This window comes from Streptomyces monticola, assembly GCF_042665355.1.
Classification (GTDB): Bacteria; Actinomycetota; Actinomycetes; order Streptomycetales; family Streptomycetaceae; genus Streptomyces; species Streptomyces monticola.
Window position 1 is genome coordinate 1 of record NZ_JBHTCF010000028.1, and the last position, 57,671, is coordinate 57,671.

The following is a 57,671-nucleotide window of genomic DNA, read 5'->3' on the forward strand; positions in this document are numbered from 1 at the left end:
CGCGCGGTCGGTGTGGCCGGGTGCGCCGACGCCGCTCGGCGCGCGGCACCGGGTCGGGCCCGACGGCACGGCGGGCACCAACTTCGCGCTGTGGGCGGGCGGGGCGGAGGCGGTGGAGCTGTGCCTCTTCGACGACCAGGGCCGGGAGACCCGCTGCCCGCTCACCGAGCTGACCCATGAGATCTGGCACGGCTTCGTGCCCGGTGTGGCGCCGGGACAGCGCTACGGCTACCGGGTGCACGGCCGCTGGGACCCCTGGACCGGCGCCCGCTGGAACCCGGAGAAACTGCTCCTCGACCCGTACGCACGGGCCGTGGACGGCGACTTCGCGGCGCTGCCGCCCGAGGTGTACGGACATGCCCGCGACTGGCCGGAGCAGCATGTCGCGGACACCGTGCGCGATGAGCGGGACTCGGCGCCGTATGTCCCCAAGGGCGTGGTGGTGCACGACGACGCGGCCGAGGACGAGTGGCTCGACGACCGCAGGCCGAAGACGCCGTGGGCGGACTCGGTCATCTACGAGCTGCACGTGAAGGGCTTCACCAAGCTCCATCCCGGGATACCCGAGGAGCTGCGGGGCACCTACGCGGGCCTCGCGCACCCGGCGGCGGTCGAGCATCTCGTGGGTCTCGGTGTGACGGCCGTCGAGCTGCTTCCGGTGCATCAGTTCGCCCACGAGGACCATCTGCTGCGGCGCGGTCTGCGCAACTACTGGGGCTACAACTCCATCGGCTACTTCGCCCCGCACGCGGGCTATGCGGCGACCGGCACGACGGGCCAGCAGGTCGGCGAGTTCCGGCGGATGGTGCGGGCGCTGCACGACGCGGGCATCGAGGTCGTCCTCGACGTGGTCTACAACCACACGGCGGAGGCGGACGAGCGGGGCCCGATGCTGTCGCTGCGCGGTATCGACAACCGCGGCTACTACCGGCTGCAGCAGGACGCGCGGCGGTACGCGGACTACACGGGCTGCGGGAACACCCTGCACGTCGTCCAGCCGCACGTGCTGCGCCTGATCACCGACTCGCTGCGCTACTGGGTCACGGAGATGGGCGTCGACGGCTTCCGCTTCGACCTGGCGGCGGCGCTCGCCCGCTCCATGCACGACGTCGACATGCTCTCGCCGTTCCTCGCGGTGATCGCCCAGGACCCGGTCCTGCGGCGCGTGAAGCTGATCGCCGAGCCGTGGGACGTGGGCTCGGGCGGCTACCAGGTGGGCGCCTTCCCGCCTCTGTGGACGGAGTGGAACGACCGCTACCGCAACGCGGTACGGGACTTCTGGCGCGGCTCCCTGCCCGATGTGCGCGACCTCGGCTACCGCTTGTCGGGGTCGAGCGACCTGTACGCGTGGGGCGGGCGGCGGCCGTACGCGTCGGTGAACTTCGTGACGGCCCACGACGGCTTCACCCTGCGCGACCTGGTGTCGTACGAGCGCAAGCACAACGAGGCCAACGGCGAGGGCAATCGCGACGGCGGCGACGACAACCGGTCCTGGAACTGCGGGACGGAGGGCGCCACGACCGACCCGGACATCCTCGCCCTGCGCCGCCGCCAGCTGCGCAACCTGCTGACCACGCTCCTGCTGTCCACCGGTGTGCCGATGCTGGTCGCGGGCGACGAGATGGGCCGCACCCAGGGCGGCAACAACAATGCGTACTGCCAGGACTCGCCCGTGAGCTGGGTCGACTGGTCCCTGCTCGACGAGCCGGGCTGGCGGGAGCTGTACGCGCTCACCTCACGGCTTATCGCCCTGCGCCACACTCACCCGGTGCTGCGCCGCCGTGCCTTCTTCTCGGGCCGGGCGCACTCGGCGGACGGGCTGCGGGACCTGGCGTGGTTCACGGCGCGCGGCGAGGAGATGACGGAGCAGGACTGGTACGCGCCCGCGGCGACGCTCGGGATGTATCTGTCCGGGCGTGACATACCGGGCCGTGACGCGCTGGGGGCACCGGTCGTGGACGACAGCTTCCTGGCGGTGCTGCACGCGGCGGACCGGGCGTGCAGTTTCGTCCTGCCGGGCCCGCCGTGGGCGTCGTCGTACGAGGTGGTGGTCGATACGTCCCTCGAGGAGCAGGGGGCAGTGCCGGAGGTGGCGTACGCGGCGGGGGAGGCGGTGACGGTGCCGGCGCGTACGGTGCTGTTGCTGCGGGTGCGCTGAGCCGCCCCCGGGGGGATCAGCTCGTCACGCTCTCCCGCCACGCCCGGTACAGGGACGCGAACTCCCCTGTCCCCTCGATGAGTTCGGCCGGCGGACCGTCCTCCACGATCCGTCCGTCCGCCATCACGAGGACCCGGTCGGCGATGGCCACCGTCGACAGACGGTGCGCGATCACGACGGCCGTGCGGCCGCGCAGGACCGTGTGCATGGCGCGCTGCACGGCCCGCTCCCCCGGGACGTCCAGGGAGCTGGTGGCCTCGTCGAGGATCAGGACCGCCGGGTCGGCGAGCAGGGCGCGGGCGAAGGCGACCAGTTGGCGCTGGCCCGCGGAGATCCGGCCGCCGCGCTTGCGGACATCCGTGTCGTAGCCGTCGGGCAGCGCGGCGATGAAGTCATGTGCGCCGATCGCCTTCGCGGCACGCTCGATGTCCTCACGGGTGGCCTCGGGACGGCCGATGGCGATGTTCTCCGCGACGGTCCCGGAGAACAGGAACGCCTCCTGCGTCACCATCACCACCCCGCGCCGCAGCTCGGCCACGGCCAGGTCCCGCAGGTCCGTGCCGTCCAGGAGGACCCGGCCGTCCGTGGGGTCGTAGAAGCGGGCGAGGAGCTTGGCGAGAGTGGACTTGCCCGCGCCCGTGGAGCCGACGACGGCCACGGTCTGCCCGGCGGGCAGCGTCAGGCCGAAGCGGGGCAGCACCTCGCCGCCGGTGCGGTACGCGAAGCTCACATCCTCGAACTCGACGGTGCGGCCCGGGTGTTCACCACTCCGCGCGGGCAGCGTCCGGGGCTCCGCCGGCTCGGGCACCGTGGGGCGCTGGGCCAGCAGCCCGGCGATCTTCTCCAGGGACGCGGCCGCCGACTGGTAGGAGTTGAGGAACATGCCGAGGCGGTCGATCGGGTCGTAAAGACGCCGCAGATAGAGCACGGCGGCCGCGAGGACACCCAGGGCGAGGGTGCCGTCCGCGACCCGGTAGGCGCCCCACAGGACGATCCCGGCGACGGCGGTGTTGGCGACGAGCCGGGAGCCGATGACATAGCGGGCCATCTCCAGCATCGCGTCGCCGTTGATGCGTTCGTGGCGGTGGTTGAGGGCGCCGAACTCCGCGTCGTTGGCCCGCTCGCGGCGGAAGGCGCGGACCGGGCGGATGCCGTTCATGGTCTCCGCGAACTTCACGATGACCGCGGCGATCGCGGTGGACCGGAGCCCGAAGATCCGCCCCGCGCGGCGCCGGTAGCGGCGTACGAGCAGATACAGCGGTACGAACGAGGCCACCGCGACCCCGCCGAGGCCCAGGTCGAGCCAGAGCAGCAGCGCCGAGATGTACGCGAACGACAGGACGACGGTGAGGAGTTCCTGGAGGCCTTCGGCGAGCAGTTCGCGCAGTGACTCCACGTCCGTGGTGGAGCGGGAGATGAGGCGGCCCGAGGTGTAGCGCTCGTGGAAGTCGAGGGAGAGTGCTTGTGCGTGCCGGAAGATACGGCCGCGCAGGTCGAGGAGTACGTCCTGGTTGACGCGGGCCGAGGCGCGGATGAAGCCGTACTGCAGGGCGGCGCCGGCCGCCGCGCACAGGACGTAGCCGGCGGCGACGGCGAGCAGCGGGCCGTGGTCGTGGGCGCGCACCGCGGGCACACCGCGGTCGATGGCGTACGCGACGAGCAGCGGGCCGGCCTGCACGGCGGCCTGCTGCAGCAGGAGCAGCACGGCGGCGAACGCGACCCGGCCCTTGATCGGCGCGAGCAGCGAGCGCAGGAGCGCACCGGTCGCGCCCTCGGCGGCGGGGAGCGCGTCGCGGTCGAAGTGGTCGGGGGTTCCTCGCGGTCCGGGCCGGGATGCGGCCGCCGTGGGCTTGTTGTCGACGGTGGCCGTCAAAGCTCCTCCTCTGCCCAGGGCTTCCCCTGCTCCCGTGACTCCCGTGACTCCCGTGATACCCGTGACTCCCCCGGCTCCCCTGACTCACCCGACATCAGCCAGGCGTACTCCGCGTTGTCCCGCAGGAGTTGGTGGTGGGTGCCCACCGCGGCTATCCGGCCGCCGGAGAGGAGGGCCACGCGGTCGGCGAGCAGCACGGTGGACGGACGGTGCGCGACGACGAGGGCGGTGGTGTCGGCGAGCACCCGGCGCAGCGCCGCCTCCACCAGGGCCTCGGTGTGTACGTCGAGCGCGGACAGCGGGTCGTCGAGTACGAGGAAGCGCGGGCGCCCCACGACGGCCCTGGCGAGCGCGAGCCGCTGACGCTGCCCGCCGGACAGGCTCAGGCCCTGCTCGCCCACCTGGGTGTCCGTGCCGTGCGGCAGCCGGTGCACGAAGTCCGCCTGTGCGATATCGAGCGCACGGCCCAACTCCTCGCCTTCCACGTGTTTCTGAGCCCCCATCAGCACATTCTCGCCGACACTCGCGGAGAACAGCGTGGGCTCCTCGAAGGCGACGGCGACGAGGGCGCGCAGTTCGTCCCTGGACATCGCGGTGATGTCCACACCGTCGAGCGTGATCCGCCCCGAGGTCACCTCGTGCAGCCGCGGCACGAGCGCGGTCAGAGTGGTCTTGCCGCTGCCGGTGGCACCGACGAGGGCCATGGTCTCGCCGGTACGGATGTGGAGGTCGACGCGGTCGAGGACGGGCGGGGAGGTGGGGGCGTCCGGGTACGTGAAGGTCACCGTCTCGAGTCGGAGGCCGTCGGAGCAGGGGGACCCCCGTCTCAACCGCTGGAAGGGCTGATCTTCCTGTACCGGCGACGCGCCCGCCTGTACCGGCGATGCGCCCGCCTGTACCGGCGATGCATCCGCCTGTACCGGCGATGCACCCTCCTGCGGCGCGTCCAGAACCTCGAAGTACCTGCGAGTCGCGCTCGCCGCCTCCTGGCTCATCGCCAGCAGAAATCCGATCGACTCGACCGGCCACCGCAGCGCGAGTGCCGTCGACAGGAACGCGACCAGAGTGCCCGCCGACAACTCCCCGTCCGCGACCTGCAGAGTCCCGGCCACCAGAGCCGCCCCGATGGCCAGTTCGGGCAGGGCCACGATCACGGCCCAGATCCCGGCGAGCAGACGGGCCTTGTGCAGCTCCGTGCCGCGCAGGGTGCCCGACAGGTCACGGAACGCGCGGGCCTGCGCGCGGTGACGCCCGAAGCCCTTGATGATGCGGATGCCGAGCACGCTCTCCTCGACCACCGTCGTGAGGTCGCCGACCTGGTCCTGGGCGCGGCGCGCGATGTCCGCGTACCGCCGCTCGAAGACCGAGCAGACCGCGACGAGCGGCACGACGGGGGCGAGCAGGATCAGGCCGAGCGCCCACTCCTGCGCCAGCAGGACGATCATGCCGACCAGAATGGTCACGCCGTTGACGAGCAGGAACGTCAGCGGGAAGGCGAGGAACATCCGCAGCAGCATCAGGTCGGTCGTGCCGCGCGAAAGCAGCTGGCCCGAGGCCCACTTGTCGTGGAAGGCGATGGGCAGGCGCTGCAGGTGGCGGTAGAGGTCGGCCCGCATGGACGCCTCGACTCCGGCCAGCGGACGGGCCACGAGCCACCGCCGGAATCCGAAGAGCGCGGCCTCGCCGACGCCGAGGAGCAGGAGGTACAGCGCGCCGAGCCAGACGCCTTCCGGGTCGCGGTCGGCCACCGGGCCGTCGACGATCCACTTCAGTACGAGCGGGATGACCAGGCCCACGCAGGAGGCGACGACCGCCACAACTGCCGCCACGGAAAGGCGTGTTCGGACCGGGCGTACGTACGGCCACAGGCGCAGCAGCGAGCGTACGGCGGACCGCGACGGGTCGGCGGGAGGGGACTGCTCGGGCAGCGGGGACTCGGGTCGCGGGAGGCGCGGGGGTTCGGGCTGCGGGGACTCGGGTCGCGGGAGGCGCGGGGGTTCGGGCTGCGGGGACTCGGGTCGCGGGAGGCGCGGGGGTTCGGGCTGCGGGGACTCGGGTCGCGGGAGGCGCGGGGGTTCGGGTTGTGGGGGCTCGGGTCGCGGGAGGCGCGGGGGTTCGGGTTGTGGGGGCTCGGGTTGTGGGGACATCAGGAGCGAGCCTAGAGATTGCCACTGACGCCCCCAATGGGTTTTCGGCCGCAGGCCCCGCCCCCACCGCCGGGGCGAACAGGTCGCACTCCCCCACCGCCGGGGCGAACAGGTCGCACTCCCCCATCAACCGATCGGTTGATGCCCCTTCGAGCGCGATGGGCGATGCCCGCGCACCGCCCGTACCGAGACCCTCGATACATGTCCATCATCGAGGTCGCAGACCTGTGCAAGGCCTACGGGGGCCGGCCCGCCGTCGACGGTGTGTCCTTCTCCGTCGAGGAGGGCGAGATATTCGGCATCCTCGGGCCGAACGGCGCGGGCAAGACCACCACCGTCGAATGCGTCGAGGGCCTGCGCGTCCCCGGCAGCGGCACCATCCGGGTGGCCGGGCTCGACCCGGTCGCCGACCACGACCAGGTCACGCGGCTGCTCGGGGCCCAGCTGCAGGAGAGCGAGCTGCAGGCCAAGCTCACCGTGCAGGAGGCACTTGAGCTCTACAGCTCGTTCTACGAGAAGCCCGCCGACTGGCGGCCGCTGGCCGATCGCCTGGGCCTGACCGAGAAGCTCGGCGGCCGCTTCGGCAAACTCAGCGGCGGCCAGAAGCAACGGCTGTTCATCGCCCTTGCCCTGGTCGGCGGACCCCGGGTGGTGGTGCTCGACGAGCTGACCACCGGCCTCGACCCGCGCGCCCGGCGTGACACCTGGCAGCTGATCGAGGACATCCGCGCGTCGGGCGTCACGGTGCTCCTGGTCACGCACTTCATGGAGGAGGCGCAGCGGCTCTGCGACCGGATCGCGGTCATCGACAAGGGCCGGATCGCCGCGCTCGACACCCCGGCGGGCCTGATCAGCAGGTCCGCGAGTCCGACGGTCATCTCGTTCACTCCGTCACACCCCCTGGACACCGGTGAGCTGGCCGCGCTGCCCGCCGCCGTGTCCGTCGCGACCGACGAGAAGGACGGCCGCATCACCGTCAACGGCACCGACGACACGGTCAACGCGGTCATCTCACTGCTGGCCCGCCGGCACATCACCGCCCATCAACTCCGTGTCGCCGACGCCACGTTGGACGACGCGTTCCTGGATCTGACGGGAGCCACGGCATGAGCACGCTCGCCCCTTCCGCCCCCACGGGCGCCGTCATCAGGACGGAGTTCAAGCTCTTCCGGCGCGAGCCGGGCGCCCTCTTCTGGATCATGGTCTTTCCGACCGCGCTGTTTCTCCTGCTCGGTTCGATCCCCACCTTCCGTGAGGTCGGCGAGGCCATTCCCGGTATCCGGCTCGTCGACGCGTACGTGCCCATCGTGGTCCTCACCGCGATGCTGATGGCCGGGCTCCAGGCCATGCCGCCGGTGATCACCGGTTACCGCGAGCGCGGCATCCTGCGCCGTATGTCGACGACACCGGTGCGGCCCGGCACGGTGCTCGGGGCGCAGATGGCGCTGCACGGCACAGCCGCCCTGGTCTCCGCGGTCCTGTCCCTCACCGTGGGCCGGCTCGTGTATGACGTGGCCCTGCCTCGGCAGGGCTTCGGATACGTCCTGGCGCTCGCCCTCGCGATCTGCGCATCCCTCGCCCTGGGCGCCCTGCTGTCGGCCCTCGCGCGGACCCAGAAGGCGGCGAACGCGGTCGGTGCGGCGGCGTTCTTCCCGATGATGTTCAGCGCGGGCCTGTGGATGCCGGTGCAGACCATGCCGGACATCCTCGCCCGGGTCGTGGAGCTGCTGCCGTTCGGCGCCGCCGCCCAGGTGCTGGGCGAGGCCGCGGCGGGCGACTGGCCGAGCTGGTCCCACCTGGGTGTGCTCGCGCTGTGGACGGTGGTCCTGACAGCGGCCGCGGCCCGCTGGTTCCGCTGGGAGTGACATGAGGCCGACGGGCACTGTGGACCAGGCCAAGGCCACCGTGGACCAGGCCGGGGCCACCACCGGCACCGTGAACCAGGCCGGAACCACCACCGCCACCGTGAACCAGGCCGGAGCCACCGTGGATCAGACTGGGGCCATGGGCAGCAGGTACAGACGCAGGCTCGGGCACGGGTACGGCATGACGGCCCGGCTCTCGAAGGAGACGCCGGGTCCGTCGGCGCCGGTGGACGCCGCCATGGCGCACCAGCACGTGGAAGCGCGCTGGCAGTCGTTCCTGCGCTGGGGTCCGTACGGCCTGCTCGGCTTCACGGCCGTCTTCATGGTCGCCACCGCGCACTTCCTGGCGCCGTCCGCCGCCGAGCGGTGGGCGTCCGGGGCCCTGCTCGCCGCCGCCCTGCTGCTGCAGCTGTGGTGGGGCCGCGAGGGCCGTGCGCACTCCGGCCCGAGCACCGCCGGCACCGTCTACTACACGCTCCGCTGGGGCCTGTCCTTCACCTTGTCCTGGCTGAACCCGTTCGCCGCGTTCTACGCGATCCTCGGCTACTTCGGCGCGGAGCGGCTCCTTCCGCGGCGTCTGGTGCCCTGGGGCCTGTTCGGCACCGCGGCCATCATGGCGGGTTCGCAGTCCGGCGGCCTGCCGCCCGACGGCGGTGCCGGGTGGGGTCTGTTCGGCGCGATCCTCGCCATCCACATCGTCCTGCTCTGGGTCTTCAGCCAGCTCGCCGCGTACGAGGAGAAGCGCACCCAGGTCCACATGGACACCATCGCCGAGCTGGAACAGACCAACACCCAGCTGCAGCAGGCCCTCGACGAGAACGCCGCACTGCATGCCCAACTCCTCCTGCAGGCACGGGAGGCAGGGGTCGCCGACGAGCGCCGGCGTCTGGCCGCGGAGCTCCACGACACCATCGCGCAGGGCCTGACCGGCATCATCGCCCAGCTCCAGGTCGTCCAGAACTCCGACGACCGCGCGCTCGCGGAGCAGCATCTGGGCCGCGCCGCCGACCTGGCCCGGCACAGCCTCGGCGAGGCCCGCCGCTCGGTGCAGAATCTGGGCCCGGTGGCCCTGGAGCACCAGGGCCTGTCCGAGGCCCTGAAGGAAACCGTCACCGAATGGGCCGAACGCACGGGTGTGCGCGCCCAGTTCACGGTCACCGGCACCGCCGAGCCACTGCACGAGGAGATCGAGGGGACCTTGGTACGGATCGCCCAGGAGGCCCTGTCCAACACCGCGCGGCACGCCGCCGCGTCCCGCGTGGGCGTCACCCTCTCCTATATGGACGACGAGGTGGCCCTTGACGTGCGCGACGACGGCGCGGGCTTCGACCCGGGCACCGTCCGGCCCCGCTCCGACGCCGGTGGCTTCGGCCTCGACGGTATGCGGGCCCGCGCGGAACGCGTCGCCGGGAGCGTGGAGGTCGAGTCGGAGCCGGGTCACGGAACCGCGGTGTCGGCTCGCGTACCGTTGGTGCGCCATGAGCGCTGATGTGATCACTCTCCTCGTCGTGGACGACCACCCCGTCGTACGGGACGGCCTGCGCGGCATGTTCGCCGCGGCGGCCGGTTTCGAGGTGCTCGGGGAGGCAGCCGACGGGGTCGAGGCGGTCCGGCTCGTCCGGGCGCTCGACCCGGATGTGGTCCTGATGGATCTGCGCATGCCGGGCGGCGGCGGCGTCGAGGCGATCACCGAGCTGTCCCGGACCGGCGCCCGCGCCAAGGTCCTCGTCCTCACCACATACGACACCGACTCGGACACGCTGCCCGCGATCGAGGCGGGCGCGACGGGCTATCTCCTCAAGGACGCCCCGCGCGACGAACTCTTCACGGCGGTGCGTGCGGCGGCCGAGGGCCGCACGGTCCTGTCACCGGCGGTGGCGTCCCGCCTGGTCTCGCGCGTCCGAGCCCCCGGCAGTGAACCGCTGTCCACGCGCGAGCGCGAGGTCCTCGCCCTGGTCGCGAAGGGCACATCGAACCGGGAGATCGCCGCGGAGCTGTTCATCAGCGAGGCCACGGTGAAGACCCACTTGACGCATATTTACGGCAAGTTGGGCGTAAAGGACAGGGCGGCGGCGGTGGCGACGGCGTACGACCGGGGCATTCTCGGCTGAAGACCCGGGCATTCTCTGCTGAATAACCGGGCGTTCTCCACCGAACACCGACGTTTTCGTCCGACCCGGACATCGGTCCGGTGGCTTGAACCAACCCCTGTGACTGATCCGTGACGCCGCCGCATCAAGGGCGTTGTTCCAGAGACCTAGGTTGAATCTGGTCCACATGTTGTGAACGTTCCAGGGAGGATGCGTGGCCGAGGTGCCGGACCCGGGCAAGCGGTTCGACGACTCCGAGCTCGTGGAGATGTCCCAGGGGGACCCCGCGCAGGCGAGGCTCCTGAAGAAGTCCCTGGAGACCCTGGCCGCCGGACACGGCGGTGACGCCCTCAAGGAGATGGCGCGGGAGGTCCTCTCCGGCCGCGCCGGCCTGCGGGACGCGGCGAACGTGTCGGCGTACGCGGACCAGCTGATCGAGCAGGCCGCTCCCATGGCGGAGAAGTGGGCCTCGCTCTCCGAGGCCGAGCGCGACGAGCTGGCCGCCGACGGCCGCCGCGCGATCGCCGCCGAGCAGGAGCGGATCGACGAGGAACGACGCACGACCCCCGGTTCGCCCGGCGAGGGCGACGGAAAGAAGTCCCGGCACGACAGCCGTGGCTGGTCACTGTACTGACGGGGCGGGAGCGGGAACTGTGGGATTCCGAGTAGAACCGACCGCGATCCAGGGCTTCTCCACACTGGTGTCGCGGGGCGCGGACGGCGCCACGAAGGCCGTCGAGTACACGGCCGACAACGCGAAGATCGACACGATGGCCGGAGGGAAGCTCTGGGACCTCGTCGCCGGTGAGCACGACCAGCACGTGGAAGCGGCCAAGAAGGCACTGCGGAAAGTGCAGAGCGTCCTGCAGTCCTCGCACACGGAACTGTCCAAGTCCGCGACGTACTACCGCGAGACGGACAAGGGCGAGGCCGAGAAGATGGACGCGACCTACCCGGGCTCCAAGGGCGGCGGAGGCGCGCCCGCCGAGGGCGGCAACGGCAGCGACTTCGGCGACGCCCAGGACGCCGCGGGCACCCTGAAGCCGCCGGAGGGCGACAGCGACAACCCGATCGTCAGCTACGGCCAGGGGCACGCGGCCGAGTTCGAGCAGAGCCCGGTCCAGAAGACCGTCGGCACCATGATGGACCTGGGCAGTCCGTCGACCGTGGCCGTGGAGGCGGTCAAGCTGCTCTTCGGCTTCGACATCTTCGGCGAGATCAACAACTGGGTCTTCGGCGACTGGAACAAGTACAACGACTGCGCCGGCGTCTGGGGCAGCCTCGGCTCCTTCTGCGACGCGACGGCCGCGAACCTGAAGAAGGGCACCGACAACGTCGGCGTGACCTGGCAGGGCAACGCCTACGACGCGGCGAAGGTCTACTTCGACGAGTTCAGCAAGAAGCTCGCCGACTTCAAGGAGACCTTCGAGTCCCTGAAGTCCTGCTACGAGCAGGCGGCGATGCAGGCGTTCCAGCTCGCCGAGGTCCTGAAGGCCGGCATCGTCTTCATCGCCGACATGGCGATCATCTGGATGGCGAACATGGCCGCGGCGACCGCCGTCAACGCGATCCCGGTCGGCGGGCAGGCGGCCTCCGTCGCCATGTTCGCCCTGGCCGCGGCGCAGGCGGTCATGATCATCGACCGGTATGCCGCGCTGGTGAAGGCCTTCGACGCGACGATGCTGGCGATCACCGGGCTCGGTCTGACGATGGCCACCGCGGTCAGCGGATTCTCGTCGGCCGACGGCTTCCCCGAGGCCAGCTCCGCCGGCTACGACAACCGGGTGGTGGCCTGAGATGCCCACGTTCTCCGGCGACACCATGGAGCTGTTCCTCTCCCGCGCCCGGATCCTTGCCATCGGAACCGTCCCGGCCTATCTGATGCTCGCCTTCTTCCTCACCAAGGAAGAGGGCTGGCACTGGAGCTTCCTGGCCCTGTTCGTACTGCCGCCCGTCGCGGCGGTGCTCGGATTCGTCGCGAAGCGGGACATCCGGCCGGGCCTCGGTATCGCGGCGCTCGTTCTGGCCATCGCCCCGTTCCCCGTGGTCGGCGGAGTGGAGACACTGCTCTAAGCAGCCTTGAGGAAGTCCGGTGCGCTTTGGTCGTGCCCCAAAGGGGCGCGGGGAACTGCGCGACCAGCCACGACGCACCCGCAGATGACGCACCGGACTTCCCGCGGAGCGCTTAGGCCCTACGGGTCCGCCGGTGCCCCATGCCATGATCCTTCGGCAGGCGCTCACCGACTTCATCGCCCATGCCACGGAGGCCGCGCGTGACCAACGCCGTAACGATCCCGGACCACATAACCGGCTACCCGAACGTCGCCTTCGGCGGATACGTCGCCGGGCTGCTCGCCGCCCGCAGCGACGCCAAGACGGTGCGGGTCGACTTCCGGGGAGCCGTGCCCGTGGGCAAACCCGTGGACCTGGACGGGCTCGTCACCGCGAGCCCCGCCGAGCTGCTGCTCGATCCGCCCGAGATGCCGACCTGGGAGCAGGCGCGGACGGCCTCCGAGGACTACCTGGAGCACCACCGGAGGTCACCGCTTCCGATCCCGGACTGCTTCGGCTGCGGTCCCGTGCCGCCGGGGCGGGGCGTGCGGATCTTTCCGTCCCGCGTGCCGGGGCGCGACAATCTTCTGGCCGCCGCGTGGGTGCCGGATCCCGAACTCGCCGGCGGGGACGGCACCTTGGGGCCGGAGATGGTGTGGTCGGCACTCGACTGCCCCGGCGGTTGGGCGGGTATGCGGCTCGCGAAGATGGGGGCGGGCGCCGTCACCGCCGCACTCACCGGCACACAGCTGCGCGGCGTGACCGCGGGCGAGCGCCATGTGTCGTACGCCTGGCACCTCGGCACCGAGGGACGGAAGGTCACCGTGGGGGTGGCACTCGCAACGGCCGAAGGCGAACTGTGCGCACTGGCCGAGGCGTTGTGGATCCGGCCCCGGGACTGAGCGGCCCCCACGAAGCCTTGAGTGCCGGTGATCGCCGCCAGGGCCGCTCGGATAACGAACACCCAGCCTCGGCCAACGAACGAAATCCGGCCAACCTGGCGGCTCGCTCCTGACAGCACCCGCGTCCCCTGTCACTCTTCCTCTGCGCCGCCACGCACAGCGTCCCCACAGGCAATCCGCTGGCGCGGCCGGCTCTCCCCCCACGTGCACCTTGTTCTGCCTTGTTCTGCCCGGACGGCCACCCACCGCCCGGTCCCCCCGGCCGCGCGATCCGTGGCCCGCAGAAGGAGCAGCAGCCTTGAGACGCACGTCCCACTCCCACAGACCCAGGCGCGGCACCGCTGCCGGCGCCCTGTTCGCCACCGCCGCCCTGCTCGCCGTAGGGCTTCAGGTCACCCCGGCCGGTGCCGCGCCACCCGGCAAGGCCGATCCGGGGGCCCTGCCCGCCAAACTCTCCCCGTCCCAGCGTGCCGAGCTGATCCGTGAGGCGGATGCCACGAAGGCGGCGACCGCGAAGGAGCTGAAGCTCGGGGCGAAGGAGCGGCTCGTCGTCCGCGATGTCGTCCAGGACCGCGACGGCACGACACACACCCGCTACGAGCGCACCTACGACGGACTGCCCGTACTCGGCGGCGACCTGGTCGTCAGCGCGAGCAAGGCGGGCACGACCGAGTCCGTGAGCAAGGCGGCCAAGGCGCAGCTCAAGGGGCTCGACACCAAGGCGGAGATCACCGCGGGCGCCGCCAGGACGCAGGCCCTGAACGCCGCCGAGGCCGACGGCGGCAAGAAGATCAAGGCCGAGCGTGCTCCCCGTAAGGTCATCTGGCTCGGCGGCGGCAGCCCCACGCTCGCGTACGAGACCGTCGTCGGCGGGCTGCAGAAGGACGGCACGCCGAGCGAGCTGCACGTCGTGACGGACGCCGCCACCGGCAAGAAGCTCTTCGAGCGGCAGGCCGTGCACAACGGCACGGGCAATACGCAGTACAGCGGTCAAGTCACCCTGGGCACCGCCCAGTCGGGCAGCAACTACACCCTCTCCGACACCGGTCGCGGCAACCACCGCACGTACAACCTGAACCGGGGGACCTCGGGCCAGGGCACCCTGTTCAGCGGGCCCGACGACGTCTGGGGCAACGGCAGTCCGTCGAACCTGGAGACCGCCGGCGCCGACGCCCACTACGGCGCCGCGCTGACCTGGGACTACTACAAGAACGTGCACGGCAGAAGCGGCATTCGCGGCGACGGTGTGGGCGCGTACTCCCGCGTGCACTACGGGAACAACTACGTCAACGCCTTCTGGACGGACAGCTGCTTCTGCATGACGTACGGCGACGGGGCCAGCAACCAGAAGCCGCTGACCTCCATCGACGTCGCCGCGCACGAGATGACCCACGGCGTGACCTCGAACACGGCCGGGCTGATCTACAGCGGTGAGTCCGGGGGCCTGAACGAGGCGACCTCCGACATCATGGCCGCCGCCGTCGAGTTCAACGCCAACAACCCCCAGGACCTGGGCGATTACCTCGTCGGCGAGAAGATCGACATCCGGGGCAACGGCACTCCGCTGCGCTACATGGACCGGCCGAGCCGGGACGGCAGCTCCAAGGACGCCTGGTACTCGGGCATCGGCAACATCGACGTGCACTACTCGTCAGGGCCCGCGAACCACTGGTTCTATCTGCTCAGCGAAGGCAGCGGGCAGAAGACCATCAACGGCGTCGCGTACGACTCGCCGACCTCCGACGGCCTCCCGGTCACCGGCATCGGCCGCGAGAAGGCCGCGCTGATCTGGTACAAGGCGCTGACCACGAAGTTCAACTCCCGGACGAACTACGCCGATGCGCGCACCGGGACCGTGGCGGTCGCCGGTGAGCTGTACGGCACGTCGAGCGCCGAGTACAAGGCGGTGCAGGACGCGTGGGCGGGCGTCAACGTCGGCACACGGCCCGGCGGGCCCGGCGGCACGACGTACGAGAACACCAACGACGTGCAGATCCCGGACAACGGCGCGGCCGTCACCTCGGCCATCAGCGTCGACAAGGCCGGTAACGCACCGGCGAACCTGCAGGTGGGCGTGGACATCATCCACACCTGGCGCGGTGACCTGGTGGTGGACCTGGTCGCGCCGGACGGCTCGGTGTACAACCTGAAGCCGTTCAGCTCGGGCGACTCCGCGGACAACGTGAAGGCGACGTACACCGTCAACGCCTCGTCCGAAGTGGCCGCCGGATCCTGGAAGTTGCGGGTGCAGGACCGGGCCGCGCAGGACGTCGGGTACATCAACAGCTGGAAGCTGACCTTCCCGTAGGTCACCGCCGCAGGATCAGGCAACCGCGCACGAGCACACACTGGGCGCCGTCCGGGGCAACTCCCCCCGGATGGCGCCCAGTTCGCATAACGGACGTGATCTGTCGCCCAACGGACGATTTCCGGCCAACCTGCGGACGCCCTCATGACATGAACGCGTCGCCAATGACACTCTTCCCCCGCACGGCACAGCCGCACCACGGCACACCGCACGAGTACTTCCCCGCCCGGGTGGTCCCCCACGCCACCCGGACACCCCCACATCCAGGGAGTCATGAGTGTCGCCCCACATAGCCAACAGACGTGCCCTCACCGCCACCGTCACCGCGATCGCCGCGGCCGCCCTCATCGGCGGCGGCCTCGCGAGCGGCGCCTCCGCGCAGCCCGCGGCGGAGGAGACCCCCACCGCCGCCCCGGCCAAGCTCTCCGCCTCGCAGCGCGCCGAGCTGCTGCGCGACGCCGACGCCGCCAAGGCGCAGCAGGCGAAGGAACTCGGTCTGTCCGCGGCCGAGAAGCTCGTCGTCCGTGATGTCGTCAAGGACCGCGACGGCTCCACGCACACCCGCTACGAGCGCACCTACGACGGGCTGCCCGTACTCGGCGGCGACCTGGTCGTGCACGAGACCAAGTCCCGTGAGACGGAAGGCGTGACGAAGGCACGCGCGGGCGCCCTCAAGGTCGACACCACCCGCGCCAAGTCCGCACCCAAGGGCTCCCGCGCCGTCGTCTGGGCGGCCTCCGGCACCCCGCGCCTCGCGTACGAGAAGGTCGTCAAGGGCACCAAGAAGGACGGCACTCCCAGCAAGCTGCATATCGTCACCGACGCCGCCACCGGCAAGAAGATCTTCCAGTGGGACACCATCCACACCGGCGCCGGCCACACCCAGTACAGCGGTGACGTGGAGCTCGGCACCAAGCAGGAGAGCAGCGGCTTCTCGCTCACGGACACGGGCCGCGGCGACCACAAGACGTACGACCTCAAGCACGGCCAGTCGGGCCAGGGCACGCTCGTCGCCGGGCCCGACGACGAGTGGGGCGACGGCACCGCGGCCAACAACGAGACCGCGGCCGCCGACGCGCACTACGGCGCCGGGATGACCTGGGACTACTACAAGACCGTGCACGGCCGCGAGGGCATCAAGGGCGACGGCGTCGGCGCCTACTCGCGCGTCCACTACGGCAACAGCTACGTCAACGCCTTCTGGGACGACAGCTGCTTCTGCATGACGTACGGCGACGGCCAGGGCAACGCCAAGCCGCTCACCTCGCTCGACGTGGCCGCGCACGAGATGACGCACGGCGTCACCTCCAACACCGCGGGCCTCATCTACAGCGGTGAGTCCGGCGGCCTGAACGAGGCGACGTCCGACATCTTCGGCTCCACGACGGAGTTCTACGCGAAGAACACCAAGGACGTCGGCGACTACTTCATCGGCGAGAAGATCGACATCAACGGCGACGGCACCCCGCTGCGCTACATGGACAAGCCGAGCAAGGACGGCAAGTCCAAGGACGACTGGTACGCGGGCATCGGCTCCATCGACGTCCACTACTCGTCCGGAGTCGCGAACCACTTCTTCTACCTGCTCTCCGAGGGCAGCGGGAAGAAGGAGATCAACGGCGTCCAGTACGACTCCCCGACCGCCGACGGCCAGGCCGTCTCCGGCATCGGCCGCGACAAGGCCGAGAAGATCTGGTTCAAGGCCCTGACGACGTACATGACGTCCAACACCGACTACGCCAAGGCCCGCACGGCGACCCTCGACGCCGCCAAGGACCTCTACGGCGACGGCTCCGCCGAGCAGAAGGCGGTCGACGCGGCCTGGGCCGGTGTGAACGTGAAGGCGGCCAAGAAGAAGCACTGACCGCCACGCGGTGAGCACGAGCGGGCGGCACCCGGAGCAGACGGGTGCCGCCCGTCACCGCGTCCACGGCTGCCGGAACAGCCCCGGCCGCCTCCGCCTACCGCATCAGCACTCCCGCCCCCTCCCCCGTGAGCTCCGACGGCACCGTCACAAGACCCAGGTCCGCCCCGCTCTCCAGGTGACGGTGTGTGGGCAGGATGCGGACCGTGTACCCGAAGGGCCCGGTCCGGTCGAGGGCGAGCGGGCCCTCGTAGACCCAGCGCCCCTCAAGGTCGGGGCCGCTCGTGGGCTTCAGCGGCAGCGACGCCGTGTCCACGAGCCGGTCGTCGGAGTCGACCCGCCCGGTGACCACCTGCACCTCCACGTCATCGGGCCCCAGGTCCCCGAGCTGCACCCGCACCCGCAGGGCGAGCGTGGAGCCCAGCTCCGCGACCGAGCCGGGGGCGGCGGGGGCCGCGGTCTCCACATGGTCGACGGCGAGATACGGCCACGCCCCGCGGATCCGGGACTTCCAGGCCGCCAAGTCCCGTGCCGTGGACGGGTCGAGGGCACGGTGGGCATGCGCCGCGGGGGCGTACAGCTGCTCCACGTACTCCCGGACCATGCGCCCGGCGAGCAGCTTCGGGCCGAGCGAGGTCAGCGTCCTGCGGACCATCTCTATCCAGCGGTCGGGCAGGCCGCCCGCGCCGCGTTCGTAGAAGCGCGGCGCGACCCGCTGTTCCAGCAGGTCGTACAGCGCGGCCGCCTCGAGGTCGTCGCGCCGGTCCTCGTCGAGGGCACCGCCGTCCGCGGTGGGGATGGCCCAGCCGAAGTCGGGCTCGAACCACTCGTCCCACCAGCCGTCCAGGACCGACAGGTTGAGGCAGCCGTTGAGGGCGGCCTTCATTCCGGATGTGCCGCAGGCCTCCAGGGGGCGGAGCGGGTTGTTGAGCCAGACGTCGCAGCCCGGGTAGAGCTTCTGCGCCATCTTCATGCCGTAGTCCGGCAGGAACACGATGCGGTGGCGCACCCGGGGGTCGTCGGCGAAGCGGACCAGTTCCTGGACGAGACGCTTGCCGCCGTCGTCCGCCGGGTGGGCCTTGCCCGCGACGACGATCTGGATCGGCCGCTCGGGGTGCAGGAGCAGCTCCATCAGCCGGTCACGGTCGCGCAGCATCAGGGTCAGGCGCTTGTACGACGGCACACGGCGCGCGAAGCCGATGGTCAGGACCTCGGGGTCGAGGACGCCCTCGACCCAGCCGAGTTCGGCGCTGTGCGCGCCGCGCTGCCGCCAGGAGTCGGCGAGCCGTGCGCGCACCTCGCGCACCAGCTGCCCGCGCAGTTCGCGGCGCAGTTCCCAGATCTGGTCGTCGGGGATGTCCGCGACGGCGTCCCAGCGTTCGGAGCCGCCGACGCTCAGGGCGTCCTCGGTGCGGCGGGCGCCGATCTGCCGGGCGCCGAGCCGGAACACCTCGGGCGCCACCCAGGTGGGGGCGTGCACCCCGTTGGTGACCGAGGCGATGGGCACCTCATCGGGGTCGAATCCCGGCCACAGTCCGGCGAACATCTCGCGGCTGACCTTGCCGTGCAGGACCGAGACGCCGTTGGCGCGGCGGCCGAGCCTGAGGCCCATCACCGCCATGTTGAAGCGGTTGGGCTCGCCGCCCGGATAGGTCTCCATGCCCAGCTGCAGGACCCGGCCCACGTCGATGCCGGGCAGTTCGGCGCCCTCGCCGAAGTGCCGGGCGACCAGCTCACGGTCGAAGCGGTCGATACCGGCGGGCACGGGAGTGTGGGTGGTGAAGACGGTCCCTGCGCGCACGGCCTCCAGGGCGGAGTCGAAGTCCATGCCGTCGCCGTCGCCGTGGTCGGCGTCATCGGCGGCGGCCAGTTCCCGGATGCGCTCCAGGCCGAGAAAGCCCGCGTGCCCCTCATTGGTGTGGAAGACCTCGGGCGCGGGATGGCCGGTCAGCCGGCAGTACGTCCGCACGGCGCGCACCCCGCCGATGCCGAGCAGCATCTCCTGCAGCAGACGGTGCTCGCTGCCGCCGCCGTAGAGCCGGTCGGTGATGTCGCGTTCGCCGAAGTCGTTCTCCTCCACGTCGGAGTCGAGAAGGAGCAGCGGTACGCGGCCGACCTGGGCCAGCCAGATATGGGCCCGCAGGGAACGGCCGCCGGGCAGGGCCAGGGCGACCTGTGCGTGGCCGTTGCCGGTGTCCCTGAGGGGCGTCAGCGGCAGCTCGTTGGGGTCGAGTACGGGGTAGTGCTCCTGCTGCCAGCCGTCGCGGGACAGGGACTGCCGGAAGTAGCCGTGGCGGTAGAGCAGGCCGACGCCTATCAGGGGCACGCCCAGGTCACTGGCGGCCTTGAGGTGGTCGCCGGCCAGGATGCCGAGGCCGCCCGAGTACTGCGGCAGGGCACCGGTGATCCCGAACTCGGGCGAGAAGTAGGCGATGGCGGCGGGCAGTTCGGCGCCCTGCGCACCCTGCTCCTGGTACCAGCGCTCCCCCTCCATATAGCCGCGCAGATCGGCCACGGCGGCATCGAGGCGGCGTAAGAAGCGCTGGTCGTCGGCGAGTTCGGCCAGACGCGCGGCCGACGCGGCGCCGAGCACCTTGACCGGATCGCCGGTCCACTGCTCATCGGGCTCGATCAGTTCGAACAGCTCACGGGTCTCGGTATGCCAGGACCAGCGCAGATTCCGGGCCAAGTCGGCCAGCGGACGCAGGGGTTCGGGGAGCACGGGACGTACGGTGAAACGACGGATCGCCTTCACGGTCAACTCCTCAAAGCTCAACTCCTGTCGACGGTAACGGCATCGCCGCGGGCGCGGCCACGGCGCGGGGGCGCGCGCACGGGTGCGGCCGTATACGGGTGAGCGAAAGGCGTAGGTGGCACCCGTGGAGCGTCCCGTCTTGTGTGAGCTGTTACGACCTAGTAGTTAACAAAGCACCGGATTGCCCACCCGAGAACGGTGGGAAGGCTCCTCCGGTACCACCCCCGTAAAACCCGGCTCCCCCCCCGGAACACACCGCAGGACCCCTCTCCACAACCCCGTCCGCGAGTACGCACACCAGCGAAGCGGCAAGGAGCGGTCATGCCCGCAATGCGACATTCGTCATCCGCACCCTCTCCGTCGTCGGACCGGTCCGCGACGGAGCCGCCGACGAAGGTTCCGATACCAGGTGCCGAACACCAGGCCTCGCCCGCGCAGCCTCAAGGTGATCCCGTGAATGAGACGCCTCAAGGTGCTCCCGTGAATGAACTGATCGGCCGCATACCGGTCCAGGACGTACGCCCGTGCGTGGACCGGGGCCGCCGCCCGGCCAAGTGCGTGGCGGGTGAGACCTTCCAGGTCACCGCCACCGTGTTCCGCGAGGGCCATGACGCCGTGGCCGCCAATGTGGTGCTGCGCGATCCGCGGGGCCGCACCGGTCCGTGGACGCCGATGCGCGAGCTGGCCCCGGGCACCGACCGGTGGGGCGCCGACGTCACCCCGGACACCGAGGGCGACTGGACGTTCACCGTGGAGGCCTGGGGCGACCCCGTCGGCACCTGGCGCCGGCACGCACAGATCAAGGTGCCGGCCGGACTCGACACCGAACTGGTCCTGGAAGAAGGCGCGTTGCTGCACGAGCGGGCGGCCGCCGGGGTGCCGCCGGGCGAGTCCCGGAACACGGTGCTCGCCGCCGTGGCGGGCCTGCGGGACACCGGGCGGCCGGCGGCGGCCCGGCTCGCGGCGGCCCTGACGCCCGGTGTCGACGCGGTCATCGCCCGCCATCCGCTGCGCGAGCACGTCACCGCCTCCCGCGCGCTGCCGCTGACCGTGGAGCGGCCGCGGGCCCTGTTCGGCTCCTGGTACGAGTTCTTCCCGCGCTCCGAGGGCGCCGTGGTCAAAGAGGGCGCCCCGCCGGTCGGCGGCACCTTCGCCACCGCCGCGAAACGTTTGTCCTCGATCGCCGCGATGGGCTTCGACGTGGTGTATCTGCCACCCGTCCATCCCATCGGCACCACCTACCGCAAGGGCCCCGACAACACGCTGTCCGCGGGTCCGCACGATGTGGGCGTGCCCTGGGCGATCGGCTCCGCGGAAGGCGGGCACGACGCGATCCACCCGGACCTCGGCACGATCGACGACTTCGACGCGTTCGTTGCGGAGGCAAGGGACCAGCACCTGGAGGTCGCCCTCGACTTCGCGCTGCAGTGCTCACCCGACCACCCCTGGGTGAAGCAGCACCCGGAGTGGTTCCACCATCGCGCGGACGGCACCATCGCGTACGCCGAGAACCCGCCGAAGAAGTACCAGGACATCTATCCGATCGCCTTCGACGCGGATATGCCGGGCCTGATCCGCGAGACGCTGCGGGTGCTCAGGCACTGGATGGAGCACGGGGTGCGGATCTTCCGCGTGGACAATCCGCACACCAAGCCGGTGGTGTTCTGGGAGCAGGTGCTCGCCGACATCCGCCGCACCGACCCGGATGTGATCTTCCTGGCCGAGGCGTTCACCCGGCCCGCGATGATGCACACGCTCGCGCAGATCGGCTTCCAGCAGTCGTACACCTACTTCACCTGGCGCAACTCCAAGGAGGAACTCACCGACTACGCAACCGAGTTGGCCGGTGAAGCGGCGAGTTATATGCGGCCGAACTTCTTTGTGAACACCCCCGACATCCTGCACGCCTATCTGCAGGAGGGCGGCCGTCCCGCGTTCGAGGTGCGCGCGGTGCTCGCCGCGACCCTCTCGCCCACCTGGGGTGTCTACAGCGGCTACGAGCTGTGCGAGAACACCCCCGTGCGGCCGGGCAGCGAGGAGTATCTGCACTCCGAGAAGTACGAACTGCGGCCGCGGGACTGGGAGTCGGCCGAGCGCGAGGGCCGCTCCATCGCGCCGCTGATCACCGAGCTCAACCGGGTCAGGCGCCGCCACCCGGCCCTGCGCTCACTGCGCTCCCTGCGCTTCCACCACACCGACAACGACGCCCTGATCGCCTACTCGAAGCGGCAGGGACCGAACACGGTTCTGGTCGTCGTGAACCTCGACCCGTACCACACCCAAGAAGCCACCATCTCGTTGGACATGCCGGAACTCGGCCTGGAATGGCATGAGTCCGTGCCGGTGCGCGATGAGCTCTCCGGCGATACGTACCACTGGGGCAGGTCCAACTACGTACGCCTGGAGCCGGGCCGTACACCCGCACACATTCTCACGGTGCAGCGGCCGTCCTCCCCGTCGAACGGAGGGTCTTCCACACAATGATCGTCAACGAGCCCGTCCAGGACACCTTCGAGGACACCCCGGCCAAGGACCGCCACCCCGACTGGTTCAAGCGCGCGGTCTTCTACGAGGTACTCGTCCGCTCCTTCCAGGACAGCAACGGCGACGGCATCGGCGACCTCAAGGGCATCACCGCCAAGCTGGACTATCTCCAGTGGCTCGGCGTGGACTGCCTGTGGCTGCCCCCGTTCTTCAAGTCCCCGCTGCGCGACGGCGGTTACGACGTCTCCGACTACACGGCCGTGCTGCCGGACTTCGGGGACCTGGCCGACTTCGTGGAGTTCGTGGACGCCGCCCATCAGCGCGGTATGCGGGTCATCATCGACTTCGTCATGAACCACACCAGCGACCAGCACCCGTGGTTCAAACAGTCCCGCGAGGACCCCGACGGGCCCTACGGCGACTACTACGTCTGGGCGGACGACGACAAGCAGTACCAGGACGCCCGGATCATCTTCGTCGACACGGAGACCTCCAACTGGACCTTCGACCCGGTGCGCAAGCAGTACTTCTGGCACCGCTTCTTCTCCCATCAGCCGGACCTCAACTTCGAGAACCCGGCCGTCCAGGAGGAGATCATCTCGGCGCTCCGGTTCTGGCTCGACCTCGGCATCGACGGCTTCCGCCTGGACGCCGTGCCCTATCTGTACGCGGAGGAGGGCACCAACTGCGAGAACCTGCCGCGCACCCATGAGCTCCTCAAGCGGGTCCGCAAGGAGATCGACGCCCACTACCCGGACACGGTGCTGCTCGCCGAGGCCAACCAGTGGCCGGAGGACGTCGTCGACTACTTCGGCGACCCGGCGACCGGCGGGGACGAGTGCCATATGGCGTTCCACTTCCCGGTGATGCCACGGATCTTCATGGCCGTGCGCCGCGAGTCCCGCTACCCGGTCTCGGAGATCCTCGCCAAGACCCCGGCGATCCCCTCCGGCTGCCAGTGGGGCATCTTCCTGCGCAACCACGACGAGCTGACCCTCGAAATGGTCACCGACGAAGAGCGCGACTACATGTACGCGGAGTACGCCAAGGACCCGCGGATGCGCGCCAACATCGGCATCAGGAGGCGTCTCGCGCCCCTTCTGGACAACGACCGCAACCAGATCGAGCTGTTCACCGCCCTGCTGCTGTCCCTGCCCGGCACGCCGATCCTCTACTACGGCGACGAGATCGGCATGGGCGACAACATCTGGCTCGGCGACCGCGACGCGGTGCGCACCCCGATGCAGTGGACCCCGGACCGCAACGCGGGCTTCTCGTCCTGCGACCCGGGCCGGCTCTATCTGCCGACGATCATGGACCCGGTCTACGGCTACCAGGTGACGAACGTCGAGGCGTCGATGTCCTCACCGTCCTCGCTCCTGCACTGGACCCGCCGGATGATCGAGATCCGGAAGCAGAACCCGGCGTTCGGACTCGGCTCGTACACCGAACTGCCCTCGTCCAACCCGGCGGTGATCGCCTTCCTGCGGGAGGCGCCGGGGACGGAGGAGGGCGCCGACGATCTGGTCCTGTGCGTGCACAACTTCTCCCGCTTCGCCCAGCCCACCGAGCTCGACCTGCAGGCCTTCAACGGCCGGCATCCGGTGGAGCTGATCGGCGGGGTGCGCTTTCCGGCCATCGGTGAACTTCCGTACTTGCTGACCCTTGCGGGACATGGGTTCTACTGGTTCCGGCTGCGCGAGGACGCGGCGTAACTTGGACCGACGGGGCGCGGGCGGGCCTGTTTCCCGCGCCCCGCTCTGGGCACTCAACTCACCACGCATTCCCGGCACTCCACCCTGCCTGAGACAGGGACTCCGCGACGGGAAGGGACTCGGCGCATGTCGGAAGCCGCGACTCGTACAGGCACAGGCCCCACCTGGTCCGCCGCCGAACGTCCGCGGCTGCTCGACTCGCTCGACGCGCTGCTTCGGGAGTGGCTGCCACGGCAGCGCTGGTTCGCGGGCAAGGGCCATCCGGTGACCGGCTTCGGCCTGGTCTCCGCTACGGAACTGCTGCCGCCCGCGGCGTCACCCGGGCTGCTGCACCTCCTGGTCGAGACCGAGCAGCCAGGTCAGCCGCCCGACTGCTACCAGCTGCTGCTCGGTGTGCGCAGGGTCCTGCCCCCGCACCTGGCCCCAGCCCTGATCGGCCGCCCCGGCACGGGCCCGCTGACCGGCCTGACGGTGTACGAGGGCCTGCACGACCCGCGCCTCGCCCAACTGCTCCTGGAACGGCTGCGAATACCCGGGCGGATGGGAGATCTGCACTTCGAGCGGGCGCGCGGCGCCGGGGAGACGGCCGACGACGGGACCGGCGACGGGGCCGATGACGGGACCGACGGCAAGGGCGCCGACGCGGCGGGCGACGCGGAGATACCGCCGGGGCTCGCCGCCCGCGCCCTGGGCGTCGAGCAGTCCAACTCCTCGCTCGTGTACGGCGACCGGCTCATACTCAAGCTGTTCCGCAAGGTCGTACCCGGTGTACAGCCGGACCTGGAGGTGCCCCTCGCGCTCGCCGGGGCGGGATGCGCACGGGTTCCGGCCCCGGTGGCCTGGTTCTCGTACGTCCGTGACGCCCCCCGCTCCCCCGACGGCCCCGGCGCCCCCGACGATCCCGACTCCTCGTACGCGCTCGGGGTGCTCCAGCCGTATCTGGCGGGCTCCGAGGACGGCTGGACCCTCGCCCTGCGGTGTCTGCGGGAGGGCGGCGACTTCGTGCCGCAGGCACGTGAGCTCGGCCGGGCCACGGCCGAGGTCCACCAGGCCCTGGCCGAGGCGCTCCCCACGACGTCACTGGGCCGGCCCCAGACCGATCTGATCGCCACCGGGATGAAGGAACGCCTCCACGACGCGGTCCGGTCGGTACCCGCCCTGCATCCCTACGCCCAGGGACTCGCCTCGGCCTACGACGCGCTCGCGGCCCTGGACGGCGATCACCGCACCGCCCAACGCGTCCACGGAGACCTGCACTTGGGCCAGTGCCTGCGGTCCCCCGACGACACCTGGCACCTGATCGACTTCGAGGGCGAACCGGCCCGCCCGCTCGCGGAGCGCCGCCGCCCCCAGCCCCCCGTGCGGGATATCGCCGGGATGCTCCGCTCCTTCGAGTACGCCGCGCACACCCACCGCGCACCCGCCTGGGCGAGCAGCTGCCGGGCCGCGTACTGCACCGGATACGCCGAGGTCATGGGGGTCGACCCGCGCGACGAACCGACGCTCCTGCGCGCCTACGAGACCGACAAGGCGATCTACGAAGTCCTCTACGAGGCCCGCAACCGCCCCGACTGGCTCCCCGTCCCCATGTCGGCGATCCGCCGCCTCGCCAGCCCCGACCACTGACTTACCTTCCGCCGAGGAGGCGCCTCCCAGTGTCCGCGAAGCCGGAGCAGACCCCAGAACCAGCACAGCCCCCACAGCCCCGCAAGGCGGCGAAGGCCGCGTCTCCGAAGGCCGCGGCCGCGAAGAAGACGACGGCGAAGGCGGCGTCCGCGAGGGCCGCCTCGGCCAAGAAGACCGCGGCCAAGGCGGCCAAGGCGGCCGCGAAGACGACCAAGGCGGCCACCAAGCCGGCACCCCCCAAGACGACCAAGCCGGCCAGGACGGCCAAGGCCGCCAAGGTGCCCGCGCCGAGGAAGCCACGGGCGCCGAAGCAGCCGGACCCGGCGGCCGGGGCCCTGCACGCCTCCGACCGCGCCCGCCTCCTGAACGGCACGCACCACGACCCGCACGGCGTGCTCGGCGCCCACCCCGCGCCGGACGGCGGCGTGGTGTTCCGGGTGCTTCGCCCGTACGCCCTCGGTGTCACCGTCGTCATCGAGGGCGACGGCGACGGTGCCGGCGGTCTGCGGACCGTGCTGCACGACGACGGAGAGGGCTTCTTCTCCGGCACGCTGCCGCTGCGGCACGTCCCCGAGTACCGGCTCCTGGTGACGTACGAAGGCACCGAGCTCGACACCCACGACCCGTACCGCTTCCTGCCCTCGCTCGGCGAGCTCGATCTGCATCTGATCGGCGAGGGCCGGCACGAGCAGCTGTGGACGGCGCTCGGCTCACAGCCGATGGTGCACCAGGGCGTGACCGGCACCCGGTTCACGGTGTGGGCACCGAACGCGCAGGGGGTGCGCGTGGTCGGCGGCTTCAACTACTGGGACGGCACCGGCTTCCCGATGCGCTCGCTCGGCTCCAGCGGGGTGTGGGAGCTGTTCGTGCCCGGCATCGGCGCGGGTGAGCTGTACAAGTACGAGATCACCAAGGCGGGCGGCGGTACGACGCTGCGTGCCGACCCGCTGGCCCGGCACACCGAGGTGCCGCCCGCCACCTCGTCGGTCGTGGTGCAGTCGCACCACCAGTGGCGGGACGCCGACTGGCTGGCCAGGCGCACTCTGCGGCCCGCGCACGAGTCGCCGTTCTCGGTGTACGAAGTCCATCTGGCGTCCTGGCGGCCGGGCCTGACCTACCGTCAGCTGGCCGAGCAACTGCCGCCGTACGTGGCCGACCTGGGCTTCACCCATGTCGAGCTGATGCCGGTGGCCGAGCATCCCTTCGGCGGCTCCTGGGGCTACCAGGTCACCGGGTTCTATGCCCCGACGGCCCGCCTCGGCACCCCCGACGACTTCAGGTATCTCGTCGACGCGCTGCACCAGGCGGGCATCGGCGTCCTGATGGACTGGGTGCCGGCGCACTTCCCGCGCGACGACTGGGCGCTCGCCGAGTTCGACGGGCGGCCGCTGTACGAGCACGAGGACCCGGCGCGCTCCGCCCACCCCGACTGGGGCACCCTGGAATTCGACTACGGCCGCAACGAGGTCCGCAACTTCCTTGTGGCGAACGCCCTTTACTGGTGCGAGGAGTTCCATATCGACGGCCTGCGGGTCGACGCCGTGGCCTCGATGCTGTACCTCGACTACTCACGCGAGCACGGCGAGTGGACGCCGAATGTGCACGGCGGCCGCGAGAACCTGGACGCGGTGGCGTTCCTGCAGGAGATGAACGCGACGGTCTACCGCCGCGCGCCCGGCGTGGTGACCATCGCCGAGGAGTCCACCGCCTGGGACGGCGTGACCCGGGCGACACACCACCAGGGCCCCGGCGGCTTCGGCGGCCTGGGCTTCGGCCTGAAGTGGAACATGGGCTGGATGCACGACTCGCTCGGCTACATGACGCGTGAGCCGATCCACCGCAAGTACCACCACAACGAGATGACGTTCTCGATGGTGTACGCGTACAGCGAGAACTATGTCCTGCCGATCTCCCACGACGAAGTCGTGCACGGCAAGCGGTCCTTGGTGTCGAAGATGCCGGGCGACTGGTGGCAGCAGCGCGCGGCCCACCGCGCGTACCTGGGCTTCATGTGGTCCCACCCGGGCAAGCAACTCCTGTTCATGGGCCAGGAGTTCGCGCAGGGCGCGGAGTGGTCGGAGGCGCACGGCCCCGACTGGTGGCTGCTCGACCCCTCCTACGGCGCCGAGCCCGACCACCGGGGCGTACGCGACCTGGTCCGCGACCTGAACGCGGTCTACCGCCACGAGCCGGCCCTCTGGCAGCGCGACACCGACCCCGGCGGCTTCGCCTGGGTCGAGGGCGACGCGGCCGAGGACAATGTCTTCGCCTTCCTGCGCTACGCCACCGACGGCACCCCGCTCCTGGCGGTCTCCCACTTCTCCCCCGTGGTCCGCCACGAGTACCGCCTGGGCGTACCGGACGACGTACCGGCCTGGCAGGAGTGCCTCAACACGGACGCGACGGCGTACGGCGGCGGCGGGGTGACCAACCCCGGCTCCCTGAAGCCGGACCCGGTCCCGTCCCATGGCCGCCCCGCGAGCCTGCGCCTGACGCTGCCCCCGCTCGCGACGGTGTGGCTACGGCCGGCCTGACTCCGCGAGACCCGCCGGCAGCATTCCCGAGTGCAGCACGCCGAGGCCCTGCGTGGCGCGGGTCAGCGCCACGTACAGGTCGCTCGTCTTGAACTCCGCGGGCTCCACGACCAGGACCTTGTCGAACTCCAGGCCCTTGGACTGGCGGGCGTCGAGGAGCACCACCTGGTGGGTCAGGTCGAGCGGGCCGCCCGCGCTCACCCCGTCGAGCACCGCGGCGAGCGCCTCGTGCAGCGGGCGCGGGGCGATCACCGCGAGCCGGCCCTCGTCGGGGAGTTCGCGCGCGACCGCCTCCGCGACCGCCTTGGGCAGGTCGCCGGCGGCGCGCACCCAGGGCCGCACACCCGTCGACCGCACCGAACGCGGCGGCTCGAAGCCGGGGTTCTGGGCGCGCAGCACGCTCGCCGCGACCTCCATGACCTCGGCGGGCGTGCGGTAGTTGACGCCGAGCCTGACCAGTTCCCAGCGGTCATCGACGTACGGCTCGAGGATCGTCTCCCAGGAGCCGCACCCCGCCTCGTCCCCGGTCTGCGCGGGGTCGCCGACCAGGGTCATGGAGCGGGTCGGGATCCGCCGCATCAGGAGCCGCCACGCCATCGGCGACAGCTCCTGCGCCTCGTCCACGATGATGTGGCCGAACGCCCAGGTGCGGTCGGCGGCGGCGCGCTCGGCGGCGCTGCGGTGGTCGGCCTCCTCCTGGCGCTCGGCCATCCGCTCGGCGTCGATGATGTCGTGCGCGAGGAGCACCTCGGCGTCTTCCTCGTCCTTGTCCTCGAACTCGTAGGTCCGCGAGGCGTACGAGACGTCGAGCACGCCCTGCGCGTACTCGATCTGCTGCTGCCGCTCGGCCTCCTTCGCGGCCCGCTCCGCCGAGTCGTCGACGCCGAGCAGCTCCGCCGCCTCGTCCAGGAGCGGGATGTCCGCCTCCGTCCAGGCAGCGCCCGCCGCCCGCCTGATCACCTTCGCGTCCGCGTCCGGCAGATAGCCGTCCGGGTCGGCGAGCAGCTCGGAGACCAGGCCCTGCGGGGTGAGCGCCGGCCACAGCGAGTCGATCGCGGCGTGCACCTCGGGGCTGGTGGCGACCTCCTTGCCGAGCTGGGCGATGTCATCGGGCCCGAGCAGATTGGGGCCGCCGAACGGGTCGGCGCCGAGCCGCTCCACGAGCTGATCGGTGAGCGCGTCGATGAGATGGAAGACGAAGTAGGGGCGGGCGAGATTGTGCGGCAGCGCCGTGGTCCTGGCCCGCGCCCTGGCGTCCTCGGCCATGGCCCGCTCCAGATACAGCGTGCCGTAGCCGTCGTGGTCGATCTCCAGGACCGGGTCCGGCACGGACTGCCGGTCACGGACGACGGCCGCGAGGGCCTCCGCCATCTCGGCGCGCCCCTTCACGGCGGCCGCCTCCGGGGTGTCGGTGCCCGTGGCGCTCACACCGGGGAACAGCTCCCCCACCGTGGCGAGCAGCACCCCGGTCTCGCCGAGCGAGGGCAGCACCTCGCCGATGTAGCCGAGGAAGGCCGGGTTCGGCCCGACGATCAGGACGGCCCGCTTGGCCAGCAACTCCCGCTGTGCGTACAGGAGATAGGCCGCCCGGTGCAGGGCCACGGCGGTCTTGCCGGTGCCGGGGCCGCCCTCGACGACCATGACGCCGCGGTGCGGGGCGCGGATGATGCGGTCCTGCTCGGCCTGGATGGTCTGCACGATGTCGCCCATACGGCCGGTGCGCGCGGCGCCGAGCGCGGCGAGCAGCACGGCGTCGGCGTTGTGGTCCTCGAAGCCGGTACGGGTGGTGTCGCCGAGGTCGAGGATCTCGTCGTGCAGGGCGGTGACCGTGCGGTCCGCGGTGGTGATGTGCCGACGGCGCCTGATGCCCATCGGTGTATACCCGGTGGCGAGATAGAACGGCCGGGCCACCGGTGCCCGCCAGTCGATTAGGAGAGGGGTGCGCTCGGTGTCATCGGCGCGAATTCCGATACGCCCGATGTGACGCTCCCCACCGCCGTCCGCCTCGGTGTGATCAATTCTGCCGAAGCACAGACCGGATTCGACACCGTCGAGATCGGCCGCACTCCTGGCCTGTTCATCCGCGGTGATATCGCGTTCGAGCAGGGCCTGCTTCCCGGTGCCCAGCTGCGCCAACGCGGCTTGCGCCAGGCTCGCGCGCTCGATCCGGAGCTCGTCGAGACGGGCGTAGAGGCGATCGACGAATTGCTGCTCGTGCTGCAATTCAACGGAATCCCCGGTTGACAATTCGACTCCCCATGGGCTACGGTGTCTTTAGTTGGCCACCTTCCAGAAGGAATCGGTGGCCTTTTCTGTGGGCACACAGAAACACCCAATATAGCCACAGGAATGCCCCGGCCGTCAATCGGCCGGGGCATTCTTCATTTCCTGGTGCGTCCTGGTGCGTCCTGGTGCGCCCTTGTGTGCTTACCGCGCCGCCAGTACGTCGTCGAGCTCCTGGAGGAGCTTCCGCTTGGCCCGCGCCCCGACCATCGACCGCACCGGCTCGCCGCCGCGGAACACCATGAGCGTCGGCGTCGAGAGCACCCCGTACGCGATGGTCGTCTGCGGACTCACGTCCACGTCGAGCTGCACCACCTTGAGCCGCTCGCCCTCATCGCGGGCCAGCTCGCCGAGCACCGGCGCGAGCTGCCGGCAGGGTCCGCACCAGTCCGCGGTGAACTGCACGAGCACCGGGCGGTCCGCCCCGAGCACCTCCTCCGCGAAGTCCGCGTCCGTCACCTCGGCCACACCTGCCGCCTTCACTGCCACTGCCGCTCACCCTCACCCTCATCCTCATCCTCATCCGGGACCGTCGCCGTCGCGGGCGCCGCGGTCGTCGCGGGTGCCGTCGCCGCCGTCGCTGTCGTCGTCAGTTCACACATCGGCTCCGGTGCGGCCGCCTCGGCCGCGAGCTCGTCCCGGGCCCGCTCGGCCCGTTCGAGCTGCGCTCCGACCTGCTCCCGTACCGCGCTCAACTGCCCGATCAGACCGTCGAGTTCGGACAGCTTGCGGCGGTAGACGGCAAGCGAGTCGGGACACGCGTCGCCCTGCGGGTGCCCGGCACGCAGACACTCCACGAACGGCCTGGTCTCCTCCAGGTCGAACCCGAAGTCCTGCAGGGTCCTGATCTGCCGCAGCAGCCGCAGGTCCGCCGCGTCGTAGGTGCGATAGCCATTGCCGTCGCGCCGCGCGGGCAGCAGCCCGCGCGACTCGTAGTACCTGAGCGTGCGCGTGGTGGTGCCCGCCCGCTCCGCAAGTTCGCCGATGCGCATGTCCACGACGGTAAGGCTTGACGTCGGGGTCAAGGCCAGCGGTTATGCGGGGGTGCCGGGGGCGGTTGTGGCGGCGGTGGCGGTGGCGGTGGCTGCGGTGCGTACCGCCTCGATCGTGGCCGTCCAGCTGTCGCCCCCGTGCCCCTTGGCGATGGCCCGGTCCGCGACGCCCTTGATCCCGCGCAGAGCGCTCACATCCAGGCCGTGCTGTTCGGCGGCGTGCAGGACGTGCTCGACGCCGGCGGTGTCCATGACCAGGTTGTCGGCGTCGCCGGGGTAACTGCGCCGCTCCGCGTCCTCGGCCATCCCCGGCGCGATGGCCGCGAGGAGCCCGCCGTTTCCGACGAGATACGGCACGATGTCCGTGGCCTTGATGCCCTCGGCCTGGGCGAACGCGAAGGCGTGCACCAGGCCGGACATGCTGGTCCAGAAGTAGTCGAGCACCGCCAGGTCGTACGCGGCGGCCAGCGCGTGGTTCTCACCGAGATAGGTGGTCCGGCCGCCGAGCACCCGGAGCGTGGCGGCGTACTTCTCGTACGCGGCCCGCGATCCGCTGTGGAAGACCAGGGCCTCCGGGGTGCCGACCATCGGGACGTTCGCCATCATCGCGCCGTCCAGATACTCGATGCCCTCGTCCCGGGCCCAGGCGGCGGCCTCCCGCGCACGCTGCGGGGTGTCCGAAGTGAGATCGACCAGAACCCGGCCGCGTACATCGGCGGCGATCGGGGCGAGCACGGCGCGCGAGGCGGCCTGGTCGAGGAGGCACACCACCACCAGGTCGGCGGCGCGCACCGCGTCGGCCGCCGTGGCCGCCCGTGTCGCACCCCGCTCGACGAGCTGTTCGCCCTTGCCCTGAGAGCGGTTCCAGATGGTGACGGGGTGCCCGGCCTCGAGAAAGGCTCCGGCGATGGCCTGGCCCATGGCCCCGAGGCCGAGCACGGTGACAGCGGGGGAAACCGAGGGGGATGTCGAAGGGGAAGCAGAGGGGGATACCGAAGGGGAAGTCGTCGTATGCGTCATGCACGACAGCCTCGGTGAGCCCCGAACTCCCCACAAGTACCGACTATTTAGTCAGATACGCACTTGTGGGTAAGCAAGGGCCGGCCCCGTGGCCGGTCCCGACGGCGGCCTACTGCCGTGTCGACACCGACACGTAGTCCACCACCATCGGCTTGCCCGGTTCGGTGCTCGCGACCGGGGTCGCCCGGCCCGCCACGCCGTCCGGGAACGCGCCGCCCATGGCGACGTTCAGAAGGATGAAGTACCCCTCGTGGTCGGTCATGTTCGCCCAGGTCGTGGCGGAGAACCGGTCCTGGGACAGGCTGTGGAACTGCTCGCCGTCGACATACCAGCGCAGCTGGTTCGGGGAGACCGAGCGGTCCCATTCGAAGCGGTACGTGTGGAAGCCCGACTGGCAACTGGAGCCGGGGCAGGCGCGGTTGGCCCCCAGGCCCTGTGTCTCGTTGCAGTCGCCGCCCGGGTTGACCCCGCAGTGCAGGACGCCCCACACGGAGTCGATGCCGTTGACGTTCTCCATCACGTCGAACTCGCCGATCGCCGGCCAGTTCTGGTAGTTGCCGCGGTACGGCGCACCGAGCGCCCAGAACGCGGGCCAGTAGCCGAGGGCCGCGTCACCGGTGACGTTCGGCATCTGGATACGGCCCTCGATGGCGAGGACACCGCCCTCGGGAGCCTTGAAGTCGGTGCGCTTGGTCTCGATCCGGGCCGAGGTCCAGTTGCCCCCGCCGTCCCGCAGGGGCGTGATGCGCAGATTGCCGTTGCCGTCGAGGCTGAGGTTGTCCGGGGAATCCGTGTAGTTCTGGATCTCACCGGTGCCCCAATTGGGCGGCCCGCCCGGGTAGTTGTGGCCGGTGTCCATCTGCCAGTTGTCAGCGGAGGGGCCCGAGCCCGCGGCGCCGTTGAAGTCATCGCTCCACTGGACGGTCCATCCCGGACCCGGCGGCGGCACATCACCGGACGCGATACCGGGCGTGAGGACGGCCGCCAGGGCGGCGGCGGTGGCGAGAGCCGCACCGAGGACGGTGCGGCGGGTACGCCGGATACGGCGGGTGCTCATGGAACGCCTCCGTGGGGGGAGAGGGAGAACAGAGGGGAACAGAGGGGAACAGAGAGGAACAGAGAGGAACAGAGAGGAACAGAGAGGAGATGAGAGCGCTCTCAGAGTTTTCTAGTTGCAGCCACGAGGCCCGTCAATGGGCACGACGAATTCAACTTCCGTACGGGCACGTGGAGTTGCTCTTCCACCGGGACGGGCGTTGGCTCGACATGGGCCTGCGGGCGGGACGGGCACCGGACGGCATGGCGACCCCGGAGCAGGACACCTCGCGGTACGAGGGGAACCGCCCGGGGTATTGGGACTACCCCCGGGGTTTGCCCCGGGGAGCGAGGAGCACGGAAGAACGAGTGATCACGGGATGAACCACGGGACGGGTCACGGGACGGGTCACAGGATGAAGCACGGGACGGGTCACGGGATGAAGCACGGGGAGGCCGGCGGCGATGACTGACGACTGCATGGCCTGCGGCCTCCTTGACGGCACCGTGCCGCTGCCCGGCGGCCCGCTGCTTCGCACCGGCCACTGGGCGGTGGAGCACAGCGTCGGCCCGCTCGGCCTCGGCACCCTGATCGTGAAGCCGGTGCGCCATGTCACCGGCGTGGACGCGCTCTCAGGGCCCGAGGCGGCCGAGCTCGGGCCGCTGCTCGCCCGGACCGGCGCCGCGGTGCGCGCCGAGACGGCGGACTGCGAGCAGGTCTACGTCTGCCTGTGGTCGCACAAGGACCGGGTCCCCGGCCATCTGCACTTCGTCGTGCAGCCCGCGCGCACGACGGACATCGAGCACCACGGCGGCTACGGCCCACAGCTCCAACTGGCCCAGTTCCAGGAGGATCTGCTCCCCGACGCGGCGGAGGTCGAGGAGATCTGCGTCCGTCTGCGCGAGCGGCTGGCGCGGCCATGACGCTCCTCACTCAGCCCTCGACTCCGGAGGCGTCGTCCGTGCGTGTCATGACCTGGAACCTGTGGTGGCGGTTCGGCCCCTGGGAGCGGCGCCAGAAGGCGGTCCTCTCCGCCCTGCGAACCCTGCGTCCCGATGTGATCGGCCTGCAGGAGGTCTGGGCGGCGGGCGGCGACAACCTCGCCGGGTGGCTGGCGGACGAGCTCGGCATGCACTGGACGTGGGCCGCGTCCGACGCCCCGCAGAAATGGCGGAGCCGTCTGCCCGGGACGGATCCGGACCGCGCCACCGTCGACGTGGGCAACGCGGTGCTCAGCCGCTGGCCGGTCCTGGACCGCGACGTCCAGCGCCTTCCGGCCCCGCCCGGCCTGGACGACGGCCGCCTCACCCTCTACGCCCTCCTGGACTCACCCGGCCACCCCCTGCCGTTCTTCACGACCCACCTCACCTCGGCCGTCGCCGCGTCGGCGGTACGCGTCCAACAGGTCAGGGCGGTCGCGCGGTTCATCGCGGACCACCGCACGGAGACCCCCTTCCCGCCGGTCCTGACCGGCGACTTCAACGCCTGGCCCGACTCCGACGAGATCCGCCTGCTCGGCGGCTTCAAGACGGCCCCCGCGGTGCCGGGGCAGGTCCTGATCGACGCCTGGGAGTACGCCGACGCGGCACAGCCCTGGGCGACCTGGGACGCGCGGAACCCGTACGTGGCGGCGACCCACGGCCCGTCCGTCCGCGTCGACTACATCCACGTGGGCCTGCCGGCCGCGACGGGCCTCGGCCGGGTCCTCTCGGTACGGCGGGCCGGTGACGGTCCGGTGGGCGGGGTCTGGCCTTCCGACCACGCGGCGGTCCTGGCGGAGCTGGCGTCATGACCGCGCGCACCGTCTCGTTCTGGCTCGACCCGGTGTGCCCGTACACCTGGATCACGTCTCGCTGGCTGCGCGAGGTGGAACGGGTCAGGGACGTGCGGGTGCACTGGCGCGTGATGAGCCTGAAGATCCTCAACGAACACCTCGACGTCGACCCCGAGGACCCCGGGGACGAGTACGGCGACTACATGCGCGCGCCGGGCCGCGTCTGCATGGCGGTGTACGAACACCACGGCAGCGCCGCCCTCGGCACGTACTACGACGCGCTCGGCACCCGTCTGCACGAACACGGCGACTGGACGGCCCTCGAAACCGCTCTCACCGACGCCGCCCTGCCGCCCGCCCTGGCCTCCGCGGCCTTCACCACGGCCTACGACGACGCCGTCCGCGCCTCACACGAGGAGGCCATGACCCTGGCGGGCACCGACGTCGGCACCCCGGTCCTGTCCCTGCCGCACGTGGGCACCTGGTTCGGCCCGGTCGTCTCCCCCACCCCACGCGGGGAGACGGCGGGGCGGCTGTGGGACGGGGTGGTGCTGATGGCGGGGGTCGGGGAGTTCTTCGAGTTCAAGCGAAGGTACGGGGAACTGGACTTCAGGTGAGCGGCACGCGCCGCCCAACAGGCTTGCAAGCAGCGCAAGTTCGCGCGAACTCGGGACGAAGGGCGGGTCTGCGGCCCGCGCACTCGACCGACCTGCTGCGACCGCTCCTACGAGCCATGGCCACCCCCTTCGCCGCGTTGGCACTCCCGGCGGGCTGACGCCGCGCATGCATCACTCGGCGACCCGCGCCCCGATGGCCCGTGCTCTGCGACGCGCCTCGGGACTGATGCCCTTACGGCGGGGAGAGGTCCTCATGTCGTACGCGGTGGCCTGGGCGACGTAACTCAGCGTCTTCGGGCCGGGCTTGGCGACCACGCAGGCGAAGCGCGGGTCACCGGCGTACCACAGCTCGTCGTTGAAGCCTCTGCGGGCGACGCGGTCCCAGACCCTGAACATCCCCCCGTGCTCGTCAGGCGACTCCGTCTGCTCCGGCCGGTCCGGATTCGGCAGGAGGAAGACAGCGTCCGTCCTCCCGAACCGCCCGGGTACGGCACGGACACCCTCGGGCTGCTGCCGCCAGGGATACACCTTGAGGATGCGGCGCATACGCCAGAGCTTGAACACCCTGTGCACCGGGGCCAATGCGAGGTACGCGATAACCACCAGCGGCAAGCCCGCCACAGCTGCCGCTGTGCCCGAGAAGAGCGCGAACACCACGCCGTAGAGCCAGGCCAGCCAGACCGCGATCCAGCCGGTCGTCTTGCCCAGAAGCCGAGCCGCCCAGCGGAACAGGGCGGCTCGGGTGCCAGGGGTGTCCCAGGCGGCGGGGCCTTCGAAACCCCCGGGGTTCTTGCTCAGTCTCATGCTGGTCATCCAAAGTCAGCGGCGATGTCGTCCTTGACGGTGCCGGTGCCGGCGGCCCCTTCACCTCGTGCGGCGCGCTCGATCTCGGGCATGGGGTCCTGGAAGGTCACGGTGTGCGCGACGCTCTCCATCAAGTCGCGGTAGTACCCGCGCGAGCCGACGGCCACCGTGCTCAGCGTCAGGACGGCGAGCTGCGCACCCGACGGAGCCGGAATGTAGACGTTGCACTGGTAGAGCTCCTGCTCAGGCACACCTGCCACGGCGGGGGCCGTGCCCAGCGTGTCGGAGGCCGAGGCCGGATGGCCGCCCGGCAGCGTCAACAGCTCCACGTTGTCCGCACTTTCGGCCAGCGAAACCGCCCGCACCGCAGTCACCTTGGGCGGGGCCCATTCGATGTCCCGCAGCGCCACGGTGACGACGGAGACGGCGGAGGAGCCGTCATCGGCGAAGTGCATGCCGAGCGAGCAGCCGATGATGCCCTCTCTGCGCATGTACCGCACCATGTATCGCGCGTCGTGCACCATGCCCGCGAAGCGGTCGTGCTGCTCCTCGGGGGCACAGTCGGCTACGAGCGCCATGAGGTTCTCTAGGCGCGCCTCGTGCTCCGTGCCGGGCGCGGCGTCAAGGGCGTCGAGCGGCACGTCGAAGTAGCCGCCGGGCAACGCGTACCAGATCTTGGAACTCCGGTCACGGGCCGACTCGTCGATGAACAGCCGCGGAGAAGCCACCGTGGTCACCTCGGTCACCGCGCCACCACCCTGATCGCCTTCACGGCCGTGTCGACGGCGCCAGGGCCGTCGAAGAGACCCGCGCGTGCACCGTCGACCGCGGTGGTCGCGTCCTTGCCGCTGTTCAGCGCGTCCACGTTGTCAGCGGCGAGTCCGAACCCGGATGTGGCGACACCGGCCACCGGCGAGATGTAGTCCATCCCCGCCCTGACGGCCTGGCTGCCGCCCGCGGCGCGAGCGACCCAGTCACCAACGGGGTTGAAGGCGCCCGCGGTCGAGATCCGGGAGGCGGCGGTGACCGTGTCGTCGCCGAACGCCTTGGCGAACTGCACGAGGCCGCCCGCCGCTTCGCCACCGGCGATCGCCGACCTGACGGCGCCGTTGGCTCCGCGCGACACAGCACCGAGGCCAGGCACCGCCCCCGCCAGGTCACCCGCGAGTCCCACCGAGTTCTCCCAGAAGTCCGCGTCGAACTCGCCCTTCGTGAAGCCGTCCTTGAGCGAGGCTCTGAACTCGGGCTTGGCGAAACGGGTGCCGGCCGTCGCCAGGCTCGCGCCCGCGGCGACCAGCAGCATCGCAATCCCGAAAGGCCCCGTACACAACAACGCCAGCAACCCCGCCACAGCCGCCAGCACACTGAGAATGTTCGTGAGGTTGTCCCCGATCCAGCTGAGCGCCTTGCTCAGCCAGCCGGGCTCCTCGGGCGCCAGATCCTTCGTGGCGTCCTTCAGCTTCGTCGCGAGGTCACGCGCCTCCGCCTCGTGCGTGCTCTCCAACTCCCGTGCCTTGCGCAGCACTTCGTCGAGGGCGCCCTGCGCCTTGTTGACAGCGGTGACGGCGTCGTTGAGCTGAGTGCTGGCCGCGTTGAAACGGGCCTGGGCGGCCTCAAGCTCGGGGCCCTCGGTGAACTTCTGGTCCTTGAGCTTCAGGTCGGGGTTCCGCTGCGCCGACTCGTGCCGGGAGTGGGCGGCCTTCAGGTCGCCCTTGTGGTCGCCCGCTTCGGCGTCGTACTTGTGCGCCAGCTCCCTGCGGCTGGTCAGGCCGCCGTGCCAGGTGCCGAGGTGACCGGCGGCCTGGGTCAGCGACTTGTGGGCGTCCTTCATGTACTTCGGCAGATCGCCGTCAAGGGCCTCGCGGAAGCCGACCGCGGCGTCACCCTCCCAGAAGCTGGACTCACCGAGCAGTTTGTCGATCTTCTGGTACGCGGTCTGCAGCGCGGCGGCCGAATTGGTGAGCTGGGTGCGGAGCCCCTCGACTTCGCCCGGCTGTCCCGGCACGGGATTCCAGCCGAGCTGCACATACGGATTCTGAGCCATCGCCTTCACTTCCCCGCGGCTGCGGCGCGCTTGAAACTCTCTTCCAGGGAAGTTTCGATTTCGCGATAATTGTCCGTATTTTTCTTCAGCCCTTCGGTGAGCTTGCCGATGCGCTCCTTGATCTGCTCGTTGCCGTACTTCCAGCGCTCCTGGAACGTGTCGCAGGCCTCGTCGAGCTCGGATGTCCCGATCTGGTCGGAGCGCACGTGCTGCAAGGCCTTCCGTACCTGCTCAAGGGAGTCCTGGGCGCCCTGCAGGTCCTTGGTGAAGGTGGCAAGTTGATCAATGTCCGTCTTGAAATGGTCCCCCACGCGGGCCCTCCCGTCGGCGCGTATCCGCATTCAGATCGGCAGTGGATCGGTAATCGAATGGCCGATCATGCCACGGGGCGGCACGCGCGTCACACGAGGGTTACGGAATTCACTCCCACGTTCACTCCCACCGATCCCGGTGAATGATCTTGCCGACCGGCCGAATTGAATGCTCACGGACAATCCACGGGACCATTCACGCCGCAATCGAACCTCAACTCGAAGAATTCGCCAAGGAATTGGAGTGCGCACCGCCGGCCGAAGCTTCCGCGGCCGCGGACCCAGCGGCCGAAGCCCCACCGTCCACGGACCCGCCGTCCGCGACCCCGCCGACATGAGCGCCCCGCCGCCGCGGCAACAGCACCGCCACCGCCACCGTCCCCACGCCCAGGATCACCGCGCCCACCAGGCTCGTGTGCGCCACCGCGTCCGAGAAGGACGAGCCCACCGCGTCGGCCATCTGCCGTGCTCCGTGGGCGAGTTGATCGGCCTGGGCCTTGAGCTGCGCGGCCTGCTGCGGCGCACCCGCCTGGGCGGCCTGCTCCGCGAGGGCGCGGGCCTGGTCGCCGATGCCCTGGGCGACCGCGTAGCCGCCGCCGACGGAGTCCTGGGCCGTGGCGAGCGCGTCGGCGGGCAGCTTGGTGCCCCGTACCGCGTCGTCGAGGTGCGAGGAGTAGCCGTTCGCGAGGACCGAGCCGAGGATCGCGATACCGAGGGAGCCGCCCAGCTCCAGGGAGGTGTCGTTGACCGCGCCGCCGACACCCAGCTCCGACTCCGGGAAGGCGCCCATGATCGCGTCGGTGCAGGGCGAGAGCGCGAGGCCGATGGAGAGCCCGAGCAGGATCAGGGACGGCACGAACGCGCCGTACGCCGAACCCGCGTCGACCTGCGTGAGCAGCGCGAGGGCCGTCGTACCGCCGACCATGCCCGCCGTGACCGTGACCTTCATGCCGAGGCGCGGGGTCAGCAGACCGGTGAGCGCGGAGCCCACGAACACGGCACCGGCCAGCGGCAGCATGCGTACGCCGGTCTCCAGGGGGTTGTAGCCGAGCACGAACTGCAGATGCTGCGTGAGGTAGTAGAAGGCGCCGAAGACCGCGAGGAAGAAGAGGGCGACGGCGAGGTTGGAGCCCGCGAAGCCACGGTTCGTGAAGCGGCGTACGTCAAGGACGGGGCGCGGGTGGCGCAGCTCCCAGAGGACGAAGAGGACCAGGCCCACGCCCGCGACGACGGCCGCCGTGATCGCGTTCACGCCCCAGCCGAAGTGCGGGCCCTCGATGATCATGTAGACGAGCGCGGCGATCCAGACGACGGACAGGGCGCCGCCGACGTAGTCGATCCGGCCGTGGTGGGCCGCCTTGGACGGCGGTACGAGGACGAGGGCACCGATGATCGCGAGCGCGGCGACCGGCACGTTGATCAGGAACGTCGAGGCCCAGCCGTGGTGCTCCAGGAGCATGCCCGCGACCAGCGGCCCGGCCGCGATGGCGAGCCCCGCCGTGGCCGTCCACATGACGATGGCCTTGGCCCGCTCCTTGCGCGGGAAGGTCGCCGCGAGCAGCGAGAGCGTCGCGGGCATGATCATCGCGGCGCCGAAGCCCATGACGGCACGGGCGGCGATGACCCCGGTCGAGCTGTCGACCAGAGAACCGGCGACGGCGCCGCCGCCGAAGACGAGCAGCCCGAGTACGAGGGCACCGCGACGGCTGTACTTGTCGCCCACGGCGCCGAGCAGCAGCATCAGGGCGGCATACGGGACCGTATAGCCGTCGATGACCCACTGCAGGTCGGAGCTGGTGAGACCGAGGTCCTTGGTCATGTCGGGGGCCGCGACCGTGAGGGCGGTGTTCGCCATCACGATGATCAGCAGACTGAGGCACAGGACGACCAGGGCCCACCAGCGGCGTGGATAGGGCCGGTCCATCGAGTCGACCGGCTCGTTCATGACGAGACGCATCAGCGGCTGCCTTCCTCTTCCTGCGCGACTTGCTACGGGCCTTGTTGCGCGACTTGCCGCGGGTCTCGCTGCGCGTTTCCCCGCGCAAGCTTGCACACGCCTGTGCAACTTCACAACGATGTGCAATTTACGCCACTGCACATCGCTGTGCAAAATGAAGCCATGAGCCGAGCCGAAGGCATGAGCCGAGCCGACGCCAACCGCCGCCGCATCCTCGATGTCGCACTCCTCGAACTGCTCCGCGACCCGGAAGCCTCCATGGACCAGATCGCCCGCGCCGCCGGCGTCGTGCGCAGGACCGTGTACGGCCACTTCCCCAGCCGCGAGGCACTCATCGCCGCCCTCGTCGACGACGCGACGGCGGCCGTCGCCGAGGCCAACGCGATCGCACCCGGCGCCGACCCGGCCGAGACCCTGGCCCGGCGCACCCTGGCCGTCTGGGAGATCGCCGACCGCTACCGCCTCCTGATCGCCCTGGCCCGGCGCAGCGTGACGATGGAAGGCATCAGGCAGCGCCTCACCCCCGTACGGCGGGAACTCACCGGGGTTCTCCAACAAGGCCTGGACGAGGGCGTATTGACGTCACAGCTGTCCGCCGAGGCGCTGTCGTACGTCCACGAGCACGTGCTCTACGGCCTGATGGAAGCGGTCAACGACGGGGTCCTGGCAGCAGAGGACGCGGGCCGCTCCGCCGCCGTCACCGCGCTCACCGCATCGGGCGTACCCGCCGTCCACGCCACGGAGTTGGTGGCCGGGCTGAGCAGCACCTAGCTGAGCAGCACCTACCCGAGCAGCACCTGGACGCCGGCGCAGGGAACCGTTCACGCGTTCCGGCTGTCGTCATGGGGGTGCCGACACGAAAGCTGCTGCGTAAGAAGAAGGCCCGCTGGGGCATGAGTGGTGCCGCCGTGCTGCTGCTCGGCGGCGGGGGTGTCGTGGCCTACGAGGAGTACGACGACAGCGACTTGGTCTGCTGCGCGCCCCCGCCCCTCCACGGCATCCCCCGAGGACCCGACGGGGAGATCGACATCGCCTCCCAGTCGGTGCGGACCGAGGTCCTCGCCGACCACGACTTCTCGCTCCACGTACGGCCGGGCGGCGGCGCGGCCGACTGGCGCCTCGCGGACTCCGGCGAGTCGGACGGCGTGCTGCGCGCCAAGGGCGAGAAGACCGTCAAGGGCACGCACTACTTCACGTTCCGTGCGCTGAGGACCGGGACGGCCCGCGTCGTCCTGGCGGAGGCCGACGGCGACCGCACCATGACGTATCCGGTCGAGGTCAAGGAGGGCAGCCACCTGGGCCGCGTGGCGGAGGACCCGCTGCCGGACCAGTCAGGGCCTCGGGAGCCGGACCGGTCGCGCACGGCGGACGGGGACTTCGCGGGCACCCTCACCATGCGTGCGCACGAGGACGTGCGCGTCGCCAACCGCTACGACAACCAGCCGGGTTACACCTGGCAGGTCGTCCGGGAGCCCGACGCTTCGCTGGTCCGGCTCGACGGCACCGTACGCAGCAGCGGCGACCCGGCCGCCGTTCGGCAGGACTGGTACAGCTTCTACGCCCGTGCGGAAGGCACGACCACGGTCAAGCTCTTCGGCTGCTACCGCTGCGAGGACGGCAGCAAGGCCGAGTCGGCCGAGAGCAGGAAGTTCTCCGTGACGAAGACCCTCACCATCAAGGTGCGCTGACCGGTCCGGACCCGGACCCGAACCCGAACTCGGCCCCGGTCCCGGTCCCGGTCCCGAACTCGGTCCCAACAAGTGCGGGAGGCGGCCCGCTCAACAGCGGCCCGCCTCCCGCACTTCACCGGTCACGCACTTCACCGGTCACCGCACGTCACCGGCAATCGGCCTTCACCGGCAACCCATGCTCACCGCTCAGACGCCGACCTTCTCCTTGCCGCCCGCTCCCTCGGAACCCCCGGACTGCTCGGGCAGCTCGGCCGAGTCGGCGGGCGCGTGGTCGTCCACCAGCGTCTGCTCGTCGAACGGCAGCCTGCCCGCGAGGACCTGAGCCACCCGGTCCTTGTCGATCTCCTTGGTCCAGGTGCCGACGAGCACCGTCGCCACCGCGTTGCCCGCGAAGTTGGTCAGGGCACGCGCCTCGCTCATGAAGCGGTCGATGCCGACGATCAGGCCGACGCCGTCGACCAGTTCGGGGCGGTGCGACTGGAGACCGCCCGCGAGGGTCGCGAGGCCGGCGCCGGTGACGCCCGCCGCGCCCTTCGACGCGATGACCATGAAGACGAGGAGCGAGATCTGCTCGCCGATCGACAGCGGGTTGCCCATCGCCTCGGCCACGAACAGCGAGGCCATCGTCAGATAGATCGCGGTGCCGTCGAGGTTGAAGGAGTACCCGGTCGGCACCGTGATGCCGGTCACCGGCTTGCTCACGCCCAGGTGCTCCATCTTCGCGATCAGCCGCGGCAGAGCCGACTCCGAGGAGGAGGTCGAGACGATGAGCAGGAACTCGCGGCCCAGGTACTTCAGGAGCGAGAAGATGTTGATGCCGGTGAACAGCTTGAGCAGCGCGCCGAGTACGACGAAGACGAACAGCGCGCAGGTGACATAGAAGCCGATCATGATGACGGCCAGGGACTTCAGGGCGTCCACACCGGTCTCACCGACCACGGCGGCGATCGCGCCGAACGCGCCCACCGGGGCGGCCCACATGATCATGGCGAGGACACGGAAGACAAGGCGCTGGATGTGCCCGATCCCGCGCAGCACCGGCTCACCGCTCGACCCCATGGCCTGCAGCGCGAACCCGCAGAGCAGCGCGACAAGCAGGGTCTGCAGCACCGACTCACCGGTGAACGCGGACACCATGGTGGTCGGGATGATCCCGAGCAGGAAGTCCGCGGTGGACTCCGACGCCCCCTCGGCCTGCGCCTCACCAGCGCCGCGCACCGCCTCGGTCAGCTGCAGTCCGTGCCCCGGCTCCAGGATGTTGCCGACGACCAGGCCGATGGCGAGGGCGACGGTCGACATCACCATGAAGTAGCCGAGCGCGAGCCCGCCGACGGCACCGACCTTGGCGGCCTTACGGACCGAGCCGACGCCGAGCACGATCGTGCAGAAGATGATGGGCGAGATCATCATCTTGATCAGCTTCACAAAGCCTTCGCCCAGCGGCTTCAGCTCCACCGCCACTCCGGGCGCGGCGAATCCGACCGCGATGCCGAGCAGCACCGCGCCGATGACGGCGATGTAGAGATAGTGGGTTCTGTCCCGCTTGGCGGCCACGTTGCCTCCTTGCTCACGGATACGGTGCCGCGTCCCGTGCGACCCGTCCTGGGATACGCGCCCTCGCGTGCGACTCACGCCCTGAGCGGTCCCGGAGAATATCCATCACGCCGTGACCGGGGTCACCCTTGCGTTCATTTAGTTCGCGCTTATACGTCCGTGCACACTGGCCGCATGCCCCGCGTCCCCCGTCCCCGCAGCCTCGCAGGCCAGCTCTTCGCCATGCAGGTCGTGCTCGTCGCCTTCGTGGTCGCGGGGTGTGCGGTGTTCGCGTACGTCACCGCGCACCGGCAGGCCGAGGCCGCCGCCGAGCGGCAGGCGGGTGCGGTGGCGAGGGCGGTCGCCGAGTCGCCCTCGGTGCGCCGGGCCGTCCGGGGCGAGGACCCGACGGCCACCCTGCAGCCGTACGCCGAGAAGGTCCGCGAGGCGGCCGGTGTCGACTTCGTGACGATCATGAACCCGCGCGGCATCCGCTGGACGCACCCCAACCCGGAGCACATCGGCGAGCGCTTCCTCGGCCACATAGGGCCCGCCCTGAAGGGTGCGACGTTCCCCGAGACGTACACCGGCACCCTCGGCCCATCCGTACGGGTCGTCACCCCCATCAAGAACGGCGGCCGCATCACGGGCCTGGTCAGCGCGGGCATCACCATCGAGGAGATCACCGAGCAGGTACGCAAGCAGCTCACCGGACTCATCGGCGTCGCGGCCGGGGCCCTCGCCCTCGGCGGCATCGGCACCTACGTCGTCAACGCCCGCCTGCGCCGGCATACGCACGGTATGAACGCCGCCGAGCTGAGCCGCATGCACGACTACCACCAGGCCGCCCTGCACGCCGTGCGCGAGGGCCTGGTGATGCTGGACGGACAGCGCCGGATCGCCCTCATCAACGACGGGGCCCGCGAGCTGCTCGGGCTCGGCGACGACGCCGTGGGCCGGCCCGTCGCCGGACTCGGCCTGCCCGTGCCGCTGACCGGCGCCCTGCTCGCCACCGAGCCGCGCGTCGACGAGCTGCATCTGACCGGTGACCGCGTCGTGGTCCTCAATACGTCCCCGGTGTCGGGCGGCGAGCGCCGCGGCACCGTCGTGACGCTGCGCGACCACACCGAACTGCAGGCCCTGACCGGCGAGTTGAACCACGAGCGGGGCTTCACGCAGGCGCTCAGGTCACAGGCGCACGAGGCCGCGAACCGGCTGCACACCGTGGTCTCCCTGATCGAGCTCGGCCGCGCCGACGAGGCCGTCGAGTTCGCCACCGCCGAGCTGGAACTCGCCCAGGCCCTCACCGACCAGGTGGTCACCGCCGTGGGTGAGCCGGTGCTCGCCGCCCTGCTCCTCGGCAAGGCGGCCCAGGCCAACGAGCACGGCGTGGAGCTGGTGGTCTCCGCGGACAGCAGCATCGACGACGGGCTGCTTCCGGCCGGTCTGCCGCCCCGCGACCTGGTGACCGTCCTCGGCAATCTGATCGACAACGCGGTGGACGCGGCCACCGGCGCCCCCGGCGGCCGCGTTACGGTGACCGCGCGCACCGACGTATCGGCCGGCCGCGAGCTGCTGCTCCAGGTCACCGACAACGGCCCCGGCATCCCGTCGGACACCGATGTCTTCCGTCGCGGCAGCTCCGGCAAGGGACCGGGCCGCGGCCTCGGTCTGGCCCTGGTGCGCCAGACGGCACAGCGGCACGGCGGCACCGCCGTCGCCACCGAACCGGCGGGCGGCGGCGCACAGTTCACGGTGCGGCTGCCCCTGCGACGGGAGGCACGGACATGACGGCGGGAGGTACGGGCATGACCGGGGAAGACACGGACACGACCGGGACCCGCGAGCCACGCCCCATCCGCGTCCTCGTCGTCGAGGACGACCCCGTGGCCGCCGACGCGCATCTGCAGTACGTGAACCGCGTGCCGGGTTTCCGCACCGTCGGCAAGGCCCACTCGGGCGCCGAGGCCCGCCGCGTCCTCGACCGCACCGAGGTCGATCTGCTGCTGCTCGATCTGTATCTGCCCGACGGGCACGGACTGCAGCTGGCCCGCTCCCTGCGCGCGGCCGGGCATCAGGCGGATGTCATCGCGGTGACCTCGGCACGCGATCTGACGGTGGTACGCGAAGGCGTCTCGCTCGGTGTCGTGCAGTACGTCCTGAAGCCCTTCACCTTCGCGACGCTCCGGGACCGGCTCGTGCGGTACGCGGAGTTCCGGGGCGCCGCGGGCGAGGCCGGCAGCCAGGACGAGGTGGACCGGGCCCTGGCCGCCCTGCGCTCACCGGGCCCCGCCGCCCTGCCCAAGGGCCTCAGCGCCCCCACCCTTGAGCGCGTCACCCGCGCCCTGCGCGCCGCATCCGACGGACTGACCGCCACCGCCGCGGCCGAGACCGCGGGCCTCTCGCGGATCACGGCCCGCCGCTATCTGGAACATCTGGTCACCGCCGGCCGCGTGGCCCGCAGCCCGCAGTACGGGCAGGTGGGGCGGCCCGAGCTGCACTACCGGTGGCTCGGCAGCGACACCTGACCGGCGCGGACCGGGTCCGACCGGGCAATAACAACGTTGTCACGGATCCCCCAACCCCCCACGCATGGGCATTGACCAGCCAGGAAGCGGCCCGTACGTTCACCGAGCAGCCAGCGAGGGCGGCCGGCAAAGGGCCGCCTGGCCCGGATGGCTCGTAGGAGGTCGTGCCGTGCCCGTGCGTCGCCCCAGCACCCCACTGCTGCTCACCGCTTCCGCCCTGCTCGCCGCATCCGCCCTCACCGCCTGCGGCGGGGGCTCCGAGAGCGACCCCGATGTCGTCAAGGTCTCGTACAAGCAGTCCATGGACAACCAGATCCGGGTCATGGACGACTACTTGGGCGAGATGAAGAAGCAGTTCGAGAACGCGCATCCGGGCAAGAAGGTGGAGCTGGTGCCGATCAAGGCGCCGGACGCCGAGTACTACACGAAGCTGCAGCAGATGCTGCGCTCCCCCAAGACGGCACCCGACCTGGTCTACGAGGACACGTTCCTCATCAACTCCGACATCACCAGCGGGTACTTGAAGCCCCTCGACCCCTATCTGGACAAGTGGAAGGACTGGGGCCAGTTCATCGACACCGCGAAGTCCGCGGCGAAGGCGCAGAACGGCAAGACGTACGGCGTGCCCGACGGCACCGACACCCGCGGCCTGTGGTTCAGCAAGGACATCTTCAAGAAGGCGGGCCTGCCCGAGAACTGGCAGCCCAAGAACTGGAACGACATCCTGGAGACCGCCCGCACCATCAAGAAGAAGGTGCCGGGCGTCATCCCGCTGAACGTCTACACGGGCAAGCCCGGCGGTGAGCAGTCCGCGATGCAGGGCTTCGAGATGCTCCTGTACGGCACGGGCGACGACCCGATGTACGACCCCGGCGCCAAGAAGTGGATCGCGGGCAGCAAGGGCTTCAAGGACTCCCTGAAGTTCGTCGAGACGGTCTACAAGGAGAAGCTCGGCCCCGAGGTGTCCGACGCCCTCGACCCCAATATCGGCCCGACCGTGCGCGCCGAGATGCTGCCCAAGGGCAAGCTGGCCATCAACCTCGACGGCTCCTGGCTGCCGCAGGACTGGCTGAAGGGCTCCGGGCACGAGTGGCCCGAGTGGTCCAAGGAGCTGGGCCTCGCGCACATGCCGACCCAGAACGGCCAGGCCCCCGGCAAGGTGAGCATGTCGGGCGGCTGGACCTGGTCGATCCCGGCCAAGTCCGGCAACCCCGATCTGGCCTTCGAGTTCATCGAGACCATGCAGACCAAGGCCAACGCCCAGAAGTGGTACATCGCCAACTCGGGTATCGCGGTCCGCAAGGACGTCGCCGAGGACCCGTCGTACACGAAGGCGCAGCCCGGCCTGAAGTTCTTCACGGACCTGGTCGCGCACACCCACTACCGGCCCGCCTACCCCGCGTACCCGAAGGTCTCCACCGCCATCCAGGAGGCCATGGAGGGCGTCACGACGGGCGACGCGTCGGTGGACGAGGCCGCGAAGGGCTACGACGAGGAGCTGGACTCGGTCACGAACGGCGAAGTGATCAAGAAGTGAGCACCGGTAAGTGAAGTCCTCGTACGCGTCCGAGCCGCCCGCGTCCGTGCAGCGGGCACCCGGCGGCGCGGGCCCGCGCCGCGCCCCGCGCCGCACCCTGGGGCGGGCCCTGCCCGTCTCCCCCGGCTTCGTCCTGATGCTGCTCTTCCTGGCCGGGCCGATCGGCTACTGCGTCTATCTCGCCTTCACCGACCTGCAGTTGACCGGCCAGGCCGAGTCGTCCTTCGTGGGCTTCGACAACTTCACGAAGGCCTTCGGGGACGAGGACTTCCTCAACGCCGTCTGGCTCACGCTCGTCTTCACGGTGGTCTCGTCGCTGATCGGCCAGAACACCCTGGGCCTGGCCCTGGCCTCGCTGATGCAGCGCGCGTCGAAGCCGGTCCGCACCCTCACCGGCGGCATCGTGATCTCCGCGTGGGTGCTGCCCGAGGTGGTGGCGGGCTTCCTCCTCTACGCGTTCTTCCGCCGCGAGGGCACCTTGAACGCGGTCCTCGACTGGCTGCATCTGCCGGGCCAGAACTGGCTCTACACCCTGCCCATCCTCGCGGTCTCCTTCGCCAACGTATGGCGCGGTACGGCCTTCTCGATGCTGGTCTACTCGGCGGCCCTGAACGAGATCCCCAAGGAGGTCACCGAGGCCGCCGAGGTCGACGGGGCGGGCGGCTGGCGGCGCATGTGGCACATCACGCTGCCCATGATCCGCCGCTCCATCGGCACCAATCTGATGCTCAACACGCTGCAGACCCTCTCGGTCTTCGGCCTGATCTGGGTGATGACCCGCGGCGGCCCCGGCCACCGCAGCCAGACGCTGCCGCTCTACATGTACGAACAGGCCTTCCAGAACAGTCTGATCGGCTACGCGACGGCCGTGGCGCTGCTCCTGCTGGTGGTGGGCTCCCTGTTCTCGCTCGTCTATATGCGCCTGCTGCGTACGGAGGTCTAGGTGTCCGTCTCCGTCCCAGGGAAAGCCGCGGGAAAGACCACAGGAAGGGGTGCGGGAAAGGCCGCACGAAAGCCCTCCGGAAGGCGCACCCTCGCGTCCCGCCGCACCGGCCGCCGGCTCGCCGCCGACGCGGCACTCGTCCTTGTCGCGGCCTCCTTCGCGCTGCCCCTGCTGTGGGTGCTGCTGTCCGCACTCGACCCCGAGGCGAATCTGAAGGTGAAGGTGCCGGGCTCCTTCACGCTCGACAACTTCGACGCGGTCCTGAAGCCGGACATCACGTTCACACCGCTCCTGAACAGCCTGATCCTGTGCGGCGGCGCGACGCTCCTGACGGTCGTCTGCGCGGCGCTCGCGGCGTATCCCCTGTCGCGCTACCGCTCCCGCGCCGGCCGTACCTTCCTCACGGTCACGCTGTTCGCGACCTGTCTGCCGATCACGGCGATCATGGTCCCGGTGTACGCGATGTTCGTGCAGGTGGAACTGATCGACACCATGCAGGGCACGATCCTGTTCTTCGCGGCGTCCCAACTGCCGTTCGCCGTCTGGCTCTGCAAGAACTTCATGGACGGCGTCCCGAGGGAGCTGGAGGAGGCGGCCTGGACGGACGGCGCCTCGGCACTGCAGTCCCTGCTCCGGGTCGTCCTCCCGCTGATGGGCCCGGGCATCGCGGTCGTGACCGTCTACTCCTTCGTCATGATGTGGGGCAACTTCTTCGTCCCCTTCATGCTCCTGCTCAGCCCCGACCAGATGCCCGCCTCGGTCAGCATCAACGACTTCTTCGGCAACCGCGGCTCGGTCGTCTACGGCCAGCTGGCCGCGTTCAGCATCATCTACTCGACCCCGGTGGTCCTGCTCTACGTCCTGATAGCCCGCCGCCTGGGCGGCGGCTTCGCCCTGGGCGGCGCGGTCAAGGGGTGACCGCGACACCGCCGCCCCCGTCTCGTACCTTCCTACGAGCTGCAATCCCGGCGGAACGCACCGTAGGCGACCAACCGGTAGCCCCCTAGCGTGTGCGCGTGCACCAGAGCCCGGCCGACCAGCCCTCACCACCGTTCGACCACCTCGCCGCCCGCCGGCTGCGCGAGGCGCTGGGGATGGCGCCGGGGCATGTGGCGTACAGCATGCGGGCCAGCTATGGGCTCGGGCACGTCACTCCGGACACCGTCACCGCCTGGGAGCGGGGACAGGCCGCGCCCTCCGCCACCGAGCTGACGGCGCTCGCCGGTGCGCTGTGGTGTGCGCCGGGTGAGCTGCTCAGGGCGGCGACGACGCTGCGGGAGCACCGCCTTGCGCGGGGCCTCGCACCGGAGGACGTGGCGCGGGCGGTGGGCTTCGACCACGCCACGTATCTGCGGATGGAGGACACCGGGAAGTGGCGGGGCAACGAGCGGCAGTCGGCGGCGCTCTCCGAGGTGCTCGGTCTGTCGGCGCGTGACTTCACCACGGTGACGGGCCGCGACGAGAAGCTGGCGGACCTGCTGCGCAGCGCGGCCACGGCGCGCTGGGAGGGCTATGTGCGGCCGGTGGCCAAGCTGGTGCCGGTGGCGCGGGACATCGTGGAGTACGCCCTCGACCGGCTGCACGGCGAGTACCACTCCCGCATGGTGTCGACCCTGAGCTGGGGCTCGACCCAGAGCAGCACGGGCGACGCGGGCCGGGAGTTCCTGGAGCGGATCGTGGACGAATTCTGGTCCCTGGTCCGTTCACAAGGGGCCTGAAGTCCCGGTGCGGATACGCCGAAGCCCTCCGGCCGTGGCGGGCCGAAGGGCTTTGTCGGGTCGTTCACATGCGGATCGCGCCTCGGTCAGAAGACGGATTCCGTCTCCGCCATGCGGTACTCCGGCACCGTCTTCAGCTCGGTCACGGCCTCCGCGAGCGGCACCATCTCGATGTTCGTGCCGCGCAGCGCCGTCATATGGCCGAACTCGCCGCGGTGGGCGGCCTCCACGGCGTGCCAGCCGAAGCGGGTGGCGAGCACCCGGTCGTACGCGGTGGGGGTGCCGCCGCGCTGGACGTGGCCGAGGATGACCGGCTTGGCCTCCTTGCCGAGGCGGTGCTCCAGCTCGTGCGCGAGGGCGGTGCCGATGCCCTTGAAGCGCTCGTGGCCGAACTGGTCGATCTCGCCGGTGCCGTAGTTCATGGAGCCCTCGGCGGGGTGCGCGCCCTCGGCGACGCAGATGACGGCGAACTTCTTGCCGCGGGCGAACCGCTCCTCGACCATCTTCACGAGGTCCGCGGGGTCGAAGGGACGCTCGGGCAGGCAGATGCCGTGGGCGCCGCCGGCCATACCGGACTCGAGCGCGATCCAGCCGGCGTGCCGTCCCATGACCTCGACGACCATCACGCGCTGGTGCGACTCGGCGGTGGTCTTGAGGCGGTCCATGGCCTCGGTGGCGACACCGACAGCGGTGTCGAAGCCGAAGGTGCGGTCGGTGGCGGAGATGTCGTTGTCGATGGTCTTGGGTACGCCGACCACCGGCATGCCCGCGTCGGAGAGCATCCGGGCCGCGGTCAGGGTGCCCTCGCCGCCGATGGGGATGAGCACATCGATACCGAGCCGCTTGGTCAGGGCGGGCGCCTCGCGCACGGCCTCCTGCAGCCGGCCGCGCTCCAGGCGGGCGGAGCCGAGGATGGTGCCGCCGCGGGCGAGGATGCCGCTGACCGTGGTCAGGTCGAGGGGGCGGTAGTAGCCGTCGAGCAGACCCTTGTAGCCGTCCTCGAAGCCGATGACCTGGTCACCGTGCGCGGCGACGGCACGGTGCACGACCGACCGGATCACTGCGTTCAGGCCGGGGCAGTCGCCGCCTGCGGTGAGAATTCCGATACGCATCGTGCTGAATCTCCTGCTCGCTAGTCGTACGCATGAGCCGGGTTCCGATTGTTCCACGGGCCTCAGGGGCACGCCCCTTTCACGTACTCCACCGGAAGGGACCCTCCAAGGCCCTTGGACCCGGCGCCGTCAGGCCCTTTGTCCGGCGGGCGCTCTATCCACCCGCAGGGGTATTGTCAAGAGGGCAACCACACCATATCGGGTATTTTTGTGAGCGCTTGTCCTGGTCGTCTCGTACGTACCGGGGCCGGGCGCACAAGCGAGCGATGGAACGGAGAGCACGCGTGACGCGCAGCGTGTACGTGACCGGGATCGACCGTGGCGACGGCCGTCAGGTCGTGGAGCTGGGGGTCATGGAACTCCTGACCCGGCAGGTCGACCGGGTCGGCGTCTTCCGCCCCCTGGTCCACGACGGCCCCGACCGACTCTTCGATCTGCTGCGGGCCCGCTACCGGCTCTCCCAGGACGCGGCGTCCGTGTACGGCATGGACTACCACGAGGCGTCCGCGCTGCAGGCGGAGCAGGGCACGGACGAGCTGGTCTCGCGCCTTGTCGACCGCTTCCACCAGGTGGCCCGCGACTACGAGGTCGTGCTCGTGCTCGGCACCGACTTCGCCGCCACCCAGCTCCCCGACGAGCTGGCCCTCAACGCACGCCTTGCCAATGAGTTCGGCGCCTGGGTGCTGCCGGTGGTCGGCGGCAAGAACCAGACCGCCGAGTCCGTGCGCGCCGAGGCCCGTAACGCCTATCGCGCCTACGACGGCCTGGGCTGCGACGTCCTCGCCATGGTGGTCAACCGGGTCGCGCCCGGCGACCAGGAGGTCATCGCCGAGCGGCTGACCGCCCGGGTGCCGGTGCCCTGCTACGTCCTGCCGGACGAGCCCGCCCTTTCGGCGCCCACGGTCGCGCAGATCACCCATGCGCTCGGCGGCCGGGTGCTGCTCGGCGACGACGCCGGTCTGGCCCGCGACGCCCTGGACTTCGTCTTCGGCGGCGCGATGCTGCCGAACTTCCTGAACGCCCTGACCCCCGGCTGCCTGGTCGTGACCCCGGGCGACCGGGCCGACCTGGTGGTGGGGGCCCTCGCCGCGCACAGCGCCGGTACGCCGCCCATAGCGGGCGTGCTGCTCACCCTCAACGAGCAGCCGAGCGAGGAGATCCTGCGCCTGGCCGCCCGGCTCGCGCCCGGCACCCCGGTGATCTCGGTGACCGGCAACTCCTTCCCGACGGCGACCGAACTGTTCGCCCTGGAAGGGAAGTTGAACGCCGCGACGCCCCGCAAGGCGGAGACCGCGCTCGGTCTCTTCGAGCGGCATGTCGACGGCGCCGGGCTGCTCAGCCGCCTGGAGGTGTCCCGCAGCGGCCGCGTCACGCCGATGATGTTCGAGCACAAGCTGATCGAGCAGGCCCGCTCGGACCGCCGCCGCGTGGTCCTGCCGGAGGGCACGGAGGAGCGCGTCCTGCGCGCCGCCGACGTCCTGCTCCGCCGCGGTGTGTGCGACCTGACGCTGCTCGGCGACGTGGAGGCCATCCGCAAGAAGGCCGCGGACCTGGGTATCGACCTCGCCGGCTCGCAGCTCATCGACCCGCAGACCTCCGAGCTGCGGGAGAAGTTCGCCGAGGAGTACGCGGCCCTGCGCGCCCACAAGGGCGTCACGGTGGAACTCGCCCACGACGTCGTCGCGGATGTGAACTACTTCGGCACTTTGATGGTGCAGGACGGCCTCGCCGACGGCATGGTGTCGGGATCGGTGCACTCCACGGCCGCGACCATCCGCCCCGCCTTCGAGATCATCAAGACCAAGCCGGACGCGAAGATCGTGTCCTCGGTGTTCTTCATGTGCCTGGCCGACAAGGTGCTCGTCTACGGCGACTGCGCGGTCAACCCCGACCCCAACGCCGAGCAGCTGGCCGATATCTCCGTCCAGTCGGCCACCACCGCCGAGCAGTTCGGTGTCGACCCGAAGGTCGCGATGCTGTCCTACTCGACGGGTACGTCGGGCTCGGGCGCGGACGTCGACAAGGTCCGCGAGGCCACCGAGCTGGCCCGCGGCCAGCGCCCCGACCTGAAGATCGAGGGCCCGATCCAGTACGACGCCGCCGTGGAGCCCTCCGTCGCGGCCACCAAGCTGCCGGACTCCGAGGTCGCGGGCCAGGCCACGGTGCTGATCTTCCCGGACCTCAACACCGGCAACAACACCTACAAGGCCGTGCAGCGCTCGGCCGGCGCGATCGCGGTGGGCCCGGTTCTGCAGGGTCTGCGCAAGCCGGTCAACGACCTGTCGCGCGGCGCCCTCGTCCAGGACATCGTCAACACGGTCGCCATCACCGCGATCCAGGCCCAGTCCCCGGCCGACACCGCCAACACCGCCAGCGCATGACCACCCCTCCCCACACAGAAGGCCGCACAGCTGTGACCGCGACTCGTATCCTCGTCCTCAACTCCGGCTCCTCGTCGGTGAAATACCAGCTCCTCGACATGCGGGACAACGCGCGTCTCGCCGTCGGCCTGGTCGAGCGGATCGGCGAGGAGACCTCCCGCCTCAAGCACACCCCGCTGACCGGAGGAGGCGCCGAGTCGCGTGAGCTGAACGGTCCGATCGCGGACCACGAGGCCGCGCTGAAGGCGGTCGCCGAGGAGCTGGCCAAGGACGGTCTCGGCCTCGACTCCCCCGAGCTCGCCGCCGTCGGCCACCGTGTGGTGCACGGCGGTCTGACCTTCACGAAGCCGACCGTCATCGACGACACGGTGCTCGCCGAGATCGAGCGCCTGGTGCCGGTGGCGCCGCTGCACAACCCGGCGAACATCACCGGCATCAAGGTCGCCCAGGCCCTGCGCCCCGACCTGCCGCAGGTCGCGGTCTTCGACACCGCCTTCCACACCACGATGCCGGAGTCCGCGGCGCGCTACGCGATCGATGTGCAGACCGCCGACGAGCACCGCATCCGCCGCTACGGCTTCCACGGCACCAGCCACGCCTACGTCTCGCGCGAGACGGCCAAGCTGCTCGGCAAAGCGCCCGAAGAGGTCAATGTCATCGTCCTGCACCTGGGCAACGGCGCCTCCGCGTCGGCGGTCAAGGCCGGTGCCTGCGTGGACACTTCGATGGGTCTGACGCCGCTTGAGGGCCTGGTCATGGGTACCCGTTCCGGCGATCTCGACCCGGCCGTCATCTTCCATCTGGCGCGGGTCGCGCAGATGTCCGTGGACGAGATCGACACGCTCCTCAACAAGAAGAGCGGCATGGTCGGCCTGTGCGGCGACAACGACATGCGTGAGATCACCCGGCGCATGGGCGAGGGCGACGAACAGGCCCGCCTCGCCTTCGACATCTACATCCACCGTCTGAAGAAGTACATCGGGGCCTACTCCGCGGTGCTCGGCCGGGTGGACGCGGTGGCGTTCACGGCGGGCGTCGGCGAGAACGCTGCAGCGGTACGCGAGGCGGCCGTCGCAGGCTTGGAGGAGCTGGGCCTGGCGGTGGACGCCGACCTCAACGCGGTGCGCGGGGACGAGCCGAGGCTGATCTCCCCCGAGTACGCGCGGGTCGCCGTCGCCGTCGTACCCACCGACGAGGAACTGGAGATCGCGACCCAGACGTACGCCTTGGTGAATTCCTGAAAAGGGCGCCGGAACACGCTGAAATCCGGCGCCCCAACGGGCGACAATTGAGCGCCGGTTCGCCCATTTGGACTTTCCACCAGACGGAATATTCCGCTCCGAAACAAACCGATAGGATCCGCCTTATGCGCCGTTCCAAAATCGTCTGCACCCTGGGCCCCGCCGTCGACTCGTACGAGCAGCTGAAAGCTCTCATCGAGGCCGGTATGAACGTGGCCCGCTTCAACTTCAGCCACGGATCCCACGCAGAGCACCAGGAGCGTTACGACCGGGTCCGCCAGGCCGCCGAGGACACCGGCCAGGCCGTCGGCGTCCTCGCCGACCTGCAGGGTCCGAAGATCCGCCTGGAAACCTTCGCCGAGGGCCCCGTCGAGCTGGTACGCGGTGACCAGTTCACCATCACCACCGAGGACGTCGCGGGCGACAAGTCCATTTGCGGAACCACGTACAAGGGTCTGCCGGGCGATGTCGCCAAGGGTGACCAGGTTCTGATCAACGACGGAAACGTCGAGCTCAAGGTGACCGATGTCGAAGGCCCCCGGGTCAAGACAATCGTCATCGAGGGCGGTGTCATCTCCGACCACAAGGGCATCAACCTGCCCGGCGCGGCCGTGAATGTGCCGGCCCTTTCCGAGAAGGACGTCGAGGACCTGCGCTTCGCGCTGCGGATGGGCTGCGACCTGGTCGCGCTCTCCTTCGTCCGGGACGCCGACGACGTCAAGGACGTCCACAAGGTGATGGACGAGGAGGGCCGCCGCGTCCCCGTCATCGCCAAGGTGGAGAAGCCGCAGGCCGTCGCCAACATGGAGGGCGTCGTCGCGGCGTTCGACGCGGTCATGGTGGCCCGTGGCGACCTCGCCGTCGAGTACCCGCTCGAGAAGGTCCCGATGGTGCAGAAGCGCCTGGTGGAGCTCTGCCGGCGGAACGCCAAGCCGGTGATCGTGGCGACCCAGATGATGGAGTCGATGATCACCAACTCCCGCCCCACGCGCGCCGAGGCGTCCGATGTCGCCAACGCGATCCTGGACGGCGCGGACGCGGTCATGCTCTCCGCCGAGTCGTCGGTGGGCGCCTACCCGATCGAGACCGTCAAGACCATGTCGAAGATCGTCCAGGCCGCCGAGGAGGAGCTGCTCTCCAAGGGCCTGCAGCCGCTGGTGCCCGGCAAGAAGCCGCGTACACAGGGTGGTTCGGTGGCCCGCGCCGCCTGCGAGATCGCGGACTTCCTGGACGCCAAGTCGCTGGTCGCCTTCACCAAGTCCGGTGACACGGCCCGCCGTCTGTCCCGCTACCGCGCCAGCCAGCCGATCCTGGCCTTCACCACCGACGCGAACACCCGCAACCAGCTCGCCCTGAGCTGGGGCGTGGACACCCGCGTGGTGCCGCACGTCGACAACACCGACGCGATGGTCGAGCTGGTGGACGCCGAGCTGCTCAAGCTCAAGCGCTTCAACAAGGGCGACACCATGATCATCACGGCCGGTTCGCCCCCCGGCATCCCCGGCACCACCAACATGGTCCGGGTGCATCACCTCGGCGGCGGCGAGCGCGACTGACCGCCGTACACGCCAACGCCCGAGGGGCACCCCGGTGACGGGGTGCCCCTCGGGCGTTCTCGCGGCTCCCGGAAGGGATTTCGGGGGACCGTCCTGAGCGGTTAGCGGACGATCCGCTGGGAGAGCCCCGGCACCTTGAGGGTGCCGCCGAACTGGGCCGCCTGCGTGACCTCGACATCCGTGACGTAGATCAGCGGGATGTTCAGCGGCGGCGGGTGCT

Annotated in this window: 44 protein-coding genes and 2 pseudogenes (1 of these 46 running past the window's edge); 30 read left to right on the forward strand and 16 right to left on the reverse strand. The window is 70.4% G+C overall.

Annotated features, from left to right (window positions below):
* The first annotated feature begins 10 nt into the window (after positions 1 to 10).
* On the forward strand, positions 11 to 2,158 hold the full coding sequence (glgX, locus tag ACFQVC_RS38335) for a glycogen debranching protein GlgX (RefSeq protein ID WP_381840058.1): 2,148 nt from the start codon (positions 11 to 13) through the stop codon (positions 2,156 to 2,158).
* A 16-nt stretch (positions 2,159 to 2,174) separates the two neighbouring features.
* Here glgX and ACFQVC_RS38340 read toward each other — a convergent pair whose 3' ends face one another.
* Entirely contained in the window at positions 2,175 to 4,031 is a 1,857-nt protein-coding gene (locus tag ACFQVC_RS38340) for an ABC transporter ATP-binding protein (RefSeq protein ID WP_381839873.1), read from the reverse strand.
* Positions 4,028 to 5,959, reverse strand: coding sequence for an ABC transporter ATP-binding protein (locus ACFQVC_RS38345; protein ID WP_381840061.1), 1,932 nt, complete (start codon positions 5,957 to 5,959; stop codon positions 4,028 to 4,030). Before ACFQVC_RS38345 ends, ACFQVC_RS38340 begins: the two co-directional genes overlap by 4 nt.
* A 420-nt stretch (positions 5,960 to 6,379) precedes the next feature.
* Between ACFQVC_RS38345 and ACFQVC_RS38350 the strand changes: the two genes are divergently transcribed.
* The 10 genes from ACFQVC_RS38350 (at position 6,380) to ACFQVC_RS38395 (ending at position 17,259) form a co-directional block, all read left to right on the forward strand.
* Complete coding sequence (locus ACFQVC_RS38350; protein ID WP_381839876.1) at positions 6,380 to 7,288, forward strand: ABC transporter ATP-binding protein; 909 nt, start codon at positions 6,380 to 6,382, stop codon at positions 7,286 to 7,288.
* Complete coding sequence (locus ACFQVC_RS38355) at positions 7,285 to 8,043, forward strand: ABC transporter permease (RefSeq protein ID WP_381839879.1); 759 nt, start codon at positions 7,285 to 7,287, stop codon at positions 8,041 to 8,043. The genes ACFQVC_RS38350 and ACFQVC_RS38355 overlap by 4 nt, the downstream gene beginning before the upstream one ends.
* Before the next feature lie 238 nt (positions 8,044 to 8,281).
* Entirely contained in the window at positions 8,282 to 9,532 is a 1,251-nt protein-coding gene (locus ACFQVC_RS38360) for a sensor histidine kinase (protein WP_381840064.1), read from the forward strand.
* On the forward strand, positions 9,522 to 10,154 hold the full coding sequence (locus ACFQVC_RS38365) for a response regulator (RefSeq protein ID WP_381839882.1): 633 nt from the start codon (positions 9,522 to 9,524) through the stop codon (positions 10,152 to 10,154). Before ACFQVC_RS38360 ends, ACFQVC_RS38365 begins: the two co-directional genes overlap by 11 nt.
* Positions 10,155 to 10,347: 193 nt before the next feature.
* Positions 10,348 to 10,767, forward strand: coding sequence for a hypothetical protein (locus tag ACFQVC_RS38370; RefSeq protein WP_381839885.1), 420 nt, complete (start codon positions 10,348 to 10,350; stop codon positions 10,765 to 10,767).
* A gap of 19 nt (positions 10,768 to 10,786) precedes the next feature.
* On the forward strand, positions 10,787 to 11,929 hold the full coding sequence (locus ACFQVC_RS38375; RefSeq protein ID WP_381839888.1) for a hypothetical protein: 1,143 nt from the start codon (positions 10,787 to 10,789) through the stop codon (positions 11,927 to 11,929).
* Position 11,930: 1 nt separating this feature from the next.
* The gene (locus ACFQVC_RS38380; protein ID WP_381839891.1) at positions 11,931 to 12,206 is read left to right on the forward strand and encodes a hypothetical protein; all 276 of its coding nucleotides are present in this window, start codon (positions 11,931 to 11,933) and stop codon (positions 12,204 to 12,206) included.
* 200 nt (positions 12,207 to 12,406) lie between these two features.
* Positions 12,407 to 13,087 (forward strand): PaaI family thioesterase, encoded by a 681-nt coding sequence (locus ACFQVC_RS38385; RefSeq protein WP_381839894.1) that lies wholly within the window; start codon positions 12,407 to 12,409, stop codon positions 13,085 to 13,087.
* 298 nt (positions 13,088 to 13,385) lie between these two features.
* The gene (locus tag ACFQVC_RS38390; protein WP_381839897.1) at positions 13,386 to 15,395 is read left to right on the forward strand and encodes a M4 family metallopeptidase; all 2,010 of its coding nucleotides are present in this window, start codon (positions 13,386 to 13,388) and stop codon (positions 15,393 to 15,395) included.
* Between the two features lie 277 nt (positions 15,396 to 15,672).
* Positions 15,673 to 17,259 carry a M4 family metallopeptidase gene (locus ACFQVC_RS38395; protein WP_381839900.1) on the forward strand — a complete coding sequence of 529 codons (1,587 nt, stop codon included), beginning with the start codon at positions 15,673 to 15,675 and terminating at the stop codon, positions 17,257 to 17,259.
* A 97-nt stretch (positions 17,260 to 17,356) separates the two neighbouring features.
* On the opposite strand, the gene glgP is transcribed toward ACFQVC_RS38395, so the two are convergent.
* Complete coding sequence (glgP, locus tag ACFQVC_RS38400; RefSeq protein ID WP_381839903.1) at positions 17,357 to 20,014, reverse strand: alpha-glucan family phosphorylase; 2,658 nt, start codon at positions 20,012 to 20,014, stop codon at positions 17,357 to 17,359.
* A 321-nt stretch (positions 20,015 to 20,335) separates the two neighbouring features.
* Between glgP and ACFQVC_RS38405 the strand changes: the two genes are divergently transcribed.
* From ACFQVC_RS38405 to glgB, 4 genes are all read left to right on the forward strand, one after another.
* A complete protein-coding gene (locus tag ACFQVC_RS38405) occupies positions 20,336 to 22,498 on the forward strand; it encodes an alpha-1,4-glucan--maltose-1-phosphate maltosyltransferase (RefSeq protein ID WP_381839906.1) in 2,163 nt (720 codons plus the stop codon).
* On the forward strand, positions 22,495 to 24,213 hold the full coding sequence (gene treS / locus ACFQVC_RS38410) for a maltose alpha-D-glucosyltransferase (protein WP_381839909.1): 1,719 nt from the start codon (positions 22,495 to 22,497) through the stop codon (positions 24,211 to 24,213). Before ACFQVC_RS38405 ends, treS begins: the two co-directional genes overlap by 4 nt.
* 126 nt (positions 24,214 to 24,339) lie before the next feature.
* Positions 24,340 to 25,839 carry a maltokinase N-terminal cap-like domain-containing protein gene (locus ACFQVC_RS38415; RefSeq protein WP_381839911.1) on the forward strand — a complete coding sequence of 500 codons (1,500 nt, stop codon included), beginning with the start codon at positions 24,340 to 24,342 and terminating at the stop codon, positions 25,837 to 25,839.
* Between the two features lie 29 nt (positions 25,840 to 25,868).
* Positions 25,869 to 28,373 carry a 1,4-alpha-glucan branching enzyme gene (glgB, locus tag ACFQVC_RS38420; protein WP_381839914.1) on the forward strand — a complete coding sequence of 835 codons (2,505 nt, stop codon included), beginning with the start codon at positions 25,869 to 25,871 and terminating at the stop codon, positions 28,371 to 28,373.
* Here glgB and ACFQVC_RS38425 read toward each other — a convergent pair.
* Positions 28,359 to 30,245: a HelD family protein gene (locus ACFQVC_RS38425; protein WP_381839917.1), complete on the reverse strand. Its 1,887-nt coding sequence runs from the start codon at positions 30,243 to 30,245 to the stop codon at positions 28,359 to 28,361. The genes glgB and ACFQVC_RS38425 overlap by 15 nt on opposite strands.
* Positions 30,246 to 30,353: 108 nt before the next feature.
* Here ACFQVC_RS38425 and ACFQVC_RS38430 point away from each other — a divergent pair, with 108 nt between their 5' ends.
* The gene (locus tag ACFQVC_RS38430) at positions 30,354 to 30,617 is read left to right on the forward strand and encodes a hypothetical protein (RefSeq protein WP_381839920.1); all 264 of its coding nucleotides are present in this window, start codon (positions 30,354 to 30,356) and stop codon (positions 30,615 to 30,617) included.
* A gap of 183 nt (positions 30,618 to 30,800) precedes the next feature.
* Here ACFQVC_RS38430 and ACFQVC_RS38435 read toward each other — a convergent pair whose 3' ends face one another.
* The 4 genes and pseudogenes from ACFQVC_RS38435 to ACFQVC_RS38450 all read right to left on the reverse strand — a co-directional run.
* Complete coding sequence (locus tag ACFQVC_RS38435; protein ID WP_381839923.1) at positions 30,801 to 31,145, reverse strand: thioredoxin family protein; 345 nt, start codon at positions 31,143 to 31,145, stop codon at positions 30,801 to 30,803.
* 101 nt (positions 31,146 to 31,246) lie between these two features.
* Positions 31,247 to 31,648, reverse strand: a pseudogene (locus ACFQVC_RS38440) (MerR family transcriptional regulator); the annotation flags it as partial.
* 42 nt (positions 31,649 to 31,690) lie between these two features.
* Entirely contained in the window at positions 31,691 to 32,587 is an 897-nt protein-coding gene (locus tag ACFQVC_RS38445) for an NAD(P)-dependent oxidoreductase (protein WP_381839926.1), read from the reverse strand.
* 196 nt (positions 32,588 to 32,783) lie between these two features.
* A pseudogene (locus ACFQVC_RS38450) lies at positions 32,784 to 33,725 on the reverse strand (glycoside hydrolase family 16 protein); the annotation flags it as partial.
* A 443-nt stretch (positions 33,726 to 34,168) separates the two neighbouring features.
* Here ACFQVC_RS38450 and ACFQVC_RS38455 point away from each other — a divergent pair.
* From ACFQVC_RS38455 to ACFQVC_RS38465, 3 genes are read left to right on the forward strand one after another with little or no spacing between them, the layout of a single operon-like run.
* Positions 34,169 to 34,627, forward strand: coding sequence for a hypothetical protein (locus tag ACFQVC_RS38455; protein ID WP_381839929.1), 459 nt, complete (start codon positions 34,169 to 34,171; stop codon positions 34,625 to 34,627).
* The gene (locus tag ACFQVC_RS38460) at positions 34,624 to 35,496 is read left to right on the forward strand and encodes an endonuclease/exonuclease/phosphatase family protein (RefSeq protein WP_381839932.1); all 873 of its coding nucleotides are present in this window, start codon (positions 34,624 to 34,626) and stop codon (positions 35,494 to 35,496) included. Before ACFQVC_RS38455 ends, ACFQVC_RS38460 begins: the two co-directional genes overlap by 4 nt.
* Positions 35,493 to 36,095, forward strand: coding sequence for a mycothiol-dependent nitroreductase Rv2466c family protein (locus ACFQVC_RS38465; protein WP_381839935.1), 603 nt, complete (start codon positions 35,493 to 35,495; stop codon positions 36,093 to 36,095). Before ACFQVC_RS38460 ends, ACFQVC_RS38465 begins: the two co-directional genes overlap by 4 nt.
* A gap of 171 nt (positions 36,096 to 36,266) precedes the next feature.
* Here the strand turns inward: ACFQVC_RS38465 and ACFQVC_RS38470 are convergent, their stop codons facing one another.
* The 5 genes from ACFQVC_RS38470 to ACFQVC_RS38490 form a co-directional block, all read right to left on the reverse strand.
* Positions 36,267 to 36,899 carry a hypothetical protein gene (locus ACFQVC_RS38470; protein WP_381839938.1) on the reverse strand — a complete coding sequence of 211 codons (633 nt, stop codon included), beginning with the start codon at positions 36,897 to 36,899 and terminating at the stop codon, positions 36,267 to 36,269.
* A 5-nt stretch (positions 36,900 to 36,904) separates the two neighbouring features.
* Complete coding sequence (locus ACFQVC_RS38475; RefSeq protein ID WP_381839940.1) at positions 36,905 to 37,645, reverse strand: hypothetical protein; 741 nt, start codon at positions 37,643 to 37,645, stop codon at positions 36,905 to 36,907.
* Complete coding sequence (locus ACFQVC_RS38480) at positions 37,642 to 38,943, reverse strand: hypothetical protein (protein WP_381839943.1); 1,302 nt, start codon at positions 38,941 to 38,943, stop codon at positions 37,642 to 37,644. Before ACFQVC_RS38480 ends, ACFQVC_RS38475 begins: the two co-directional genes overlap by 4 nt.
* 5 nt (positions 38,944 to 38,948) lie before the next feature.
* Positions 38,949 to 39,254 carry a hypothetical protein gene (locus ACFQVC_RS38485; protein ID WP_381839946.1) on the reverse strand — a complete coding sequence of 102 codons (306 nt, stop codon included), beginning with the start codon at positions 39,252 to 39,254 and terminating at the stop codon, positions 38,949 to 38,951.
* A gap of 214 nt (positions 39,255 to 39,468) precedes the next feature.
* A complete protein-coding gene (locus ACFQVC_RS38490; RefSeq protein ID WP_381839949.1) occupies positions 39,469 to 41,211 on the reverse strand; it encodes an MFS transporter in 1,743 nt (580 codons plus the stop codon).
* A 162-nt stretch (positions 41,212 to 41,373) separates the two neighbouring features.
* On the opposite strand from ACFQVC_RS38490, the gene ACFQVC_RS38495 reads away from it, so the two are divergent.
* Both ACFQVC_RS38495 and ACFQVC_RS38500 read left to right on the forward strand, forming a co-directional pair.
* Positions 41,374 to 41,982, forward strand: a complete 609-nt coding sequence (locus ACFQVC_RS38495) for a TetR/AcrR family transcriptional regulator (RefSeq protein WP_381839952.1) — start codon at positions 41,374 to 41,376, stop codon at positions 41,980 to 41,982.
* Between the two features lie 77 nt (positions 41,983 to 42,059).
* Positions 42,060 to 42,899: a hypothetical protein gene (locus ACFQVC_RS38500; protein ID WP_381839954.1), complete on the forward strand. Its 840-nt coding sequence runs from the start codon at positions 42,060 to 42,062 to the stop codon at positions 42,897 to 42,899.
* A 189-nt stretch (positions 42,900 to 43,088) separates the two neighbouring features.
* On the opposite strand, the gene ACFQVC_RS38505 is transcribed toward ACFQVC_RS38500, so the two are convergent.
* Positions 43,089 to 44,456 carry a cation:dicarboxylate symporter family transporter gene (locus ACFQVC_RS38505; protein ID WP_381839957.1) on the reverse strand — a complete coding sequence of 456 codons (1,368 nt, stop codon included), beginning with the start codon at positions 44,454 to 44,456 and terminating at the stop codon, positions 43,089 to 43,091.
* A gap of 174 nt (positions 44,457 to 44,630) precedes the next feature.
* Here ACFQVC_RS38505 and ACFQVC_RS38510 point away from each other — a divergent pair, with 174 nt between their 5' ends.
* The 6 genes from ACFQVC_RS38510 to ACFQVC_RS38535 all read left to right on the forward strand — a co-directional run bounded on the left by ACFQVC_RS38510 (position 44,631) and on the right by ACFQVC_RS38535 (position 51,161).
* Positions 44,631 to 46,226, forward strand: coding sequence for an ATP-binding protein (locus tag ACFQVC_RS38510; protein ID WP_381839960.1), 1,596 nt, complete (start codon positions 44,631 to 44,633; stop codon positions 46,224 to 46,226).
* Between the two features lie 17 nt (positions 46,227 to 46,243).
* Positions 46,244 to 46,963: a response regulator gene (locus ACFQVC_RS38515; protein ID WP_381839963.1), complete on the forward strand. Its 720-nt coding sequence runs from the start codon at positions 46,244 to 46,246 to the stop codon at positions 46,961 to 46,963.
* A 175-nt stretch (positions 46,964 to 47,138) separates the two neighbouring features.
* On the forward strand, positions 47,139 to 48,500 hold the full coding sequence (locus ACFQVC_RS38520) for an extracellular solute-binding protein (protein ID WP_381840067.1): 1,362 nt from the start codon (positions 47,139 to 47,141) through the stop codon (positions 48,498 to 48,500).
* A gap of 46 nt (positions 48,501 to 48,546) precedes the next feature.
* Positions 48,547 to 49,443, forward strand: a complete 897-nt coding sequence (locus ACFQVC_RS38525) for a carbohydrate ABC transporter permease (RefSeq protein ID WP_381840070.1) — start codon at positions 48,547 to 48,549, stop codon at positions 49,441 to 49,443.
* The gene (locus tag ACFQVC_RS38530; protein ID WP_381839966.1) at positions 49,444 to 50,361 is read left to right on the forward strand and encodes a carbohydrate ABC transporter permease; all 918 of its coding nucleotides are present in this window, start codon (positions 49,444 to 49,446) and stop codon (positions 50,359 to 50,361) included.
* 92 nt (positions 50,362 to 50,453) lie between these two features.
* Entirely contained in the window at positions 50,454 to 51,161 is a 708-nt protein-coding gene (locus tag ACFQVC_RS38535) for a helix-turn-helix domain-containing protein (protein WP_381839969.1), read from the forward strand.
* Positions 51,162 to 51,247: 86 nt separating this feature from the next.
* On the opposite strand, the gene ACFQVC_RS38540 is transcribed toward ACFQVC_RS38535, so the two are convergent.
* On the reverse strand, positions 51,248 to 52,273 hold the full coding sequence (locus ACFQVC_RS38540) for an ATP-dependent 6-phosphofructokinase (protein ID WP_381839972.1): 1,026 nt from the start codon (positions 52,271 to 52,273) through the stop codon (positions 51,248 to 51,250).
* Between the two features lie 284 nt (positions 52,274 to 52,557).
* Here ACFQVC_RS38540 and pta point away from each other — a divergent pair, with 284 nt between their 5' ends.
* From pta to pyk, 3 genes are all read left to right on the forward strand, one after another.
* Positions 52,558 to 54,654, forward strand: a complete 2,097-nt coding sequence (pta, locus tag ACFQVC_RS38545; RefSeq protein ID WP_381839975.1) for a phosphate acetyltransferase — start codon at positions 52,558 to 52,560, stop codon at positions 54,652 to 54,654.
* A 32-nt stretch (positions 54,655 to 54,686) separates the two neighbouring features.
* Positions 54,687 to 55,895, forward strand: a complete 1,209-nt coding sequence (locus ACFQVC_RS38550) for an acetate kinase (protein WP_381839978.1) — start codon at positions 54,687 to 54,689, stop codon at positions 55,893 to 55,895.
* A 125-nt stretch (positions 55,896 to 56,020) separates the two neighbouring features.
* Positions 56,021 to 57,451, forward strand: coding sequence for a pyruvate kinase (pyk, locus tag ACFQVC_RS38555; RefSeq protein WP_381839981.1), 1,431 nt, complete (start codon positions 56,021 to 56,023; stop codon positions 57,449 to 57,451).
* Between the two features lie 101 nt (positions 57,452 to 57,552).
* On the opposite strand, the gene ACFQVC_RS38560 is transcribed toward pyk, so the two are convergent.
* Positions 57,553 to 57,671, reverse strand: the end of a protein-coding gene (locus ACFQVC_RS38560; RefSeq protein WP_381839984.1) for a hypothetical protein. 1,150 nt of this gene lie beyond the right edge of the window; only the last 119 of its 1,269 coding nucleotides appear in the window; the start codon falls outside the window, past its right edge; its stop codon occupies positions 57,553 to 57,555.

What these genes read in the sequence shown, in the direction of transcription:
- ACFQVC_RS38350 (WP_381839876.1), top strand. Translation starts at nt 6,380, where the DNA reads ATGTCCATCATCGAGGTCGCAGACCTGTGCAAGGCCTACGGGGGCCGG.
- ACFQVC_RS38355 (WP_381839879.1), top strand. Translation starts at nt 7,285, where the DNA reads ATGAGCACGCTCGCCCCTTCCGCCCCCACGGGCGCCGTCATCAGGACG.
- ACFQVC_RS38360 (WP_381840064.1), top strand. Translation starts at nt 8,282, where the DNA reads ATGGCGCACCAGCACGTGGAAGCGCGCTGGCAGTCGTTCCTGCGCTGG.
- ACFQVC_RS38365 (WP_381839882.1), top strand. Translation starts at nt 9,522, where the DNA reads ATGAGCGCTGATGTGATCACTCTCCTCGTCGTGGACGACCACCCCGTC.
- ACFQVC_RS38380 (WP_381839891.1), top strand. Translation starts at nt 11,931, where the DNA reads ATGCCCACGTTCTCCGGCGACACCATGGAGCTGTTCCTCTCCCGCGCC.
- ACFQVC_RS38405 (WP_381839906.1), top strand. Translation starts at nt 20,336, where the DNA reads ATGCCCGCAATGCGACATTCGTCATCCGCACCCTCTCCGTCGTCGGAC.
- treS (WP_381839909.1), top strand. Translation starts at nt 22,495, where the DNA reads ATGATCGTCAACGAGCCCGTCCAGGACACCTTCGAGGACACCCCGGCC.
- ACFQVC_RS38415 (WP_381839911.1), top strand. Translation starts at nt 24,340, where the DNA reads ATGTCGGAAGCCGCGACTCGTACAGGCACAGGCCCCACCTGGTCCGCC.
- ACFQVC_RS38425 (WP_381839917.1), bottom strand. Translation starts at nt 30,245, where the DNA reads ATGGGCATCAGGCGCCGTCGGCACATCACCACCGCGGACCGCACGGTC.
- ACFQVC_RS38455 (WP_381839929.1), top strand. Translation starts at nt 34,169, where the DNA reads ATGACTGACGACTGCATGGCCTGCGGCCTCCTTGACGGCACCGTGCCG.
- ACFQVC_RS38460 (WP_381839932.1), top strand. Translation starts at nt 34,624, where the DNA reads ATGACGCTCCTCACTCAGCCCTCGACTCCGGAGGCGTCGTCCGTGCGT.
- ACFQVC_RS38465 (WP_381839935.1), top strand. Translation starts at nt 35,493, where the DNA reads ATGACCGCGCGCACCGTCTCGTTCTGGCTCGACCCGGTGTGCCCGTAC.
- ACFQVC_RS38470 (WP_381839938.1), bottom strand. Translation starts at nt 36,899, where the DNA reads ATGAGACTGAGCAAGAACCCCGGGGGTTTCGAAGGCCCCGCCGCCTGG.
- ACFQVC_RS38480 (WP_381839943.1), bottom strand. Translation starts at nt 38,943, where the DNA reads ATGGCTCAGAATCCGTATGTGCAGCTCGGCTGGAATCCCGTGCCGGGA.
- ACFQVC_RS38490 (WP_381839949.1), bottom strand. Translation starts at nt 41,211, where the DNA reads ATGCGTCTCGTCATGAACGAGCCGGTCGACTCGATGGACCGGCCCTAT.
- ACFQVC_RS38495 (WP_381839952.1), top strand. Translation starts at nt 41,374, where the DNA reads ATGAGCCGAGCCGAAGGCATGAGCCGAGCCGACGCCAACCGCCGCCGC.
- ACFQVC_RS38510 (WP_381839960.1), top strand. Translation starts at nt 44,631, where the DNA reads ATGCCCCGCGTCCCCCGTCCCCGCAGCCTCGCAGGCCAGCTCTTCGCC.
- ACFQVC_RS38515 (WP_381839963.1), top strand. Translation starts at nt 46,244, where the DNA reads ATGACCGGGGAAGACACGGACACGACCGGGACCCGCGAGCCACGCCCC.
- ACFQVC_RS38540 (WP_381839972.1), bottom strand. Translation starts at nt 52,273, where the DNA reads ATGCGTATCGGAATTCTCACCGCAGGCGGCGACTGCCCCGGCCTGAAC.
- pyk (WP_381839981.1), top strand. Translation starts at nt 56,021, where the DNA reads ATGCGCCGTTCCAAAATCGTCTGCACCCTGGGCCCCGCCGTCGACTCG.